At 70.7% G+C, this 56,118-nt stretch carries 55 protein-coding genes; 25 read left to right on the top strand and 30 right to left on the bottom strand.

What is annotated here, in order from left to right; genetic code table 11:
• Positions 1-259: 259 nt before the first annotated feature.
• Positions 260-1,093, top strand: a complete 834-nt coding sequence (locus KCH87_RS45415; protein WP_247197811.1) for a L,D-transpeptidase family protein — start codon at positions 260-262, stop codon at positions 1,091-1,093.
• A 208-nt stretch (positions 1,094-1,301) separates the two neighbouring features.
• On the opposite strand, the gene KCH87_RS45420 is transcribed toward KCH87_RS45415, so the two are convergent.
• The 4 genes from KCH87_RS45420 to KCH87_RS45435 form a co-directional block, all read right to left on the bottom strand.
• A complete protein-coding gene (locus KCH87_RS45420; RefSeq protein WP_210593839.1) occupies positions 1,302-2,354 on the bottom strand; it encodes an extensin in 1,053 nt (350 codons plus the stop codon).
• On the bottom strand, positions 2,354-3,028 hold the full coding sequence (locus KCH87_RS45425) for an RNA polymerase sigma factor (RefSeq protein WP_210593840.1): 675 nt from the start codon (positions 3,026-3,028) through the stop codon (positions 2,354-2,356). The genes KCH87_RS45420 and KCH87_RS45425 overlap by 1 nt, the downstream gene beginning before the upstream one ends.
• Before the next feature lie 316 nt (positions 3,029-3,344).
• Positions 3,345-4,040 (bottom strand): hypothetical protein, encoded by a 696-nt coding sequence (locus KCH87_RS45430; RefSeq protein ID WP_210593841.1) that lies wholly within the window; start codon positions 4,038-4,040, stop codon positions 3,345-3,347.
• Positions 4,041-4,099: 59 nt separating this feature from the next.
• Positions 4,100-4,717 (bottom strand): RNA polymerase sigma factor, encoded by a 618-nt coding sequence (locus KCH87_RS45435; protein ID WP_210593842.1) that lies wholly within the window; start codon positions 4,715-4,717, stop codon positions 4,100-4,102.
• Between the two features lie 240 nt (positions 4,718-4,957).
• Between KCH87_RS45435 and KCH87_RS45440 the strand changes: the two genes are divergently transcribed.
• Positions 4,958-7,699: an FG-GAP-like repeat-containing protein gene (locus tag KCH87_RS45440; protein ID WP_374199104.1), complete on the top strand. Its 2,742-nt coding sequence runs from the start codon at positions 4,958-4,960 to the stop codon at positions 7,697-7,699.
• Between the two features lie 49 nt (positions 7,700-7,748).
• On the opposite strand, the gene KCH87_RS45445 is transcribed toward KCH87_RS45440, so the two are convergent.
• Complete coding sequence (locus tag KCH87_RS45445; protein WP_210593891.1) at positions 7,749-8,144, bottom strand: hypothetical protein; 396 nt, start codon at positions 8,142-8,144, stop codon at positions 7,749-7,751.
• Positions 8,145-8,309: 165 nt separating this feature from the next.
• Between KCH87_RS45445 and KCH87_RS45450 the strand changes: the two genes are divergently transcribed.
• The gene (locus KCH87_RS45450) at positions 8,310-8,804 is read left to right on the top strand and encodes a DUF1877 family protein (protein ID WP_210593844.1); all 495 of its coding nucleotides are present in this window, start codon (positions 8,310-8,312) and stop codon (positions 8,802-8,804) included.
• A 9-nt stretch (positions 8,805-8,813) separates the two neighbouring features.
• Here the strand turns inward: KCH87_RS45450 and KCH87_RS45455 are convergent, their stop codons facing one another.
• The 3 genes from KCH87_RS45455 to KCH87_RS45465 all read right to left on the bottom strand — a co-directional run bounded on the left by KCH87_RS45455 (position 8,814) and on the right by KCH87_RS45465 (position 11,679).
• Positions 8,814-9,389, bottom strand: coding sequence for a hypothetical protein (locus KCH87_RS45455; RefSeq protein ID WP_210593845.1), 576 nt, complete (start codon positions 9,387-9,389; stop codon positions 8,814-8,816).
• A gap of 86 nt (positions 9,390-9,475) precedes the next feature.
• Positions 9,476-9,979, bottom strand: a complete 504-nt coding sequence (locus KCH87_RS45460) for a hypothetical protein (protein ID WP_210593846.1) — start codon at positions 9,977-9,979, stop codon at positions 9,476-9,478.
• Positions 9,980-10,068: 89 nt separating this feature from the next.
• A complete protein-coding gene (locus KCH87_RS45465) occupies positions 10,069-11,679 on the bottom strand; it encodes a glycoside hydrolase family 20 protein (RefSeq protein ID WP_210593892.1) in 1,611 nt (536 codons plus the stop codon).
• 201 nt (positions 11,680-11,880) lie between these two features.
• Between KCH87_RS45465 and KCH87_RS45470 the strand changes: the two genes are divergently transcribed.
• The 7 genes from KCH87_RS45470 (at position 11,881) to KCH87_RS45500 (ending at position 17,713) form a co-directional block, all read left to right on the top strand.
• Positions 11,881-12,405 carry a 2-oxo-4-hydroxy-4-carboxy-5-ureidoimidazoline decarboxylase gene (locus KCH87_RS45470; protein ID WP_308299071.1) on the top strand — a complete coding sequence of 175 codons (525 nt, stop codon included), beginning with the start codon at positions 11,881-11,883 and terminating at the stop codon, positions 12,403-12,405.
• A gap of 240 nt (positions 12,406-12,645) precedes the next feature.
• Positions 12,646-13,026: a succinate dehydrogenase, cytochrome b556 subunit gene (gene sdhC / locus KCH87_RS45475; RefSeq protein ID WP_210593848.1), complete on the top strand. Its 381-nt coding sequence runs from the start codon at positions 12,646-12,648 to the stop codon at positions 13,024-13,026.
• Positions 13,027-13,031: 5 nt separating this feature from the next.
• Complete coding sequence (locus KCH87_RS45480) at positions 13,032-13,514, top strand: succinate dehydrogenase hydrophobic membrane anchor subunit (RefSeq protein ID WP_210593849.1); 483 nt, start codon at positions 13,032-13,034, stop codon at positions 13,512-13,514.
• 22 nt (positions 13,515-13,536) lie between these two features.
• Positions 13,537-15,291 (top strand): succinate dehydrogenase flavoprotein subunit, encoded by a 1,755-nt coding sequence (sdhA, locus tag KCH87_RS45485; protein WP_210593850.1) that lies wholly within the window; start codon positions 13,537-13,539, stop codon positions 15,289-15,291.
• The gene (locus KCH87_RS45490; protein WP_210593851.1) at positions 15,291-16,052 is read left to right on the top strand and encodes a succinate dehydrogenase iron-sulfur subunit; all 762 of its coding nucleotides are present in this window, start codon (positions 15,291-15,293) and stop codon (positions 16,050-16,052) included. Before sdhA ends, KCH87_RS45490 begins: the two co-directional genes overlap by 1 nt.
• A 145-nt stretch (positions 16,053-16,197) precedes the next feature.
• Complete coding sequence (locus KCH87_RS45495; RefSeq protein ID WP_210593852.1) at positions 16,198-16,593, top strand: hypothetical protein; 396 nt, start codon at positions 16,198-16,200, stop codon at positions 16,591-16,593.
• Positions 16,594-16,603: 10 nt separating this feature from the next.
• A complete protein-coding gene (locus KCH87_RS45500; protein ID WP_210593853.1) occupies positions 16,604-17,713 on the top strand; it encodes a hypothetical protein in 1,110 nt (369 codons plus the stop codon).
• Here the strand turns inward: KCH87_RS45500 and KCH87_RS45505 are convergent.
• Positions 17,705-18,457: a hypothetical protein gene (locus tag KCH87_RS45505; protein ID WP_210593854.1), complete on the bottom strand. Its 753-nt coding sequence runs from the start codon at positions 18,455-18,457 to the stop codon at positions 17,705-17,707. The two genes, KCH87_RS45500 and KCH87_RS45505, sit on opposite strands and share 9 nt — an antisense overlap.
• A 123-nt stretch (positions 18,458-18,580) precedes the next feature.
• Here KCH87_RS45505 and KCH87_RS45510 point away from each other — a divergent pair, with 123 nt between their 5' ends.
• Positions 18,581-19,003, top strand: coding sequence for a VOC family protein (locus KCH87_RS45510; RefSeq protein WP_210593855.1), 423 nt, complete (start codon positions 18,581-18,583; stop codon positions 19,001-19,003).
• Positions 19,004-19,093: 90 nt separating this feature from the next.
• Positions 19,094-19,702 carry a Uma2 family endonuclease gene (locus KCH87_RS45515; protein WP_210593856.1) on the top strand — a complete coding sequence of 203 codons (609 nt, stop codon included), beginning with the start codon at positions 19,094-19,096 and terminating at the stop codon, positions 19,700-19,702.
• Here the strand turns inward: KCH87_RS45515 and KCH87_RS45520 are convergent.
• Positions 19,695-22,097, bottom strand: coding sequence for an MMPL family transporter (locus KCH87_RS45520; RefSeq protein ID WP_210593893.1), 2,403 nt, complete (start codon positions 22,095-22,097; stop codon positions 19,695-19,697). The genes KCH87_RS45515 and KCH87_RS45520 overlap by 8 nt on opposite strands.
• A 169-nt stretch (positions 22,098-22,266) precedes the next feature.
• Between KCH87_RS45520 and KCH87_RS45525 the strand changes: the two genes are divergently transcribed.
• Both KCH87_RS45525 and KCH87_RS45530 read left to right on the top strand, forming a co-directional pair.
• Complete coding sequence (locus KCH87_RS45525) at positions 22,267-22,956, top strand: response regulator transcription factor (RefSeq protein WP_210593857.1); 690 nt, start codon at positions 22,267-22,269, stop codon at positions 22,954-22,956.
• Complete coding sequence (locus KCH87_RS45530) at positions 22,953-24,407, top strand: HAMP domain-containing sensor histidine kinase (protein WP_210593858.1); 1,455 nt, start codon at positions 22,953-22,955, stop codon at positions 24,405-24,407. The genes KCH87_RS45525 and KCH87_RS45530 overlap by 4 nt, the downstream gene beginning before the upstream one ends.
• Before the next feature lie 27 nt (positions 24,408-24,434).
• On the opposite strand, the gene KCH87_RS45535 is transcribed toward KCH87_RS45530, so the two are convergent.
• The 3 genes from KCH87_RS45535 to KCH87_RS45545 form a co-directional block, all read right to left on the bottom strand.
• Positions 24,435-24,836 carry an ATP-binding protein gene (locus KCH87_RS45535; RefSeq protein WP_210593859.1) on the bottom strand — a complete coding sequence of 134 codons (402 nt, stop codon included), beginning with the start codon at positions 24,834-24,836 and terminating at the stop codon, positions 24,435-24,437.
• A gap of 152 nt (positions 24,837-24,988) precedes the next feature.
• A complete protein-coding gene (locus tag KCH87_RS45540; RefSeq protein WP_210593860.1) occupies positions 24,989-26,236 on the bottom strand; it encodes a metallophosphoesterase in 1,248 nt (415 codons plus the stop codon).
• A gap of 45 nt (positions 26,237-26,281) precedes the next feature.
• Positions 26,282-26,524, bottom strand: coding sequence for an SCO4848 family membrane protein (locus tag KCH87_RS45545; RefSeq protein WP_210578149.1), 243 nt, complete (start codon positions 26,522-26,524; stop codon positions 26,282-26,284).
• Between the two features lie 91 nt (positions 26,525-26,615).
• Between KCH87_RS45545 and KCH87_RS45550 the strand changes: the two genes are divergently transcribed.
• The gene (locus tag KCH87_RS45550) at positions 26,616-27,890 is read left to right on the top strand and encodes a D-alanyl-D-alanine carboxypeptidase family protein (RefSeq protein WP_374199105.1); all 1,275 of its coding nucleotides are present in this window, start codon (positions 26,616-26,618) and stop codon (positions 27,888-27,890) included.
• Here KCH87_RS45550 and KCH87_RS45555 read toward each other — a convergent pair.
• From KCH87_RS45555 to KCH87_RS45570, 4 genes are all read right to left on the bottom strand, one after another.
• Positions 27,838-28,755: a YihY/virulence factor BrkB family protein gene (locus tag KCH87_RS45555; protein ID WP_210593862.1), complete on the bottom strand. Its 918-nt coding sequence runs from the start codon at positions 28,753-28,755 to the stop codon at positions 27,838-27,840. The genes KCH87_RS45550 and KCH87_RS45555 overlap by 53 nt on opposite strands.
• Complete coding sequence (locus tag KCH87_RS45560) at positions 28,743-29,162, bottom strand: GtrA family protein (protein WP_374199106.1); 420 nt, start codon at positions 29,160-29,162, stop codon at positions 28,743-28,745. Before KCH87_RS45560 ends, KCH87_RS45555 begins: the two co-directional genes overlap by 13 nt.
• A 107-nt stretch (positions 29,163-29,269) precedes the next feature.
• Positions 29,270-30,379, bottom strand: a complete 1,110-nt coding sequence (locus tag KCH87_RS45565) for a decaprenyl-phosphate phosphoribosyltransferase (protein ID WP_247197807.1) — start codon at positions 30,377-30,379, stop codon at positions 29,270-29,272.
• The gene (locus tag KCH87_RS45570) at positions 30,372-30,866 is read right to left on the bottom strand and encodes a phosphatase PAP2 family protein (RefSeq protein WP_247197817.1); all 495 of its coding nucleotides are present in this window, start codon (positions 30,864-30,866) and stop codon (positions 30,372-30,374) included. The genes KCH87_RS45565 and KCH87_RS45570 overlap by 8 nt, the downstream gene beginning before the upstream one ends.
• A gap of 142 nt (positions 30,867-31,008) precedes the next feature.
• Here KCH87_RS45570 and KCH87_RS45575 point away from each other — a divergent pair, with 142 nt between their 5' ends.
• Positions 31,009-32,355: an FAD-binding oxidoreductase gene (locus KCH87_RS45575; RefSeq protein WP_210593865.1), complete on the top strand. Its 1,347-nt coding sequence runs from the start codon at positions 31,009-31,011 to the stop codon at positions 32,353-32,355.
• A 57-nt stretch (positions 32,356-32,412) separates the two neighbouring features.
• A complete protein-coding gene (locus KCH87_RS45580; RefSeq protein WP_210593866.1) occupies positions 32,413-33,168 on the top strand; it encodes a decaprenylphospho-beta-D-erythro-pentofuranosid-2-ulose 2-reductase in 756 nt (251 codons plus the stop codon).
• 239 nt (positions 33,169-33,407) lie between these two features.
• On the opposite strand, the gene KCH87_RS45585 is transcribed toward KCH87_RS45580, so the two are convergent.
• Positions 33,408-33,986, bottom strand: coding sequence for a 2'-5' RNA ligase family protein (locus KCH87_RS45585; protein ID WP_210593867.1), 579 nt, complete (start codon positions 33,984-33,986; stop codon positions 33,408-33,410).
• A gap of 182 nt (positions 33,987-34,168) precedes the next feature.
• Positions 34,169-35,182, bottom strand: a complete 1,014-nt coding sequence (trpS, locus tag KCH87_RS45590) for a tryptophan--tRNA ligase (protein WP_210593868.1) — start codon at positions 35,180-35,182, stop codon at positions 34,169-34,171.
• 100 nt (positions 35,183-35,282) lie between these two features.
• On the opposite strand from trpS, the gene KCH87_RS45595 reads away from it, so the two are divergent.
• The 4 genes from KCH87_RS45595 to KCH87_RS45610 all read left to right on the top strand — a co-directional run bounded on the left by KCH87_RS45595 (position 35,283) and on the right by KCH87_RS45610 (position 38,353).
• A complete protein-coding gene (locus KCH87_RS45595; protein WP_210593869.1) occupies positions 35,283-35,885 on the top strand; it encodes an RNA polymerase sigma factor in 603 nt (200 codons plus the stop codon).
• Entirely contained in the window at positions 35,872-36,747 is an 876-nt protein-coding gene (locus KCH87_RS45600) for a hypothetical protein (protein ID WP_210593870.1), read from the top strand. The genes KCH87_RS45595 and KCH87_RS45600 overlap by 14 nt, the downstream gene beginning before the upstream one ends.
• A 198-nt stretch (positions 36,748-36,945) precedes the next feature.
• Positions 36,946-37,548, top strand: coding sequence for a hypothetical protein (locus KCH87_RS45605; protein ID WP_308299073.1), 603 nt, complete (start codon positions 36,946-36,948; stop codon positions 37,546-37,548).
• 94 nt (positions 37,549-37,642) lie between these two features.
• Positions 37,643-38,353: a hypothetical protein gene (locus KCH87_RS45610; protein WP_247197808.1), complete on the top strand. Its 711-nt coding sequence runs from the start codon at positions 37,643-37,645 to the stop codon at positions 38,351-38,353.
• A gap of 102 nt (positions 38,354-38,455) precedes the next feature.
• On the opposite strand, the gene KCH87_RS50340 is transcribed toward KCH87_RS45610, so the two are convergent.
• Positions 38,456-38,581, bottom strand: a complete 126-nt coding sequence (locus KCH87_RS50340) for a hypothetical protein (RefSeq protein WP_282613083.1) — start codon at positions 38,579-38,581, stop codon at positions 38,456-38,458.
• A 61-nt stretch (positions 38,582-38,642) separates the two neighbouring features.
• The gene (locus KCH87_RS45615) at positions 38,643-40,094 is read right to left on the bottom strand and encodes a glycine hydroxymethyltransferase (RefSeq protein WP_210593872.1); all 1,452 of its coding nucleotides are present in this window, start codon (positions 40,092-40,094) and stop codon (positions 38,643-38,645) included.
• Between the two features lie 244 nt (positions 40,095-40,338).
• On the opposite strand from KCH87_RS45615, the gene rocD reads away from it, so the two are divergent.
• Entirely contained in the window at positions 40,339-41,544 is a 1,206-nt protein-coding gene (gene rocD / locus KCH87_RS45620) for an ornithine--oxo-acid transaminase (protein ID WP_210593873.1), read from the top strand.
• A 47-nt stretch (positions 41,545-41,591) separates the two neighbouring features.
• On the opposite strand, the gene KCH87_RS45625 is transcribed toward rocD, so the two are convergent.
• Both KCH87_RS45625 and KCH87_RS45630 read right to left on the bottom strand, forming a co-directional pair.
• Positions 41,592-42,776: a glutathionylspermidine synthase family protein gene (locus KCH87_RS45625; RefSeq protein ID WP_210593874.1), complete on the bottom strand. Its 1,185-nt coding sequence runs from the start codon at positions 42,774-42,776 to the stop codon at positions 41,592-41,594.
• Positions 42,777-42,795: 19 nt separating this feature from the next.
• Entirely contained in the window at positions 42,796-43,140 is a 345-nt protein-coding gene (locus KCH87_RS45630; RefSeq protein ID WP_210593875.1) for a hypothetical protein, read from the bottom strand.
• A gap of 118 nt (positions 43,141-43,258) precedes the next feature.
• Between KCH87_RS45630 and KCH87_RS45635 the strand changes: the two genes are divergently transcribed.
• Complete coding sequence (locus KCH87_RS45635; RefSeq protein ID WP_210593896.1) at positions 43,259-44,143, top strand: DMT family transporter; 885 nt, start codon at positions 43,259-43,261, stop codon at positions 44,141-44,143.
• Between the two features lie 29 nt (positions 44,144-44,172).
• On the opposite strand, the gene KCH87_RS45640 is transcribed toward KCH87_RS45635, so the two are convergent.
• The gene (locus KCH87_RS45640; protein WP_210593876.1) at positions 44,173-45,558 is read right to left on the bottom strand and encodes a PLP-dependent aminotransferase family protein; all 1,386 of its coding nucleotides are present in this window, start codon (positions 45,556-45,558) and stop codon (positions 44,173-44,175) included.
• A gap of 47 nt (positions 45,559-45,605) precedes the next feature.
• On the opposite strand from KCH87_RS45640, the gene KCH87_RS45645 reads away from it, so the two are divergent.
• Positions 45,606-46,106: a carboxymuconolactone decarboxylase family protein gene (locus tag KCH87_RS45645; RefSeq protein WP_210593877.1), complete on the top strand. Its 501-nt coding sequence runs from the start codon at positions 45,606-45,608 to the stop codon at positions 46,104-46,106.
• A gap of 515 nt (positions 46,107-46,621) precedes the next feature.
• Here the strand turns inward: KCH87_RS45645 and KCH87_RS45650 are convergent.
• The 5 genes from KCH87_RS45650 to KCH87_RS45670 are packed head-to-tail and all read right to left on the bottom strand — an operon-like array spanning position 46,622 to position 53,702.
• The gene (locus KCH87_RS45650; protein ID WP_210593878.1) at positions 46,622-47,581 is read right to left on the bottom strand and encodes an ABC transporter substrate-binding protein; all 960 of its coding nucleotides are present in this window, start codon (positions 47,579-47,581) and stop codon (positions 46,622-46,624) included.
• A 1-nt stretch (position 47,582) separates the two neighbouring features.
• Positions 47,583-49,520 (bottom strand): proline/glycine betaine ABC transporter permease, encoded by a 1,938-nt coding sequence (locus tag KCH87_RS45655; protein ID WP_210593879.1) that lies wholly within the window; start codon positions 49,518-49,520, stop codon positions 47,583-47,585.
• On the bottom strand, positions 49,520-50,596 hold the full coding sequence (locus tag KCH87_RS45660) for a glycine betaine/L-proline ABC transporter ATP-binding protein (RefSeq protein WP_210593880.1): 1,077 nt from the start codon (positions 50,594-50,596) through the stop codon (positions 49,520-49,522). The genes KCH87_RS45655 and KCH87_RS45660 overlap by 1 nt, the downstream gene beginning before the upstream one ends.
• A complete protein-coding gene (locus KCH87_RS45665; protein ID WP_210593881.1) occupies positions 50,596-52,134 on the bottom strand; it encodes a GMC family oxidoreductase in 1,539 nt (512 codons plus the stop codon). The genes KCH87_RS45660 and KCH87_RS45665 overlap by 1 nt, the downstream gene beginning before the upstream one ends.
• Positions 52,135-52,190: 56 nt before the next feature.
• Positions 52,191-53,702 carry an aldehyde dehydrogenase family protein gene (locus tag KCH87_RS45670; RefSeq protein WP_210593882.1) on the bottom strand — a complete coding sequence of 504 codons (1,512 nt, stop codon included), beginning with the start codon at positions 53,700-53,702 and terminating at the stop codon, positions 52,191-52,193.
• A 219-nt stretch (positions 53,703-53,921) separates the two neighbouring features.
• On the opposite strand from KCH87_RS45670, the gene KCH87_RS45675 reads away from it, so the two are divergent.
• Positions 53,922-54,842, top strand: a complete 921-nt coding sequence (locus KCH87_RS45675; RefSeq protein ID WP_210593883.1) for a helix-turn-helix domain-containing GNAT family N-acetyltransferase — start codon at positions 53,922-53,924, stop codon at positions 54,840-54,842.
• A 67-nt stretch (positions 54,843-54,909) separates the two neighbouring features.
• Here KCH87_RS45675 and KCH87_RS45680 read toward each other — a convergent pair whose 3' ends face one another.
• Positions 54,910-55,899: a malate dehydrogenase gene (locus KCH87_RS45680; protein WP_210593884.1), complete on the bottom strand. Its 990-nt coding sequence runs from the start codon at positions 55,897-55,899 to the stop codon at positions 54,910-54,912.
• Between the last annotated feature and the right edge of the window lie 219 nt (positions 55,900-56,118).

Consider the following 56,118-nt stretch of genomic DNA (forward strand, 5'->3'; position numbering starts at 1 on the left):
GCCGCGGGTGAAGGGGTACGACCCCGGCTCGCCCAGTTTCCCGGCCGGGTCCCAGCCCTCCAGCACCTGCGGCCCGTACACCGGCTCGATGGGCAGTCCGGACTCCGACTCGCGCGTCATGGGTGTGCCTCCCGCCTCGCTCGGCCCCGAACTCAACAATGCCGCCAAGTTCGCCACCGGGCACCCACGGGAAACATCTCACGTGACGTACATCTGGGGCACGCGTGAGACGCCGGGGGTCGGGATGCGTACCAGGGGCATGGGGAGATCGTGGGCGGGCGCGCTCGCCGGAGTGTGTGTGCTGACGGGGTGCACGGTGCAGGCCGCGGGCTCGGAGGGCGGACAGCAGCCGCCGCCGGTGCGGATCGAGATCTCCCGTACGCCGTCCGACGACAAGCCCGGCGCCGAGCCCGGAGACCGACCCAGCGCCAAGCCCAGCCCCAGGCCGGCCCCCACGCCGCCCAAGGTCATGTGGAGGCCCGGCGACACCGGGCGGGACGTGCGGGAGCTCCAGGCCCGGCTGCGCCAGGTCGCCTGGCTCTTCGACGGGCCGACCGGGACCTACGACGATCTGACCGAGCAGGCGGTCAAGGGCTTCCAGGGCAAGCGCGGACTGGCGAGGACCGGCGAGACCGACGCCGTCACCTGGCAGCGGCTGCTGCGGATGACGAACGAGCCCGGCCAGTGGGACCTCTATCTGATGGGCGGGCAGCCGGCCGACGCACCCGACGCACGCTGCATGACCGGCCGGGTGCTGTGCATCAGCAAGACCAGCCGGACACTGCGCTGGATGGTCGACGGGCGGACGGTGACGACGGTCCCGGTCCGGTTCGGCTCGCAGTACACCCCCACCCGGGAAGGTGTGTTCCAGGTCTACTGGAAGTCACGGCACCATGTGTCGACGCTCTATGACTCGCCGATGCCGTACGCGATGTTCTTCAGCGGCGGCCAGGCGGTGCACTACTCGTCGGACTTCGCGGCCACCGGTTACGCCGGCGCCTCGCACGGCTGCGTCAACGTACGGGACGAGGCGGCGATCGCGGGGCTGTTCGCGCAGGTGAGGAGCGGCGACAAGGTCGTCGTCCACTGGTGAGAAGCGGTGAGTGGGGCGCGGGCGGGACCGGGGGAACGTGTCCCGCCCGCGCCGATGCACGAGCCGTAGGTACGGGGGGAACCCCGGCTCTGTGCGACGGCCGATGACCAGTCGGCTCATTCATTACTGCGTCGCGACGGCCGAAAATGTCACGCGCGGCACGAGAAAAAGTTCAGACGGAGATAAAACAGCAGGTCAGACGGGTTGTTCAGGCCCCGGGTGCACCGAGGACGCTGTACGACGGGCTGGGTGCCGGCTCGGGAGAGGCCGACCCCGGGGAGGCCGTCGTCGCACGCTTCGGCAGCAGCGGGTTGAGGTCGGGCAGCAAGGGGGCGCTGTCGTCCCGGGTGTCGCCGGGCACTATGCCGCTGCCGTCGTCGTCACCGTCTCTGCCGCTCTCGTCGTCGTCCTTGTTCTCACCGCGGTCCTTGCCGGAGCCGTCCCTGGACTCGCCGGACGCGTCATCGCCGTCGGCCGCGTTCAGGACGGCCTTGCAGTACTTCGTCACGCGTCCGGAGCCGCCCGCCATGTCCTGGAGGGCACGTCGGCGGTCGGCGGGCAGCTCCTTGCCGTCACGCACATCGCGGCAGGCCGCGGTCACCGAGCCCCACCAGTTGCGGAAACCGTCCGCCCGGCCCTGGGTGCCGGGGTTCTCGTCGGGCGCCTGACCGCCGGGCTGGGTGTGCTGCGGGGGTGGGCCGCCGGTGGGACCGCTCGGGGCATCCTCCGGCGCGGGCGTTCCGCTTCCACCGTCCGGGGTGTCCTTCGGCGGGGGTGACACCAGCGGGCGCTCGGGGGTCGCGGCGGCCGAGACCGAGGCGCCGGGCGCCGGTTCCTCCCCGCCGAACGGGGTCGGCAGCACGCCGGTTCCGGCCGCGACCCCGACGCCGCCGACCATCACGGCGGCCAGCGCGGCGGCCACACCCAGGCGCAGCGGACGGGCCCAGTGGGGGCGCCGCTCGGCGCGGACGGGAGTGCCGATCCGGACGAGCCCGGCGTCGGCGGCCCCGTGCCGGGCACCGCCGAAGACCACCGTCCCCTCGCCCTTCTCCGCGCGCACCTTGCGGAACGCGGCCAATGCGGCGGCCTCACCGGGGAGTTCGGCACCGGTCGGCGGGGGTGCCGCGGACAGCGCACCGAGGGTTTCGGCGAGGCGGGCGGCCCGGTCGCGGGCGGCGGGGTCGACAGCTTCCAGTGACGCACCGCGCAGCAAAAGTTCCGCCGTTTCACGGTCCAGCCATCTGCACTGCTCGTCGGCCATCACATGTCCTTCTGCGTCCGCGCACGCGTATGCGTCACACTCGCGGACGTCACCGCGCGGTCGCGCGGCTCTCTCTGCGGCGGCAGGGCGTCGAGCCCGCCGACCGATTCCGGATCGGCTTCCGGGTGGTCGCCCAGCAGTTCGGCGAGCCGCTTCAGACCCCGGTGCGCCGCCGTACGGACGGCACCCGGGCGCTTGCCGAGGGTCTCGGCGGCGGTCTTGGCGTCGAGGCCCACCACCACGCGCAGGACGACGGCCTCGGCCTGGTCCTGCGGCAGCCGGGCGATGAGGGAGAGCGTGCTGTCCGTGGCCAGCGCCTCGATGGCCTCGCCGGCCGTGTCGGACTCGGCGGCCTTCCCGGTCAGCTCGGTCTCGTCGCCGCCGATCGCCGGGCGGCGGCCGCGCATCCGTATGTGGTCCAGCGCGCGGTTGCGGGCGATCCGGGCGGCCCAGCCGCGGAAACGGTCCGCGTCCCCGCTGAACCGCTCCAGGTCACGGGCTATCTGAAGCCAGGCCTCGGAGGCGATGTCCTCGGCGTCGTAGTCGCCGACGAGTGTCCGGACGTAGCCGAGCAACCGCGGGTGCACCGCGCGGTACACAGTCCGGAACGCGGTCTCGTCCCCGTCCTGTGCCGCAAGCACCGCGGCTGTCAGCTCCGCGTCGTCCCCCAGCACCCGTATTCCTCGGTAGATGGTCAGTTATCGGCCGCGGCTTCGGAGCCGCCGATGCTCACGGTGAACAGTCACCTTCCCCGTCCGGCGCGAAAGGCACGTTACGACTTGAAACCGCTGCTCGTCCATGTCCGTCCAAGATGCAACTACCGGGTGACGGCGTGAGGTGTGACAGAAAACGCACTCATGGCGCTGTAGGAGATACGGGTCGCCGCGCGGCCCGTGCCGCGCGACGGCCGGGGCCTCTCCTGTGGGGGGTGGCGGCCCCGGCCGTTGCTTTGGCTCACAACTCATGGGCCCCGGTGGGGTGTTGAGCGGGTTACTTCTGCTTCGCCCTGGGCTTCTTGGTCTCCGCCGGACCGACTCCATTGCCCTTGCCGGCCACGCTGCCGGTTTTGCCCGGCTTGTCACCAGGTGTCGCCTGCGCCAACTGCTCCGCGCAGTACGCGGCGACGTCGCCCTCTCCGCCCGCGGCCGCGATGAGCCGCTGCCAGGCGGTCGACTCCAGAGCCTTGCCGTTGCCCTTGACGTGCTCATAGGCGCGGCAGTGCGCCTCGGTGTCCTTGGCGGTGACGGGACGGTCCGGGCGTACGGATTCGGTCGGGGAAGGCTGTGCTGCCGGTTCGCCGGGGGCGGAGGCATGCGCATCCGGGCGCTCGTGTTCGCCGGACGACGTACCGATCGCGGCGACCGCGACACCTCCGAGAGTGAGGCTCGCGAGGGCCACGGAGAGCGTTGCTTTCAGAGAGCGCTTCACACGCCGTTGCTCCCGGGGCCGCCAGTCGTCGCGACGGCGCGTACGGGCCTGGTGCTCGCCGGCGGCCCGGGCGGCCCGGAACGCGGCCACGGCCCGATGCTCGGCGTCGGTGCCGACGTCGCCTGCGCGCATCGCGGCGGCCAGCAGCGCCTCCAGACCGGCCCCGTCGTACACCTGCTCAGGTCCGGACACGGCGCCGCCCGGTCGCGCACGCCGGCGGCCGGATGCGGCCCGGTCTCCGCGCTGCCGTTCACCCATGTCCGATCCGTTCCTCGTCCGGTCCTCCGGCCTGTCCGCCGGCCCACCGCCGTCTTCGCTCACTTCGACTCCCCCAGCGTGCGGGGGCCGTCATCCGTCACACCCTCGACTCCCAGCTGCTCGGCCAGGCGCTTCAGACCCCGGTACGCGGCGGTGCGTACGGCGCCGGGGCGCTTGCCCAGGACGCGGGCGGCGGCGGAGCCGTCGAGGCCGACCACCACGCGCAGCAGTACGGCCTCGGCCTGCTCGCGCGGCAGCCCTCGGACCAGCTCCAGGGCGTGCTCGGTGGAGATGGCCTCCAGCGCCTCGTCGTGCGTGCTGTGCGCGGAGGCCAGGTCCAGTACGTCCTGCTCCGTCGCCGTCGACCGGGGCCGCACCTTCTGCCGGCGCAGATGGTCCAGCGCCCGGTGCCGGGCGATGGTCGCGGTCCAGCCACGGAACCCGGCCCCGTCGCCCTTGAACCGCCCGAGATCCCGGGCGATCTCCAGCCAGGCGTCCGAGGCCACGTCCTCGGCGTCGTCGCCGACGATCCCGCGCAGATAGCCGAGCAGTCCGGGCTGCACGATCCGGTAGGCGACCGCGAAAGCGGCCTCGTCACCTTCCTGGGCCCGCGCGACGGCCGCGCCCAGTTCCCCGTCGTACGTGTGCACGCGGCGGGGTTTCCCTACCTGGCCCAAGAACTGTCCTCGTTCGTACCGAGTTGTGGCGGATCCGCACGGCGCGCCTTCACCGCCTCTGCGAACGTCCTCCACGACCAACAGCGTCTGGCCTCGCATAAGTGTCACAGCGCCCCGACCCTCCCACCCGTCAAGGGAGTGACGTAGGGCACATCTCGCCGCCGTGATGTTCACAGATCGCACGGCGCTGTAAGGGTTGCCCACCCCCGTGACGGGTGGGCCATTTGTTGATTCCTAGGGGTGGGACATTTGAGTCGCAAGTCGACCCGTGCGTACAAACCGCTGAGCCTCAAGCGAAGAGCCTGGCTGACCATCGGGGCAGTGGTACTGGGAGGCGCGGGAGTCGTCACCTACGCGGTCGCCGAACCGAGTTCCGATCAGGCGGCCCAAGTCGCCCGCGACAAACGGCCCGTGAAGGTCCATGACCTCGCGATGAAGGCCGCGGGCGCCGGCAAGCGGGAGCTCGCCAGGACCGGCACCGAGCAGTTCTCGCTGCTCGGGGTCACCTGGGCGGAGGACGCCCAGCCGCTCGACGGGACCGCGCAGGTGCGGACCCGGAGCGTCGAGACCGGCGCCTGGTCCGGCTGGCAGGACCTGGACGTCGACGACGCACACGCCGTCGACCGGGCCGAGCCCGGTGCGGAGGATGCCCGTGGTGGTTCCGAGCCGCTCTGGGTCGGGCCGTCCGACGGTGTCGAGGCCCGTGTCGTCGCCGGGGACGGATCGGCGAGTGCCGGTCTGCCCAAGGGACTCGAGATCAACCTCGTCGACCCGGGTGTGACCGCCCGGGAGGCGAAGAACAAGGCGCTGGACGGTACCGGCTCCGACCTGGATGCCGCGGCCTTCGCCGTCGAGGACCCGAGTGCATCGCCGTCGGACTCCCCGACTCCGAGCACCGAGCCCTCGCCCACCGACTCTCCCGTGGTCAGCGAGCCACCGTCGGCCTCGGCCTCGGTCTCCCCGAGCGAGAGCACCAGCCCGTCCCCGAGCGAGAGCGCGAGCCCTTCGCCGACCCCGACGGTCCCCACCGCCCCGCCCTCCACGGTCCACCAGCCGCCGATCGTCTCCCGCGCCCAGTGGGGCGCCGACGAGTCGATGGTCGACGACCCGGCGGAGTACATCGACAAGGTCAGCGCGGTCTTCGTGCACCACACGGTCGGCACGAACAACTACAGCTGCGCCGAGTCGGCGGCGCTGGTGCGCGGCATCATGGCGTACCACGTCGAGACCGAGAAGTGGAACGACATCGGCTACAACTTCCTGGTCGACAAGTGCGGCCGGATCTTCGAGGGCCGCGCGGGCGGCATCGACCTGCCGGTGCGCGGCGCGCACACGTACGGCTTCAACGGTGACTCGACGGGCATCGCCGTCCTCGGCGACTTCGAGGGCGACCCGAACGCCACTCCGCCGAAGCCCGCGGGCAGGCCGACCCGGGCGACCCTGGAGTCCGTGGCCCGCGTCGCCGCCTGGAAACTCGGCCAGTACGGGGGCAACCCGACCGGCAAGGTCACGCTGACCGCCGGCGCCGACACGGGCGTGTGGAAGGCGGGCCAGCAGGCCACGCTCAACACCGTCTCCGGTCACCGCGACGGCTTCGCCACCGCCTGCCCGGGCAAGAACCTCTACGCCAAGCTGGGCGAGATCCGGCGCTACACGGCGAGCGCGGGCAAGAACTCCGCGATCCCGACCGCCGACCTCAACCGGGACGGCATCGACGACCTGGTCGCCGGCACCCCGAAGGCGAACCGGGTGACCGTGGTCCCGGGCGGCATCGACGGCCCCGTCGCCACGGCGAAGCTCGGCCTCACCCAGAGCAGCCCGGGCGTCCCCGGTTCCTCCGAGACCGGCGACGACTTCGGCGCCTCGACCGCCTGGGGCGACGTCAACGGCGACGGCTACGCCGACCTCGCGATCGGCTCACCGGGCGAGGACGACACCAGCGGCAACGCCGACCGCGGCCAGGTGTCGGTGATGTACGGCCCCGCCCTCACGACCGGCTTCTCCTTCACCACGTCGGGCGTCACGGCGGCGGGTGCGAAGCTCGGCTCGGCCCTCGCCATGGGCGACTTCAACGCCGACGGCAAGGCGGACGTCTTCGCGGCCGGCACCGGCAAGGGCGGCAACTGGAACGTGCGGACAGGCAACGGCGTCCACCAGTACGGCACCCTCACCACCGCCACGGGTGCGCTCGCCTACCTGGACGCCGCGACCGGCGACTTCAACCGGGACGGCTTCGCGGATGTCGCCGTCAACTACCGCGACGCCGGCGGCATCGGCCGCGTCGTCCGCTTCGCGGGTTCGGCCACCGGTCTGGCCAAGGTCGGCGTGATCTCCGTCAAGGGCGGCCGCTCCATCGCCGCGGGCGACGTCAACGGAAACGGCTACGACGACATCGTCATCGGCCAGCCGTACGCCGCCGAGTCCGGCGGGAAGACCGGCGGCCAGGTGACCATGGTCCCGGGCACGTCCACCGGCTTCACCACCACCGGCATGACGACGATCCACCAGGACAGCACGGGAGTTCCCGGCGCCAACGAGACGAACGACGCGATGGGCGCCTCGGTCTCGGTCGGCGACTTCAACGCCGACGGATACGCGGACGTCCTCACGGGCGTCCCGAACGAGGACATCACCCGCAGCGGTGTCAACCAGGTCAACGCAGGCCAGGCGCTCCTGATCAAGGGCATCGCGTCCGGCCTCACCGGCTCCGGCTCGGTCGCGGTCTCGCAGGACACGACCGGCGTGACCGGCTCCACCGAGAGCAGTGACGCGTTCGGCTCGTCGGTGTCGCTGACGGACCTGTCCGGATTCGGGCGGGCCGACCTCACGTTCGGCGTGATGGGCGAGGACGCGGGCGACGGCATCCTCATGTACACCCCGAGCAACAGCGCGGGCCTCGGCTACTCGTCGACAGCCGTGTTCAGCAAGTCCGCGCTGGGCACCCCGACGGGCGGCCGCCTGGGCCAGACGATGGCGCCGTAACGCCCGGCGGTTGGCCGGGGCCCTGTGCAGTGGGCAGGGCCCCGGCCGGTCAGTGAAGTGACGTTCCGCCGGTCGCGTCCCGGCACAGCAGCCGCAGCGAGCCGTCCCCGGCGAAGCAGCGGCGCGCCTCGTCGATCGGGTCCCACAGGCGGCCGTCGGGCGTGCGGACCCAGTGGTCACCGCCGCCCGCCCACCACTCGGCGCCGGTCTGCCGTACGACGACCTCACCGGCGTACGCGCCGAAGCCACGCAGCATGCTCTCCACGGCGGCGTACGGCGTGCCCTCGCGGCGCAGTTCCTCGATCATCCGGTCGACACGCCACAGACTCTGGGCCGTGTAGTCGAGCCGAATCCGCGCGCCCTCGCGCATGGTCGCCACCGCGTCCGCCGCCCACCGCACCGGCTTCACCGCGGCCTGGGGCCTGGTCTCCTGCTGTGTCGTCACATTGGGAAGAGCGAGGTCAGCGAGGATTTCGTCACCCGGATCCGGCCACTGCGCGAGACCGGCGCAGGACCGCCCCACGGCCTGCACGACGCGCACAGGATTCGCTCAGCACAAGGGGTTTACGCCTCAGTGACGATTCGGGGCGTCCGTGCGCTCTTGTCACCGATGAGCATGTACTTCCACTTGCGCGCCGTGCCACCCGCGGCCCTGCGCAACAGCGCCACCTGGCAGCAGAAGCTCTTCGAGGACGACTGGGACACGGTGCGCCGGCGCATCGACCGGCACCGCGAGGAGATGCTGGACAGGCACTACCTCGACCACCAGCTCCTGTACGCCTGCACGTCCCCGCACCACACCGAGGAGGGACCGTGGGCCCATGTGGTCCTCGGCGGCCGGCCGGTGCTCCACCCCGAGCCGGGCAGGCCCCCGTTCCTGATGCTGACCGCGGCCCAGGTGGTCCGGGTCGCCGCGTTCCTCACCAAGTCCGACTTCGACGCACTGTGGCGTCCGGTCCACGACAAACTGCTGCCGCGGTACGGCGGACCCGACGCGGAGCCGGAGATCCGCTGTGCCTTCGCGTCGGCCCACCGCGATCTGACGGCGTTCTACGCACGCACCGCGGAGTACGGCGACGCTGTGGTGAAGTGGCTGGTCACCTGAGCCGGACGGTCAGCTCCGCCCCCGCGCCCGCCGCGACACGACCGCGCGCAACACGCGCCGCCCCTCCGTCGACACCTCCAGCGCCTGGCGCAAGCCGACCGCGCCATGCCCGGCCAGCAGCTCCAGGACGGTGACCTGGCGGCGCAGTTCGGCGGCGACGAGCGGCGACAGGCCCGCCGTACGGCCCTCGTGGCGGGCGTCGAGCGAGGCTTGGTCCCCGGTCGGGGCGATGGGCTCAAGCAGCCGGTGGATCTGGAGCGAGGCGACGGAGCAGGCGTCGGCCCACCGCCGTATCTCGGAGGCGGCCGGCTCGACGGGGGCGGCGGCCAGCATGCGGCGGGCCAGGAGCACGGCCTCGTCGTCGGCGTACTCCTCGGGTCCCGCGCTGTCGAGCCTGCCGCGGGCCTGATCGAGCCGCGCCCCCCAGTCGCCGGAGTCGCCATCGTCCGCGAGGCTCGCCCACAGCGGCCGCAGGATCTCGTCGTCGTCACCGCCCAACAGCGGTACGCACCGATCCAAACAAGCCAACCCGCTGGCGGCCAGACCGCGTTCGTCGGCCTGAGCGATCAGTTCCACCAGGCTCATCCACGCCTCCCTCAGCGGGGTACCGTGGGGCGCCTACCTTTACGGAGCCCGCACTTCCCCTTACTGCGTGCGACGGCCCGGGAGTGTCACAGGGGCACGACGCCGAGCCGGTCGAGCATACGGAAGAAGAGGTTTTCGGCCAACGGATCGGCGTCCGCGGTAAGAACGTCGAGCAACGGCCCGTCGGACACCTCGTGCCCGGCCTCCGCCGCCCAGGCGACAGCACGCTCGGCGGCGTCACGCGGCTCCAGGAAGTAGTCCTCCAGCGTGAGCCCTTCCTTGTCGGCGCCGAGATACCCGGCCATCGCGGCCCGTGCGAGACAGGTCGACCACGCCCCGCTCTGCGGCCCCGCCGCCTCCACTACCGCACAGGCGCTGTCCATCACGTAACCGAAGAGCGCGGGCGCCCCGCTCTCCTCGGCCAGCGCGTTCATGCTCCCGATGTCGCCGTCCCCGCTCGGGTACTCCCACACCTGCCAGCCGCCGGGCGCTGACGCCCGTAAGCTCATGCCCTGCGCGCCGGACAGCGCCGCCAACTCGTCGAGCGGCCGCTCGCTGCGCCCCACGACCAAGTACCCCCAGTAACCCATTCCGCCCCCTCCTGGCTTCAACTCGGGCCGAATACATCACAGTCGTACGCGAGTTCGCAGCCGTACCGGACAATTCGCGCGTGTCGCCATCACCCCAGCCGGTCGGCCAGCGCCTTGAAGTCCGCCCAGGTGAGCTGCGGCCGGTTCGGGTTCCACAGCTTCTGGACGGTCGCCGCCAGCGGCAGCCGGATGCCGGCCGCGACCTGGTCCTGGGTCTGGGAGTCCGCGAGGTCGCACCACACGGCGAAGGACCCGCCGAGGATCTGGTCCTCGTACCGCACCGCAACCGCCTGTGTACCGCGCACCACCCGCGGCGTCCACTGCTCGTAGATGCGCTGCCCCGTCGGATAGACGAAGGTCTGCGGCTGCCCGAGGACGTAGTACAGGAACTCGTCGTTGTAGTTGACGATGTCCCGCCCGGCGCTCAGATACTCCACCGGCTGCCGCGCGCCGATCTCCTTGCCCGTCCAGTACGCGACCTGGAGATCCTCGGCGGCCTCCACGGACGTACCCGCGTAGAAGCCGTCGTTCCACGCGCGCATCGTCCGGTCGTGCGCACGGATCGTGTCCGCGCGGTCGTTGAGCCAGCCGGTGGCGAGGTCGGCGACGGTGGCGCCGGAGCCGTAGGCCTGCGTGGCGGCGGAGGCCAGCTGCGGATAGGAGGCCTCGGGGTTGTCCACCGTCAACGCCGCGTACTCGTCGCCACCGAGATGCCAGTAGCCGCCGGGAAAGAGGTCGGCGTACTCGTTCAGCAGATCGTCGACGATGGTCGCGGACTCTTCCTTGGAGATGTCGATCGCACCCCGCGGCGCCACCCCCTGCGCGCTGCGCAACTGAAGATCGGGATGAGCGGCGATGACGGCCCCGAGATGCCCCGGCGAGTCGATCTCGGGCACGACCGTGACGTGCAGGCTCTCCCCGAGCTCGACGATCTTCTTCACCTGCGCCTTGGTCAGATGCTCCTTGGACACGATCTCCGGATGGGTGTCGGACTGGATACGGAACCCCTGGTCGTCCGAGAAGTGCAGCCCCAGCTGGTTGAACTTCAGGTCCGCCAGCTCGCGCACCCGGTCCTCGATCCAGTCGGCCGTGAAGTGCTTGCGGGCGATGTCGACCATCAACCCCCGCTGCGGCTTGGCCGGCTCGTCACGTACGACGCCCTCCGGCGCCGTACCACCGCCATGCACCGCCTGCTTCAGTGTCCGGGTGCCGTAGAACACGCCCGAGTCGGCAGGCCCGCTGATGTTCACCCGCCCGCCACGCACGGTCAGGGTGTACGACTCCGGGTCCGCGCCTTCGTCATCGTTCAACGCCAGCCGTACGTCCCCGCCGCGCACGTCCTCCTTCTCCCCCGCGTACGACAGCCCCAGCTCACCCGCGAGCAGCCGCCCCTCGTCGACGAGTTCCGCGTCGTTCACGACCACCCGCTGACCGCGCGCCGGCTTCCAGCCGGGCCCACGGGCGGGAGTGTGCCCGCGTACGGCGGGGATGGTGCGGGGTGTCCGGGACAAGGGGTAGGTGCGGGTCGGGCTGGGACTGGCACTGGGGCTGCGGCTTTCCGACGGAGTCCCCGCCGACGTCGTACCGGTCGCGGGCAGCCGGGACGCCGAACCCTGGTCGGGCCCGCCCTCGTCACCCGAGGCCGCCCAGATCCCCAGACCGAGCCCGACCGCCACGACGGCCGCCGCCGCGACCAGCATCCGCCGCCCGTCCGTCCATGCCGAGATCCGGCGCCTGTGCTGACTCACAGCGCCAACCTAGGCCCTGAGCGAAGCGACATCCGTCCACCACGCGTTCCGAAACTCTCCCGTGCGGGTGAAATTCGGGCATCCGTCGGACACGTCATGTCCGATCTCGATAACGTGGCGGCACAAATCTCACACCATCCCCTGCCGAATCACGTGACGCCCACACACCTCCCTGGCCAAGTCGCCATACCCGACCAGACCCGGGGCACGTCCTCTCCCCTGGGCCACTTCAACACGGCCCCCGCCGACGACGCCCACTCCACCCTCCTCACCTGCCTCCACAGCCTCCGCTGGGCCCAGAGGCTGGCCGACCACCGCCCGTACCCGGACCTCGAGTCCCTCCTCGCCGCATCCGACGAGGCGGCGTACGACCTGACGGCGGCGGATCTGTCGGAGGCACTGGCGGGAGAGACACTTCCTGAGCTTCCCGACGGAACGTACTCAGCCGCCCACACCGCACTGAGTGCCGCACACGCCGCGTACGAGGCACGCTTCGGCCACGCGTTCGTCATCTCCGTCGACCACCTGCCGCCGAACGAGGTCCTCGACCAAGTACTGGCGGGCATCCGGTCACGATTGACAAACGATCCGGAGGAGGAACGGGTGGTGGCAGCAGAGGAACTCCGCCGCCTGGCAAGAGGGCGTTTGGTGACGCACCTGAGGGGCGCGGGGCTGTAACGACTTGCGGCTCCGCCGCGTGGGCGCGACAAGCCCCCACTCGGCCGCACCCGGCACATAACCGCACACACCACCCCGAATAGCCCGTTCGACTGCCACTTTGATCACACCGACAGGCCCCGGCTCAAGCACAGCGCAGCGCCTCGCTACGATGCTGGGGGCCGGTGGACCGTACCCGGCCGGGCCCGACCGACAGCACAAGCCGGCGCGGCCCCAATCCCCGCTCCCGGAGGAACTTCCGTGCCGGCTGGAACGCTGTACCGCGGCCGGGAAGGAATGTGGTCCTGGGTGGCTCATCGAGTCACCGGCGTCCTCATTTTCTTCTTCCTGTTCGTTCACGTACTGGACACCGCCCTCGTCCGTGTCTCCCCCGAGGCATACGACGACGTCGTGGCCACGTACAAGACGCCGATCGTCGCGCTGCTGGAGTACGGCCTCGTCGCCGCCATCCTCTTCCACGCGCTCAACGGCCTGCGTGTCATCGCCGTCGACTTCTGGTCCAAGGGCCCGCGCTTCCAGAAGCAGATGCTCTGGTCCGTCGTCGGCCTGTGGCTGGTGCTGATGCTCGGGGCGATCTACCCCGTCCTCGGCCACGCCGCTCGTGAAGTGTTCGGGAGCTGACGCGTATGTCCATCACCGAGAAATCCGCAGCCGGGATCGGCCCCGTCGAGGGCGATTCCGTCTACACCGTCGACAACCCCGCGCCGCTGATCGAGGCCCCGCGCAAGCGCACCAGGAAGACCCCGAAGTCCACGCGGGGCAACTTCGAGATGGCCGCCTGGCTGTTCATGCGCCTGTCCGGCGTCGTGCTGGTCGTCCTGGTCCTCGGCCATCTGCTGATCCAGCTCGTGCTGGACGGCGGCGTGTCGAAGATCGGCTTCGCCTTCGTGGCCGGCCGCTGGGCCAGCCCCTTCTGGCAGGTCTGGGACCTGCTGATGCTCTGGCTCGCGATGCTGCACGGCGCCAACGGCCTGCGCACGGTCATCAACGACTACGCGGAGCGCGCGAACACCCGGCTGTGGCTCAAGGGCCTGCTCTACACCGCCACGGTGTTCACCATCCTGCTGGGCACGCTGGTGATCTTCACCTTCGACCCGAACATCCGCTAGGCACGGGGCTGAGGAATTCCTGATGAAGATCCACAAGTACGACACAGTCATCGTCGGCGCGGGTGGCGCCGGCATGCGCGCAGCCATCGAGTCGACGAAGCGCAGCCGCACCGCCGTGCTCACCAAGCTCTACCCCACTCGCTCCCACACGGGCGCCGCGCAGGGCGGCATGGCCGCCGCGCTGGCCAACGTGGAGGAGGACAACTGGGAGTGGCACACCTTCGACACGGTCAAGGGCGGTGACTACCTGGTCGACCAGGACGCCGCCGAGATCCTGGCGAAGGAGGCCATCGACTCGGTCCTCGACCTGGAGAAGATGGGCCTGCCGTTCAACCGCACCCCGAACGGCACGATCGACCAGCGCCGCTTCGGTGGTCACTCGCGCAACCACGGCGAGGCCCCGGTCCGCCGGTCCTGCTACGCCGCGGACCGCACCGGCCACATGATCCTCCAGACGCTGTACCAGAACTGCGTGAAGGAGGGCGTGGAGTTCTACAACGAGTTCTACGTCCTCGACCAGCTGATCACCGAGGTCGACGGCGTCAAGCGGTCGGCGGGTGTCGTCGCGTACGAACTGGCGACCGGCGAGATCCACGTCTTCCAGGCGAAGGCGGTCATCTACGCCTCCGGCGGCTGCGGCAAGTTCTTCAAGGTGACGTCGAACGCGCACACGCTGACGGGTGACGGCCAGGCGGCGGTCTACCGTCGCGGTCTGCCGCTGGAGGACATGGAGTTCTTCCAGTTCCACCCGACCGGCATCTGGCGTATGGGCATCCTGCTGACGGAGGGCGCCCGTGGTGAGGGCGGCATCCTCCGCAACAAGGACGGCGAGCGCTTCATGGAGAAGTACGCGCCGGTGATGAAGGACCTCGCCTCGCGTGACGTCGTATCGCGCTCCATCTACACGGAGATCCGCGAGGGCCGCGGCTGCGGCCCCGAGGGCGACCACGTCTACCTGGACCTCACCCACCTCCCGCCGGAGCAGCTGGACGCCAAGCTCCCGGACATCACCGAGTTCGCGCGCACCTACCTGGGCATCGAGCCGTACACGGACCCGATCCCGATCCAGCCCACCGCGCACTACGCCATGGGCGGCATCCCGACGAACGTCGAGGGTGAGGTCCTGATCGACAACACGACGGTGGTCCCGGGCCTGTACGCGGCCGGCGAGGTCGCCTGCGTCTCGGTGCACGGCGCGAACCGTCTGGGCACCAACTCGCTCCTGGACATCAACGTGTTCGGGCGTCGGGCGGGCATCGCGGCGGCGGAGTACAGCCAGAAGGCGGAGTTCGTGGAGCTGCCGGAAAGCCCGGCTCAGCAGGTGATCGACCAGGTCGAGCACCTGCGCGCCTCCACCGGCACCGAGCGCGTGTCGACCCTGCGTCGCGAGCTCCAGGAGACCATGGACGCGAACGTCATGGTGTTCCGCACCGAGCAGACGATCAAGACGGCGGTGGAGAAGATCGCGGAACTCCGCGAGCGCTTCAGGAACGTCTCGATCCAGGACAAGGGCAAGCGGTTCAACACGGACCTGCTGGAAGCGATCGAGCTCGGCAACCTCCTGGACCTCGCCGAGGTCATGGCCGTGTCCGCCCTCGCCCGCAAGGAGTCCCGCGGCGGTCACTACCGCGAGGACTACCCGAACCGCGACGACGTCAACTTCATGCGCCACACCATGGCGTACCGCGAGGTGGGCGACGACGGCACCGAGTCCATTCGTCTCGACTACAAGCCGGTCGTCCAGACCCGCTACCAGCCGATGGAGCGTAAGTACTGATGGCAACCCCTGTTCTGGACAAGGTGGAGGCGGAGACCGCGGCGTCCCCCTACATCACGGTCACGTTCCGAGTCCGCCGCTTCAACCCGGAGGTCTCGGCCGAGGCGACCTGGGAAGACTTCCAGCTGGAGATCGACCCGAAGGAACGCGTCCTCGACGGCCTCCACAAGATCAAGTGGGACGTCGACGGCACCCTGACCTTCCGCCGCTCCTGCGCCCACGGCATCTGCGGCTCGGACGCCATGCGCATCAACGGCAAGAACCGCCTGGCCTGCAAGACGCTGATCAAGGACATCAACCCTGAGAAGCCGATCACGGTAGAGCCCATCAAGGGGCTTACGGTCCTGAAGGACCTGGTCGTCGACATGGAGCCGTTCTTCCAGGCGTACCGCGACGTGATGCCGTTCCTGATCACCAAGGACACGAACGAGCCCACGCGTGAGCGCTTCCAGACCGCCGAGGACCGCGAACGCTTCGACGACACGACGAAGTGCATCCTCTGCGCGGCCTGCACGTCCTCGTGCCCGGTCTTCTGGAACGACGGCCAGTACTTCGGCCCCGCCGCCATCGTCAACGCCCACCGCTTCATCTTCGACTCGCGTGACGAGGCCGGCGAGCAGCGCCTGGAGATCCTCAACGACAAGGATGGCGTGTGGCGTTGCCGTACGACATTCAACTGCACGGATGCTTGTCCGCGCGGTATTGAGGTGACGAAGGCGATCGCCGAGGTGAAGAAGGCGCTGATCACGCGCCGCTTCTGAGGTCGTCTCCGAACGTCCTCGAAGGGCCCGCTCCCGGGGGAGCGGGCCCTTCGCCGTCCGAGCCGGACGTCCCGCCCCGGAACTCCTGGCCCGAACCGGGACGGCACGGCATACTCGGGTGACGCTTGGGCTGGGGGGAGGCGGGGTGCCGGACAGACGGATCGCGCGCGCCGGTCGACTGGGGCTGTGGGTCAAGCTGTTGAGCCTGCGGCGCGCGCTGCTGCTGAGTGACCCCTATCTGGGACCGTACGGCAAGAGCGGGAGCAACGAGTACCGCCATGTGTGCCAGGTGGTGGGCTGTACGGAGAAGACATTCCTCCTCACGACCCGGGCCACGGACTTCTGCAAGGCAAGGCACCCGACCGTGGCGGCCGTGGTCGTCAAGGACGCGATTCGCTTCCCGGCCAAGTCGGCCGGGATGTTCATCTACTTCTGCCTGGCGTGCGACGACGACCCGCCCCAGCGCCTCGCGACAGCCGGGACTCCCCGCTGCGCGCGGTACGCCTCGCACGGGCCGATGACCCTGATCGCGTGCCCGTAGGGGGACCGGGATGTTCGGTGACTTGGCCAAGGCCGGCACGAAGGCCATGGGAGGTGCCCGCTTCGGGCTGCTGAACGTGCTCCCCGGAGCGCTCGTGACCGCCGTGACGGTGGCGCTGGTCCGGGCACACGCCTACGACTTCGGACGCCCGGTGGACCTGGGAGCGGTGCTCCCGGGAAAGTCCGAGCTCGGCCCCGCGGTCGTGTTCGCCCTCGCCGCGCTGGTCGGCGGCATCCTGCTGCGCCCCTTCGAGCGTGTCCTCGTCCAGCAGTTGGAGGGGTACTGGGCGGCCCCCTCGCCCCTTGCGCCGCTGCGCACGGCGGCGGTCGAGCTGCACCGGCGGCGCAGGGACAACGCGTTCGCACGGCTGACGCTCAACAAACGGGAGGAGCTGAAGTTCGGGCGTGGACCGTCGTCCCTCGCGGATCTGGCCGCCCAGGAACGCAGGATGGGGCGCCAGGCGCGGGCAGTGGCGCGGGACCGGCAGCTGTACCAGACCTATCCGGACGACCGGGGCCTGCCCCGGCGGCCCCGGAAGCCGGCCCTCACCCATCTGATGCCCACCCGCCTGGGCAACGTCCTGCGCCGCGGCGAGGAGATGGCGGGCGGGCGTTACGGCCTGGACGCGATGACCGTCTACCCGCGCATCTACCCGTACATCTCCGAGCGGCTGGCCGAGGCCATGGCCCGGCAACTCGAACTGCTCGCCGCGACCGCCTCGTTGAGCGTCTCCTTCGGTCTGCTGTCGGCTCTCACCCTGCCGTTGCTCGGTCGGCTGGACTGGTGGTCCGTGACGCCCTTCGCAGCGGCAGCTCTGTCGGTCCTGGCCTACCGCGGCGCCGTGGTCACCGCCCGCTACACCGGCACCGTGTTCAGCACCGTCTTCGACCTGCACCGCTTCGATCTCACCGCGGCCATGCGCTACCCGCTGCCGGAGACGGCCGCCGAGGAGTTCGACCTGAACCAGCGTCTGACGAGCTACCTGCACGACGCGGAGACCCACACCCTGCACAAGGACGACGGCCTCGGCGACAAGAAGTTCTCCCACCCGCGAGAACCCACGCCCCCGACAGGCCAGCCCCTGATCCCGCCCGCGGGCGACGGCGCCGGGTCAGCGTGACCGGATGGTCACCGTGCCGCCGACGCCGATCACGTTCAGCTGGATCCGGCGCGGCAGTTCGGCCCGGGCCTCGTCGACGTAGATGTCCGTAGTGGCGTAGACCCGGACCTGGTCGGCGAAGTGCACCGCCGGCGCGTTGGCCACGTTGCCCTTCACCACGGCGCACCGATGGTCCACTTCGATGGTCACGCTGCCGAACAGAAGGGTGACATCGAGTTCGAGCACTTCGGCGGTCGGGGCGCCCTCGATCGTGGCATCGGGCTGGAAGTGCACATCGGCGAGTCTCAGGCGGACCTCGCCCAGGTACGACGCGACGGAGATCCGCTGTAGCGGTGCCGACGGTTCGGTCAGCTCCGGATGGACCGGCACCACCACACTGCGGTAGCGCCGCAGGGGGCCGTCGTTCGCGCCGTCGGGCTCGGCGGGGACCCCGCCCAGGGCGATCGCCGCCCCCAGCAGGATCGCGAGCGCCGGCCAGGCCTTCGCGGACGTGCCGCCGTCGAGGTAGCCGGCGTCGTGCACGGCCCACAGAGCACCGCCCATGATGAGAGCGAGGGGCGCGGCCAACAGCCCCCGCGGCACCGCCGCGCGGAGCAGGAGCAGCAGTCCGAGGCCGAGGAGCGCGTACGGCAGAGCGGTGAGCGCCCAACGCCCGCCGGAGCGGACGGCGTCCGAGTCGCCGAGCAGCCACACGGTCCCGGCGATCACGATCAGCAGCCCGAACGCGATCCGCACTCGGCTCATGGTCCCCCCTCCGCAATCCGGGGGAAGGGTACCGAAGGGCCTCAAGCGGCCAGTCAGGCGGTTTCCCGCGCGCGCTGCGGTCAGCCACCGCCGGACGCGGCCCGCCGTACCTAATCTGATCGCATGGCAGATGAAGAGTCATACGAACTGCTCGGGTTCGACAACGTGCTGTTTCCCGTCGGGGACCTCGGAGAGGCCGTCGACTTCTACGAGCGGGCCGGGTTCGCGGTGGCGTTCCGGTTCGACGAGGGTGGGATCGCGCTGCTGAGGGTCGGGGGTGAGACGCCGGGGATTCTGTTGCGGGTCGAGGAGGAGTTCGGGCACCGTCCGCCGACATGGCCCCCCACCCGGGTGTGGCTGGAGGTGCCGGACGCCCGGGGGGCAGTCCGGCAGCTGGCCGCCGTGGGGATCCCGCCGCTCGACGAGCCCCTCTCCGTGGCCACCGGCTGGACGGTCGAGATCGCCGACCCGTGGGGGAACGTCATCGGGTTCACCGACTACTCGAAGCGGCCTGAGCTGGGGCGAGTGGCGGGGCGGGCCGGGTGATCACTTTCGGGTGAACGGGATCGAACGGGACACGGGGGAGCCGACCTGCCTACGATGATGCTCTCGACACCAGCCCACAGGAGGCACGTGATGTCCGCAGCATCCGTCGAGCGGCCCCATGAGCACCGTCCTCTGATCACGGAGGCGAACCGGCTCATGGACCGCAATCCGGGCTACCGCGTCGAGATCATCGGAGGCCAGATCCTCGTGACCCCGCCACCGGACGGCCCGCACGCCGTGGCCCTGACCCGGCTCATGCGTCCATTCATCGTGGCGGGACTGGACGACGGCGAGAGTCGCGTCGTGCAGGGCGTCGGCCTCTGGCTACCCACCGGATCCGAGGACTACGCGATCCCTGATCTCTCCTTGGTCGACGCCGACTTCCACGACCACCATGTCGAGAACAACTGCTACGACCCCGTCTGCTTCCGCCTGGTCCTGGAAGTCACCTCCAGCAACTACCGGACCGACTTGCGCGACAAGGTGAAGGCGTACGCCAGTGCCAAGATTCCGGTCTACGCCATCGTCGACCGCAAGCACCAGCGCCTCCACGTCCTGACCGACCCCGCCGGGGACGAGTACGAGAACCATCGCCCGCACTCCCCCGGCGAGATCGTCACGCTGCCCGGCTCCATCGGCGCCGACGTCACCCTGGACGTCAACGAGGTCTTGAAGGCCGGTCTCCCAAGGGCTAATTGACCGCGTCCACCTCCCCCTCGGCCAACTCCACGTCGTACACCAACGGCCCGTCCTCCACGACCACATGCCGGGCCCGCGACCCGTACGAAGCGGCCGTCGTCGCCAGCAGGTACGCACCCGGCGCCGGGACCGACAGGATGTAGGAGCCGTCGGCCAGGGATGTGACGCGGTCCAGCTGACGGCCTCCCTTCGACAGCAGGGTCACGGCCGCGCCCGCGACGGGCTCGCCGTCGGCCGTGCGGATGAAGCCGTGGACGACTGAGGCGCCACCCTCCATGGCAGGCTCCGTCTCCTCTTCACGCGGCTCGACCGCGAGGTGCGGCAGCCGCTTCTCCAGCCCGGCAGGCAGCCACCAGTTGGAGTTGCCCAGCAGGTGCATCGCGGCCGGTACGAGTGCCGTACGCAGGATGAACGCGTCGAGGGCGACCGCTCCCGCGAGGCCGATGCCCGCCATCGCGGCCTCCAGCTCACCGCTGAGGATGAAGGCGCTGAAGACGCACATCATGATCAGCGCGGCGCAGTTGATCACCCGGCTCGTCTCCGCCAGGCCGACCCGGACCGCGCGCGCGTTGTCCTTGGTGTGCACCCACTCCTCGTGCATGCGGCTCACCAGGAACACCTGGTAGTCCATCGAGAGGCCGAAGAGCAGGGACAGCATGATCACCGGGAGGAAGGCGGCGATCGGGCCTTCCTTGCCGACGCCGAGGAGTTCGGTGCCCCAGCCCCACTGGAAGATCGCCACGAGTACGCCGAAGGACGCGGCGGCCGCGACGAGGTTCATCACCGCGGCCGTCAGGGGCACCACCAGGGAGCGGAAGGCCACCATCAGGAGCAGGAAGCCCAGCGCGATGATCGCCGCGACGAAGTACGGGAGGCGGTCGGCGGTCACCGACGCGAAGTCCTTGGACACCGCCGTCACCCCGCCCACGTGCGCCTCGACGTCGGCCGCGGGGATGACGTCGTCGCGCAAGCGGTCGATCAGCCGGTCGGTCTCCGCATCCTGTGGTGACGTCGTCGGGACCACCTGGATCACCGAGATGCCGTTCGCGGGCGGCAGCGCGGCGACCTCGGCCACGCCCTCGGTCGACTCGATGCGCGAGACGAGCCCCGGCGTGGCTTCGCCGTCCACGACGACCTGGAGCGGCCCGTTGAAGCCGGGCCCGAAACCCTCGGCGAGCAGGTCGTACGCCTGCCGGGTCGTCGTCGACTCCTGGTGGTTGCCCTGGTCGGAGGTGCCGAGCCGGATCGACAGGACGGGGATCGACAGGCCCACCATGACGAGGAGGGCCACAGCGGCGATGGAACGGGGACGTCGTTCGACGTACGCCGACCAGCGCGCCGCGGGCCCGCTCGCGTGCTCCGGCTCCGGTCCCGCCGCGGCGAGCCGGCGCCGCTGCCGACGGCTGAGGACCCGCATGCCGAGCAGTCCGAGGAGGGCCGGCAGCATGGTGACCGCGGCCAGCACGCCCAGCACGACGGTCAGGGACGTCGCGATGACCACGCCGTCGAGGAAGCGCAGGTTCATCACCAGCATGCCGGCGAGGGCGATGACCACGGTGCCACCCGCGAACAACACGGCCCGTCCAGAAGTGTTGAGGGCCTTCACCGCCGCCTCCTCCGGCTTCATGCCGCGCAGGATGCCGCGCCGGTGCCGGGTGACGATGAACAACGCGTAGTCGATGCCCACGCCCAGGCCGATCAACGAGCCGAGCAGCGGGGCGACGTCGGGGACGTTCGTGACATGGCTGAGCAGCCCTGTCCCCATGATGCCGATGCCCAGGGCGACGACCGCCACGACGATCGGCAGCAGCATCGCGAAGAACGCGCCGAAGGCGAGGAAGAGGACAATCGCGGCCGCCAGGACGCCTACCAGCTCGGACGTGCCCTGCGCCGCCTCCTGGACACGGGTGATCGCCTGACCGCCCAACTCCACTTGCAGACCGTCGCGTTCGGCGTCCTGCGCCGTTTCGACGACGTCCTCCACCAGCTCCTTGGGTACGGCGTTCGCCTGCTCGGTGAAGGTGACCTGGGCGTACGCGATCCGCCCGTTCTCACTGATCTGCGCCGCTCCGCCCGCACCCGCGTACGGGCTGGTGACCTCGCCGACTCCGCCCATGCCCGCGATCTCGTTCAGCGCGGGCTCGATCCGGGACTGTACGGACTCGTCCCGCACCGAACCCTCGTCGACCTTCCACACGATCGTGTCGGTGTCACCGGAACTCTCCGGGAAGGCCTTCTCCATCAGGTCGTACGCACTCTTGGAGTCCGTGTTCGGCAGGGAGAAGACGTTCGCGTAGTTGGTACCCGCGGTCGATCCCGCGAAGCCCACGCCGAACAGTGCCCCCACCCACAGCAACAGGACCACCAGCCGGTGCCGATAGCACCAGCGTGCCAATGCCGCCACGCTCAAGCTCCTTCGTCGCTCGGTTCGGTCGGTCCCCCAGGTCCTGGGCAACAGGATTGGCGGCGGCACGCGCGCGTGGACATGACCCGCCCATGACTCTCAAGGAACTCCAAAGACCGGAACCGGCCCCGTTGTCAGTGCCCGCGCCGATACTGGGGGCATGTCGAAGGCACCGGGCACCGTGCTGGTCGTGGAGGACGAGGAGAGCATCGCCGACGTCCTCGCCATAGCGCTGCGCTACCACCGGTTCGAGGTGATGATCGCGGGCAGCGTCCGCGAGGCGCTCACGCTCGCCGAGCGCACGCGTCCGGACGCCGCCCTGCTCGACGTCATGCTGCCCGACGGCGACGGCCGGGCGCTGGGCCGGGAACTGCGCGAGAGAAGGCCCGACCTGGCGCTGGTGTTCCTGACCGCGCGCGACTCGCCCGCCGAGATCGTCGGCGCCCTCGGCTTCGGCGACGACTACATCACCAAGCCGTTCAACATCGACGAGGTCGTCGCGCGGATCACGGCGGTCCTGCGGCGGACGCGGTCCGCCGACGTACTCCCCCAGCGCCCGCCGCTGCGGTACGGCGATCTGGAGCTGGACGAGACGACGTACTGCGTGCACCGCGCGGGCCGGACGGTCGAGCTCACCCCCACCGAGTACGCACTGCTGCGCTTCCTGGTGCGCAACGGCGGCCGGATCGTCCCCAAGGAGCAACTCCTGCGCCACGTCTGGCAGTACGAGCACACGCCACCCGAATCGACCGTCGTGGAGACCTACATCAGCTATCTGCGGCGCAAGCTGGACGCCCTGGGCGCACCGGTGATCACCACGCGGCGCGGCGTCGGGTACGGACTGGCATGACGTTCGGTCCGTTTCGCGGCAAGCGCGGCATCCACTCGCTGCGCGTCAAGCTGACGCTGGCGAACGTGGCGCTGCTCGCGCTCGGCATCGTCATGGCGACGGCGGTGAGTCTGATGGCCGCGCGGCACTATCTGCTCGACAAGGTGGACTCCGAGCTGGTGAGCGAGCGTGCCTCGCTCCAGAACGCCGGATTCAACATGGAGCAGATCGAGTCGCTGGGCGAAATGAGCGTCGCCCTGGACAAGTTCGCGGGCAACAACACCGACGCCCTGCCCAACACCGCGGACTCGGTGTTCGTCGCCGTCGACGGCACGGGGCGTCCGGTGGCCCTCGGCGCGCTCGCACCGACGGCCCGGCAGCGCGCGGTCGCCGAGGCCGCGGGGAACCCGGCCGCGCTCGCCGCCGAGACGGAGCCGCGGGACGTGCGCGTCGAGGGCGAGCCGTACCGGATGGTCGGGGCGAAGCTGTCCGACGGCACGACCATAGTGATCGCCACCTCCACCGAGGCGCTGCACGAGGGCATGGCCAAGGCGCTCAAGCTGGACTTCGCCTTCGGCACAGTGCTGTTGGCGCTGCTCGCCTGTCTGACCATGTTGAGCGTGAGCCGCCGGATGCGGCCGCTGGAGGACATGGTGGAGACGTCATCGGCGATCGCCGAGGGGGACCTGACCCGGCGTGTGCCGTCCAGCCGGGAGGCCACGATGGAGGTGGAGCAGCTGCGGCTGGCCCTCAACTCCATGCTCCACCAGGTTGAGTCGGCGTATCTCACCCGCGAGCGCAGCGCGGCCCAGCTGCGCCGCTTCGTCGCCGACGCCTCGCACGAGCTGCGCACCCCGCTGTCCGCGATACGCGGCTACCTCCAGCTGTTCGACAAGGGGATGCTGGACCCGGCGGAGCAGAAGCGCGCCGGGGAGCGGGTGATGACGGAGGCCGACCGGATGGGGCGGCTCGTCGACGAGCTGCTCACCCTCGCCCGCCTCGACCAGCAGCCCGAACTTCAGCTCCGGAACGTCGACTTGAGCCGCCTGGTGCGCGATGCGGCCGAGGACCTGCGGGTCCAGCAGCCCGACCGGCCTCTCGCGGTCGACGCAAGCGGCTCCCTGCTGGTGCACGCCGACGAGTCGGGGCTCCGGCAGGTCCTGGGCAACCTGGTGGGCAACGTACGCACGCACACGGCGGCCGATGTGCCGGTGCGGCTCGGTGTGGGGCGCCGCAACGGCGTCGTGCGGCTCTGCGTCGAGGACAAGGGCCCGGGGCTCGCCGAGGAGGACGCGGCCCGGATCTTCGACCGGTTCTTCCGGGCCGGGGGCGGCGCGGGCAGCGGGCTGGGCATGGCGATCGTCCAGGGGGTCGTACGGGCGCACGGGGGCGAGGTGGCGGTGCGGACGGCGCCGGGTGAGGGGCTGGCGGTGACGGTCACGTTGCCGGTGCGGGCGCCCATACCGTCGTAGCGCCGAACGCCCCTCCCTCCGTGGGACCTAGGAAGCGGCCGGCACCAGCGCCCATACGGTCTTGCCGTGCCTGCCGCGGCTCCACACGCCCCACGCCGCCGCGATGTTCTCCACGAGTTGGAGTCCGCGGCCGGTCTCCTCCCCCTCGCCCACCACCCGCAGCCGGGGCTCCACCTGGCCCTCGTCCGACACCTCTATGAGACAGGAGCCGTCGGCGAGAGCGGTCACCGCCACCTCGAACTCGCGCTCCAGCAAAGGACCGTGGCGTACGACGTTGGTGGCCAGCTCGGACACCAGGAGGACCGCGTCGGACAGCGCGGGGTCGTCGGGGCCGTGGCCCCAGTCGGCCAGATGGTCTCGCACCCGGCGCCTGGCGAGACCGACGGAAGCCGGATGCCGGGGCAGCCGGAAGGAGTTGCGTCTCAGCACGTCTGCTCCTCATCCCGCGCACACCTCCGTCACATGGTGCTGCGTGGGGAAGCTACCCGGTGTGACCCGGGCGCAAGTCAAAACCGCGAGATCGCGTCAGATCCGCAGGAGACGCCAGAGCCGGAATATGCCAGGTGCCGGGGCGAAGCCGGTCACGCCTGGCGGGACGCCAGCTCCACGACCGTGATGTCCGACGGGGCCCCCACCCGTGTCGGCGGTCCCCAGGCGCCCGCGCCGCGGGTGACGTAGAGCTGGGTGTCGCCGTAGCGTTCCAGGCCCGCGACGGTGGGGTTGGCCAGCTCGGCAAGGTAGTTGCCGGGCCAGAGCTGGCCGCCGTGGGTGTGGCCGGAGAGCTGGAGGTCGACGCCGTGATCGACGGCGTCGTGGATCTGGACGGGCTGGTGCGCGAGGAGCACGCACGCGCGTGCCCTGTCCCGGTCGCCGAGGGCCTTCCCGAAGTCTGGGCCCTGGCCCTCGCTCTCGCCCGCGACGTCGTTGACGCCCGCGAGGTCGAAGTGGGGCAGTTCCGTACGGGCGTTCTCCAGCGGGCGCAGGCCGAGCCGGCGTACCTCCTCGACCCACTGTTCGGCGCCGGAGAAGTACTCGTGGTTGCCGGTGACGAAGTAGGCGCCGTGCCGTGCCGTCAGCTGTGCCAGGGGCGCCGCGGCCGGGCCCAGGTCCTTGACGCTGCCGTCCACCAGGTCGCCGACCACCGCGATCAGGTCGGGCTGGGTGGCGTTGATCGTGTCGACGACCCGCTGCGCGAAGCCCCGGCCCAGGACCGGGCCCAGGTGGATGTCGCTGACGACGGCGATCCGGAAACCATGAGCCGCGCGCGGGAGCCTGGCCAGCGGGACGGTGACCCGCTTCACACTCGGGCCGTTCAGAACGCCGTACGTGCCCACACCGACCGTCCCGACGGCCGCCGCGGCCGCGGCGCCGCCGATGACCCGGGAGACGAAGAGGCGGCGGGAAGGGACGGGCGGGTTCTCCGGGGACGTGACCTCGGGTGCGGGCGGGTTGGCCGCCGCTCCCACGGACACAGGCTCCTCCAGCGGTACGGCGGCAACCGTGCCCGCCCGCCGTTCCAGCCGGCGTCGCAGCAGCGGCCGTACGACCTCTCCCGCCAGGACCGCAAGGAACAGGTAGATCGACAGGGCCAGCCACAGGAAGCCCGGCCAGGCCAGCACCTGCTGGAGCCAGAAGGGCGCGCCGGAGCGCTCGGCGACCAGGGCCCCGACCGCCATGGCCCAGCCGCCGGCGATCACCACCGCGCCTGTACGGCGCACCAGGCCCGGGCCCCGGGTCGTGTCGCGGAACAGGCGGCGCCAGACGAACCAGTTGCTCGCCACCAACACGCCCAGCACGAGCAGCGCCACGAGCGCGAAGACGATGACCACAGTGTCGTATCCCTCGGTTGTGCGTGTTGCCGTACGGCTTGTCGGTTATGACGTTCGGCGCAGCGCGCGAATTCCGCGCAACCCGATGCCGCCGACGACCGTCCCCAATACGAAGGAAACGACGGCGAGCAGCAGGTGCACCCAGAAGTACGCGGTCGGGTCACCCGCGTCGTCGAACGCGAGCCCGCTGCCGTCCTTGACGAGGTTCTTGACGAAAGTGATCCAGATGATCCAGCTCCACACCCCGAAAGCGAGCAGGAACCAGGAGACGGGGCGGCTGAGCTTCATGCGTTCAGTATCGCCGCCGCCTGTCCGGATCCGCCGCCGGGGTGGGGCGGGCGGCGGGACTTCCCGGCCCGCGGCAGGTACGTTCTCGATCGTGCCCGCACCCATGAAGACCACCAGGCGATCCCTGCTGGTCACTTCCGCCACGCTGTTGTCCCTCTCGCTGACCGCCGCGCCGGTTCTCGCAGCGCCCAAGCCGACACCGTCGCCCTCGGCCACTCCCCCGGCGAAGATGTCGAGCGTGGGCGGCGCCCGGCTCGGGAAGGCCGGGACGCAGGTCGCTCTCGCGAGCGGGGTGCCGGTGCTCCCCAAGGGGCTGTCCGCACGGTCGTGGATCGTCACCGACGCCGAGTCGGGCGATGTGCTGGCCTCGCACAACGCGCACTGGCGGCTGCCCCCGGCGAGCACGATGAAGATGCTGTTCGCGGACACGGTGCTGCCGAAGTTCCCGAAGACCATGAAGCGCCAGGTGGTGCCCAGCGACCTGGCCGGCATCGGCACCGGATCCAGCCTGGTCGGGATCAAGGAGGGCGAGACGTACACGGTCCACGATCTGTGGCTCGGCGTCTTCCTGCGCTCCGGCAACGACGCCGTGCATGTGCTCTCCGCGATGAACAAGGGCGTCGCCAACACCGTCAAGCAGATGAACGCGCACGCCGAGGAGCTCCAGGCCCTCGACACGAACGTGGTCAGCCCCGACGGCTACGACGCCCCGGGACAGGTCTCGTCCGCGTACGACCTGACGCTGATCGCCCGCTCCGGGCTCCAGAAGAAGGACTTCCGCGAGTACTGCTCGACGGTGAGCGCGAAGTTTCCGGGCCAGACAAAGAAGAACAAAAAGGGCAAAACGGTCCGCGAGAACTTCGAGATCCAGAACACCAACCGGCTGCTGACCGGCGACAGCGACATCTCCCAGTACCAGGGCATCGCGGGCGTCAAGAACGGCAACACCACCAACGCCGGCGCCACCTTCACCGGCGTCGCCGAGCGGAACGGCAAGGTGCTGCTGGTCACGGTCATGAACCCGGCGAAGAGCGCGCACAACCAGGTCTACAAGGAGACCGCGGCGCTCTTCGACTGGGGCTTCAAGGCAGCCGGCAAGGTGAAGCCGGTGGGCGAGCTGGTGGCGCCGAGGAGCGCCGCGCAGTCCAGCGCCCAGCCGGGGGCGAACGACGGCGGTGAGGCCGGAGGCGCCGGGGACGCGTCCGCGAAGCCGATGGCGGGGGCGGCGGCCGGGAGCGGTTCCGGCGGGGCCGGAGTCGCGTTCGGGATCACCGGCGGGGTGCTGGTGCTGCTCGCGGCGGGCGCGTTCCTCGTCAACCGCCGGTGGCCGCTGCCTGACCTGGTACGTCGTCGGACTCGTCCGTGACCTCGGTGATCTCGGTCTCCTTGCTCCCCGTCGCCGTCCACGCGGCACAGAACAGGACCAGCTTCGAGGTGAAGTTGATCCACAGCAGCAGGGCGACGGGGACGCCGAACGCGCCGTACATGCTCTTCGCGGCCACGCCCTGCATATAGCCGCTCAGCAGCAGCTTCAGCAGCTCGAACCCGATCGCGCCGATCAGCGCCGCCACCATCAGCCGGCGGCGCTGCGGTTCGACGCCGGGCAGCAGGGTGAGGACGTACAGGAGCACCAGGAAGTCGGCGAGTACGGCGACGACGAACGCGGCGGCGCGCAGCAGGACTCCGCCCCAGCCGCCGCTGTCGATGCCGAGCTGGTCGGTGATCCAGCCGACCAGCGCGGAGGCGACGGTGGAGACGGCGAGGGTGACGAGGAGCGCGCCGCCGAGCCCGAACAGAATGCCGGTGTCCTTGGCCTTGCTCAGGACCGGGTTCTCCTCGCTGTCGGGCAGCTCCCACACCGCGCGCAGACAGTCCCGCATGGAGCCGACCCAGCTGATGCCGGTGAACAGCAGGGCGGCGCCGGCGATGAGGCCGACGGTGCCGGCGTTGGCGACCAGGCCGTCGATGTTGAGCTGGTCGGAGATGCCGGGCACCTGCTCGGAGATCTTGTCCTGCAGCTCGTCCTGCTGGGACTCGCTGAGGGTCGCGGCGGCGATGGCGGCGGCCACGGTCAGCAGCGGGAAGAGCGCGACGAAGCTGATGAACGTCATCGCGGCGGCCAGCCGCGTCCACTTCACCCGGTCGAGGCGCTCGTACGACCGCCACGCGTGCGTGGTCATCAATCGGGCCACCAGTGGCCCGACGACGGGGAGCTTTTTCAGCCAGTCCATGATCCGACTCTGCCCTCGTTGCGGAATACCAATGTCCGAGTGCCCCAAAATCGCAGGACAGTGGCGAGCACCATGCCGATTCCGGCGCCGGAGACGGTGTCCGCGCGCTGCGAGGTGAAGCCGAGGCCGTAGTGGCTGACGGCCAGGCACAGCAGCTGGACGAGGGCACCGGCGGCGTTCACCGCGAAGAACACGGCGTACGGGCGCAGGCCGCGGCCGCGGTGTTCGGTGTGCCGGTAGGTGCCGTAGGCGTTGCCTACGTACGCCACCGAGCAGGCCGCCACGAAGGAGATCGCCTTGGCGGTGAGGGGTTCCAGTGCGGCTGGGCCGCGTAGCCAGGTGAACAGGGCGAGGTCTACGGCGTAGGCGAGGATGCCTGCGGCGGCGAAGCCGAGCGCTTCGCGGATTGTGCCGGGATGGGTCGTGCCGGGATGGGTCGTCGGTCGGGTGCGGGTCGGTTGTGGCTGGTCGCGCAGTTCCCCGCGCCCCTTCGGGGCGCTTCCTGCGGGCGCGTCTACCAATTGGCCACCGCCAAGGCGTACATCGTCAGCCATGCGAGGGCGATGAGGGTTAGGGCTCGGTCGCGCAGGACGACCTCCTCGGGTTCGCCCGCGGTGCCGCGGTCGGCGAAGACGGCGTATCTGAGGATCGCCACGATGAAGGCGATCATGGACAGCTGCCGCCACGGGAGCACGCTGGTGTGCGGGACACCGCCCTCCTCCAGGGCCCACAGGCAGTAGCCGAGGACCGCGACCCCGGCCGCCAGTTGCCACACGAAACGCAGGTAACCGGTGGTGTACTCGCTGAGCAACGCGCGCGTGGCGCCCGCTTTCCCGGCCAGCTGGACGGCCTCGGAGTAGCGCTTGGCCGACACCATGAACAGGGCGCCGAACCCCGTGGTGATCAGAAACCAGCGCGACAGCGGGATACCGAGCGCGAGCCCTCCGACCACCGCCCGCATCAGGAACCCGGTCGTGACGACGACGAGATCCACGACCAGGACGTGCTTGAGGCTGATGCAGTACGCCAGTTGCATGCCGACGTAGGCCGTCAGCAGCGCCGCTACGGCGGGCGTGGTCAGCCAGGCCGCCGCGGCCGGCGCGAGGACGGCGAGGACGCCGCCGACGGCGTACGCGACCGCTACGGAGACCTGGCCGGCGGCGACCGGGCGGTGGCACTTGGTGGGGTGGGCGCGGTCGGCCTCCGCGTCGCGCGCGTCGTTGATCAGGTAGACGGCGGCGGCGCAGGCCGTGAACAGCGCGAAGACCAGCGCGATTCGGGTGAGTGCGCCGGGCGCGAGCAGCTGGCCGGCGGCGGCAGGGGCGGCGACGACCAGGACGTTCTTGACCCACTGTCTGGGGCGTGCGGTCGTGAGGAGGCCGCCGAGGAGGGTGCGTTGCCCCTGGAGGGGTGGGTCGGTGGGGCGTGCGCCGGCTCTGAGGGGCCGCGCGCTGCCTGCGGGGCGGGCACCGTCTGTGCGGGGGGTGCTTTCGGTGGGCGGTGCGCTGCCGGCGGGGTACGCGCCGTTTGTCGGGCGTGTGTTGTCGGTGAGCGGCGCGCTGTTGATTGCGCACGCCGTACCGGTGGCGTGCGCGGTGTTCGTCAGAGGCGCCGTCTCAGTCATGCGGGCCGCCCCCTCGCATCCAGCGCGCTCCGATACGCGCCGTGAGCGCCCCGAGGGCGGCGCCCGCCGCCACGTCTGAGGGGTAGTGCGCGCCGACGACCAGGCGGGAGAGGCACATGGCGACAGCGAGCGGGGGGACGAGCGGGGCGCCGAGGGCGCCGTAGGCGACGGCGGCCGCGGCGGCCGAGGTGGCGTGGGAGCTCGGGAAGGAGTGGCGGCCGGCGGTGCGCACGCGGGGTGCGAGATGCGTGGGGCGCGCCCGGCGTACGACGCGCTTCACGCCCATGCTGGCCAGGTGCGCGCCTGCGGTGAGCGCTGTTCCCCGCAACCAGGCGCCGCGCCGCGCGCCGTCCACGGCCGCCCCCGCGAAACCCGCCGCGATCCACAGTGCGCCGTGCTCACCCGCCCGGGACAGGGCATGCGCGGCGACCGCGACGCGCGGGTCCGCACCGTAGGCGTGGAATGCAGAAAGGATTCGGTGGTCCATGGTGTCGTCCACTGGACTCACTGTTCACGTCACCATGGCCGAAACTCCGACAATATTGAGCGACATCCCATTAATCACCCATTTCGGGGAGTGACGGAATGTTACAAAAAAGGCAGACATACACGGGCGATACGGTCACCGTATGTCTGCCGACACCGTTTCCGTCACGGGATGGGGCCGCACCGCTCCCACCGCCGCCCGTCTGATCCGCCCACGGACGTACCAGGAGGCCGCGGCGGCCGTCCGGGGCTGCGGGGCCCGCGGCGGCATCCCGAGGGGTCTCGGACGGGCGTACGGGGACGCGGCGCAGAACGCCGGCGGGGCGGTGTTCGACATGACGGGCCTGGACCGCATCCACGCGATCGACGCGGACGGCGGCACCGTCCTGTGCGACGCCGGTGTCTCGCTGCACCGTCTGATGGAAGTCCTCCTGCCGCTCGGCTGGTTCGTCCCCGTCACGCCCGGCACCCGCTATGTGACGGTCGGCGGCGCGATCGGTGCCGACATCCACGGCAAGAACCACCACGTGTCCGGCTCGTTCTCCCGGCACGTCCTGTCGCTGGAACTCCTCACCGCCGACGGCGAGATCCGCACCGTCGGCCGCGGCACGCCCCTCTTCGACGCGACCGCGGGCGGCATGGGCCTGACCGGCGTGATCCTGACCGCGACGGTCCAGCTCCAGCCGGTACGGACCTCGCTCATGTCGGTCGACACCGAACGTGCCACGGACCTCGACGACTTGATGGCCCGTCTGACCGCCACCGACCACCTCTACCGCTACTCGGTCGCCTGGATCGACCTCCTGGCACGCGGAGCGGCGACAGGCCGCGCGGTGCTGACCCGCGGCGACCACGCACCGCTCGACATGCTGCCGGCACGCGCGCGTAGAGCTCCCTTGGCCTTCCGCCCCACCCAGCTGCCGGCCGCGCCCGCCCTCCCGGAGAGGCTGCTCAGCCGCACCACCGTGAGCCTCTTCAACGAGCTCTGGTACCGAAAGGCGCCACGCGCGCGTACCGGCGAGCTACAGAAGATCGCCACCTTCTTCCACCCCCTCGACGGCGTCCCCCACTGGAACCGCGTCTACGGCCGTAGCGGCTTCGTGCAGTACCAGTTCGTCGTCGGATACGGCCAGGAGGACGCCCTGCGCCGGATCGTGCGGCGCATCTCCGAGCACCGGTGCCCGTCGTTCCTCGCCGTCCTCAAGCGCTTCGGGGACGCCGACCCGGGCTGGCTCTCCTTCCCCCTGCCCGGCTGGACGCTGGCCCTGGACATCCCGGCCGGACTGCCCGGCCTCGGCGCCCTTCTCGACGAACTGGACGGGGAGGTCGCCGCGGCGGGCGGGCGCGTCTACCTGGCCAAGGACTCCCGGCTGCGCCCGGAACTGCTGGCCTCGATGTACCCCCGGCTGGACGAGTTCCGCGCCCTGCGTGCGGAGCTGGACCCGCGCGGGGTGTTCGTGTCGGACCTGTCGCGCCGGCTCGGTCTCTGAGAGTCCGTAAGAGCCCCCTGAGTGTCCGTGAGAGTCGACCCATCCCTAGGAGCTGTCGTGAAGGACGCCTTCGGCATCCCCCAGTCCCTGCTCGTCCTCGGCGGTACGTCCGAGATCGCGCTGGCCACCGCACGCCGTCTGATCGCCCGCCGCACCCGCACGGTGTGGCTGGCGGGCCGCCCGACACCCACGCTGGACGGGGCCGCCGCCGAACTGCGCGCCCTGGGGGCCGACGTGCACACCGTCCCCTTCGACGCGCTCGACCCCGACTCCCACGAGACGGTGCTCGGCAAGGTCTTCGCCGAGGGCGACATCGACATGGTGCTGCTCGCCTTCGGGATCCTCGGCGACCAGGCGCACGACGAGCGTGAGCCGGCCGCCGCGGTACGGGTCGCGCAGACCAACTACACAGGCGCGGTGTCGTCGGCGCTGGTCTCCGCGCGCGCGTTGCAGACCCAGGGCCACGGCTCCCTGGTCGTGCTCTCCTCGGTCGCCGGGGAGCGCGCCCGTCGCGCCAACTTCATCTACGGCTCCAGCAAGGCGGGCCTCGACGCCTTCGCCCAGGGCCTGGGCGACGCGCTGCACGGCACGGGCGCGCACGTCATGGTCGTACGCCCCGGGTTCGTACGGTCGAAGATGACCGCCGGGCTGGAGGAGACACCGCTGGCCACGACTCCGGAGGCGGTCGCGACGGCGATCGAGCTGGGCCTCAGGCGGCGCTCGGAGACGGTGTGGGTGCCGGGGGCGCTGCGGCTGGTGATGTCGGCGCTGCGGCATGCGCCACGGGCGGTGTTCCGGCGGCTGCCGATCTAGGACCGCGGGGACCGGGCCATAGGAGCCTGTCCGGCAGATCAGGTCGCGGGAACACGCCGATGCCTCATCGGCGCAGGTGAGCGGGGCCCGGTGCGTCGAGCTGCAAGGCGGAGGAGGGCGTCGACGCGATGGGGGTCCCCCACGCGAGCGCAGCCGAGCGGGGGAGTCGGCAACCGACGACAACGCCGCAGACCGGCGTGCCAGGCCCCGCGTCTGCGGCATGACCCGCCGGACAGGCCCTAGCGAGCCGGCAGGGAGCCGCGCTTCACGTGGCCCGGCTGCGACGGCACCACCGCGCCCCCGAAGGCGAACTCGCGCAGCTTGCGCCACACCCCGTCGGCACCCTGTTCGTAGAGCGCGAAGCCGGTGCAGGGCCATGCGGCGGCGTAGTCGGCGAGTGCCTCGAAGGCGCGGTCCATCGCCTCGTCGTCGATGCCGTGCGCCACCGTGACATGCGGGTGGTACGGGAACTGCAGTTCGCGTGCCATCGGACCGGAGGCGTCACGGACCTGCTTCTGTAGCCAGGTGCAGGCCGAGGCGCCCTCGACGACCTGGACGAACACGACCGGGGACAGGGGGCGGAAGGTGCCCGTGCCGGACAGCTGCATCGGGAAGGGGCGCGCGGCCGCGGCGACCTCGACGAGGTGCGCCTCGATCGCGGGCAGCTCGCTGTCGTCGACCTCTGTCGGCGGCAGCAGGGTGACATGCGTGGGGATGCCGTGCGCAGCGGCGTCGCCGAAGCCCGCGCGCCGCTCCTGGAGCAGGCTGCCGTGAGGCTCCGGGACCGCGATCGACACACCGATCGTTACGGTCCCCACGTCGTCTCCTGTCGTCCTGTCGGTTCTGCTGGTTCGTCCGGTGAACAGGGGTGACCGCTGGTGCGGCCATCCGGCTATCGACTGTACGGCCACTGCTGTGCTGCGGGCAGGCGCAACCGTAGTGATGTGCAGCGCTGTGCGGTGGTACGGCTCTCGTGCCTGCGGCGGTGCCGTGGTGCGGGCTAGTGCTTGGCGGGCAGGAAGCCCACCTTGTCGTACGCCTGGGAGAGAGTCTCCGCGGCGATGACGCGCGCCTTCTCCGCGCCCTTGGCCAGGATCGAGTCGAGCGTCTCCGGGTCGTCCAGATACTGCTGGGTGCGCTCGCGGAACGGCGTCACGAACTCGACCATGGCCTCGGCGAGGTCCGTCTTGAGCGCACCGTAGCCCTTCCCCTCGTACTTCTGCTCCAGTTCCGCGATACCGGCTCCGGTGAGGGTCGAGTAGATGGTGAGCAGGTTGCTGACGCCCGGCTTGTTCTCGGTGTCGTAGCGGATGACCGTGTCCGTGTCGGTGACCGCGCTCTTGACCTTCTTGGCGGTGGCCTTGGGCTCGTCGAGCAGATTGATCAACCCCTTCGGGGTCGATGCCGACTTGCTCATCTTGATCGACGGGTCCTGGAGGTCGTAGATCTTCGCCGTCTCCTTGAGGATGTACGGCTTCGGGATCGTGAACGTCTCGCCGAAGCGGCCGTTGAAGCGCTCGGCGAGGTCGCGGGTCAGCTCGATGTGCTGGCGCTGATCCTCGCCGACCGGGACCTCGTTCGCCTGGTAGAGCAGGATGTCCGCGACCTGGAGGACCGGGTACGTGAAAAGGCCGACGCTGGCGCGGTCGGCGCCCTGCTTGGCGGACTTGTCCTTGAACTGGGTCATGCGGGACGCCTCACCGAAGCCGGTGAGGCAGTTCATGACCCAGGCGAGCTGGGCGTGCTCGGGGACATGGCTCTGGACGAACAGCGTGCAGCGCTCCGGGTCGAGCCCGGCGGCGAGGAGCTGGGCCGCGGCGAGGCGGGTGTTGGAACGCAGCTCCTTCGGGTCCTGCGGAACCGTGATCGCGTGCAGGTCGACGACCATGTAGAACGCGTCGTGGGTCTCCTGAAGGGCCACCCACTGGCGGACGGCGCCGAGGTAGTTGCCGAGGTGGAACGAGCCTGCGGTGGGCTGGATTCCGGAGAGCACGCGAGGACGGTCTGAGGCCATGTTCACCATTCTCTCAGGTCCCCGGGGGCGATCAGGAACTGGCTGAGAACTGGCCGGGAACAGATGGGAACCGATCCGGCCCCGGCGGTGTAACAAGACTGTGAGGACGCGGGAGGGGGGCCGCATCGTCGATGAGGCCGCGGTGATCGCACGCGTACGCGCCGGAGAGCCGGAGGCGTATGCGGAGCTGGTGCGGGCCCATACAGGCATCGCGCTGCGTGCGGCTGCGGCGCTCGGGGCGGGTGCGGACGCGGAAGACGTGGTGCAGCAGGCCTTCGTGAAGGCGTACTGCGCGCTGGGACGGTTCAGGGACGACGCGGCGTTCAAGCCCTGGCTGCTGTCGATCGTCGCCAATGAGACGAGGAACACGGTGCGGACGGCGGCGCGCCAGCGCACGCTGGCCGGCCGTGAGGCGTCGTTCGTGGAGGCGGAGCCGCTGATACCGGAATCGGCGGACCCCGCGGTCGCCGCCCTGGAGATAGAGCGCCGGGTGGCGCTACAGGCCGCCCTGGAGCAGCTGAGCGAGGAGCACCGCCTGGTCGTCACCTACCGCTATCTGCTGGAGATGGACGAGTCGGAGACGGCCCAGGCCCTGGGCTGGCCCCGGGGCACGGTGAAGTCCCGGCTCAACCGCGCACTGCGGAAGCTGGGCAGACTGCTGCCGGATTTCCAGCCTCGGGAAGGAGGTGATGAGCATGAGTGACGGACGGGATGCGTACGACGACCGGGACGGCGGTCGGCGACGCGGCGACGGCGCACGGCTGCCGGAGGAGCTGCGCGCGCTGGGGCGGTCGCTGGACCGGCCCGGGGCCGACGGTTCCGAGACGATGGTCGAGCGGGTGCTCCAGCAGATACTGACCGAGCACGCGCCCGTGCCGGTGGCCGAGCCGCCGGGCGCCGGTGAGCGGCTGCGGGCGGCCCGGCGGTGGACGCGGGTGCGGTGGCGTTCGCTGACCGCGGCCCTGTGCGGTCTGCTGACGGTGCTGATGCTCACGCCTCCGGTGCGGGCCGCGGTCTACGACTGGTTCAGCTTCGGCGGGATCGAGGTGCGGTACGACCCGTCGGCGGTGCCTTCTCCCGGCGCCGAGGTGCCCGGCTGCGGGACGTCGGTGTCGCTCGGGGAGGCGGAGCGGCGAACCGGGTTCGCGCCGCTGGTGCCGGACGCGTTCGGCACCCCGGACGCGGTGGCGGTGACGGACGAGCCGCAGGGGCGGTTCCTGGTGACGCTGTGCCGGCGGGAGGACGGGCGCACGATCCGGCTGGACGAGTACCCGGCCCGCCTGGACGTCGCCTTCGCCAAGGCCGTGCGCGAACAGCCGGAGTGGCTCCAGCTGAGCGGCGGCCCGTCGGACTGGGCCCTGTGGTTCCCGCGGCCGCATCTGCTGAGCTTCTGGCTGGTGGACGAGGACGGCGACCGCTACACGCGCAAGGAGCGGACGGCCGGTCCGACGCTGCTGTGGATGCACCGGACGCACGGCGAGGACGTGACGCTGCGGCTGGAGGGGATCACGTCGAAGGAGCGGGCGGTGGAGATCGCGAAGTCGCTCGAGAAATCCTGGGAATAGTGCGGGAGAGATGGGAACCCCGGCGGGTCGGGCGGTGTACCAGAAGTGACACGCGGCTCGCGGACGAGCCGCACTGGACCGCTGGGGGACTCCATGGTGAGGATTCGTCAACTAATCGCTACAGCAGGGATGTTGGGCGCCGTCCTGGCTCCGACGCTGCTGTGGGCACCGCCCGCGTCTGCCGGGGGACCGACGAGCGTGCTCGTGGTCTCGCCGACCACCCAGCAGGCCGTGGGGCTCTACGCCATATCTCCGGAGTACGGCCGACTGCAGAAACTGCTCGATCAGTCGGGCAGCGGTCCCGACGCAGACGCGCAGGCTCGTGAGCTCGCCGCCGGCTCGGGCGACCAGGTCAACATCACATGGATGATCCACGACGTGACGCCCTGGCGGCAGGACACCGTGCTGGTGGGCAACGCCGGGGACATATTGATCAACACGGCAGTGGGCACGCCTCCCGAAGGAAGCGACCAGTGGCACAGGCCTCAGCAGCCGACGCAGCTGCGTGCCCTGCTCACAAGGGTGGGCGTGATCGGCAAGGCCGCGGACCAGGGATCCGTCGGCGTCGCCCCGATACCCGACGAGTCGACCGAGGCCGCTGCGGGCACGGACGACGCGGCCACCACAACCCGGGCAACCGCCACGGGCTCGACCGATGACACCGAGTGGTGGTGGGCGCTCCCGGGCGCGGCGGCGGGAGCCGTGCTGGCGCTGGTACTGCGACCGTTCGCCTCGCGGATGCTGCCCCTGCCGCAGCTGCGCGGGGAGCCAGGTCCACGGCAGGAGCTGCGCGACATCTGAGGTCGGTGAATCAGCCGGGAGATCGGTAGCTCAGGAGAGGGGGACAGCTGTGAGATCGGGAGGGGGACGAATGCCACACCGTCGCAGACGCGCGATGAGGCGACTCGCCGCGCTGGCACCGGTGCCGATGGCGCTGGCTCTGTTCACCGCGCCCGCCGTGGCCGCACCGGGACCGGGCGGGGACATCCCCGACCTGGCGATCGTGACGGTGAGCGGCACGGGCCGGACCACGGTGCTGCGCTCCGGCGAGCGGGAGTTCGCCGATCTCTGGCAACTGCTTCAGCCCACCTACATCGGGACTGAGCGGGTGCCGGACGCATGGTTCGAGGACGGCCGGTATCCGCCGGTGCGGATCATCGTGGTCTGGGGGATGACGGGGATCGGCGGCTGGCCGCAGTCCAACCGGCCGCCGGGCGGTGATGTGGCCTTGCAACGGCAGGACCAGCTGTTCCTGGCCGGGGACGGCACTCCCTGGGTCCGCTCGGATCCGGCGCCGGACGTGCAGGACGACGACATCCGCTGGCACCGGGCGCCACGCTCGGTCTTCGCGGACCTGAACCGGACGGGGCTGCTCGGCACGGTCGACGACGGGGCGGCCTTGGATACGGGTTCGGCAGAGGACGGCGCGGGCAGGGCTGGTGACACGCCCGTACAGGGGTCGGGCGATGTCTGGTGGGCTCTGCCGGGGCTGGCCGTCGGGTTCGTGACCGGTGTCGGCGGCACGCTGCTGATACGCCGCGCGGCGGCCGGGCACGAGGCCGGGCCGCCGCGGGACGGGCCACGACAGGAGCTGATCGATCTTTGAGCCCGGTCGATCGGCCTCCGGGGGGAGGCCGATCGAGGAGACGGGTCCGGGGCTTTGGCCATGGACGCCGGTCGAGGGGACCGGTCCCGTGGGTGGGCTCGGTCACGGGCGCCGATCGACGAGACGGGTGCGCGGCTTCGGCCACCGGTGCTGGTCGAGGAGACCGGTCCCGTCGGTGAGCTCGGCCACGGACGCCGATCGACGAGACAGGTCCGCGGCTTCGGCCATGGACGCCGATCCAGGGGACCCGTCCCGTCCGTGGCCTCGGCTGTGGACGTCGGTCGGGGCGTCAGCCCAGGTCGATCTCCGGGTACAGCGGGAAGCCGGCCACGAGGTCGGTGGCGCGGTGGGAGATCTCTTCCGCGACCTTGGGGTCGAGGACGTGAGCTGCCTTGGAGGGGGCGCCCGACTTGGTGGTGCCGGGTTCCGTGGTGGTGAGGACGCGGTCGATGAGGCCGGCGACCTCGTCCATCTCGGCGGTGCCCAGGCCACGGGTGGTCAGAGCGGGGGTGCCGATGCGGATACCGGAGGTGTACCAGGCGCCGTTGGGGTCGGCCGGGATGGCGTTGCGGTTGGTGACGATGCCGGAGTCGAGAAGGGCGGCCTCGGCCTGGCGGCCAGTGAGGCCGTAGGAGGAGCCGACGTCGATCAGGTTGAGGTGGTTGTCGGTGCCGCCGGTCACCAGGGTCGCGCCTCGGCGCATCAGGCCTTCGGCAAGGGCTCGGGAGTTGTCGACGATGCGCTGGGCGTAGTCCTGGAAGGAGGGCTGACGGGCCTCGGCGAGGGCGACGGCCTTGGCGGCCATGACGTGCGGGAGCGGGCCGCCGAGGACCATCGGGCAGCCGCGGTCGACCTGGTCCTTGAGGGAGTCGTCGCACAGGACCATGCCGCCGCGGGGGCCGCGGAGGGACTTGTGGGTGGTGGTGGTGACGATCTGGGCGTGCGGGACCGGGTCGAAGTCACCGGTGAGGACCTTGCCGGCCACCAGGCCCGCGAAGTGGGCCATGTCCACCATCAGGGTCGCCCCGACCTCGTCGGCGATCTCGCGCATGATCCGGAAGTTCACGAGACGGGGGTAGGCGGAGTAGCCGGCGACGATGATCAGCGGCTTGAACTCGCGGGCAGACACCCGCAGCGCCTCGTAGTCGATCAGGCCGGTGGCCGGGTCGGTGCCGTAGGAGCGCTGGTCGAACATCTTGCCGGAGATGTTCGGGCGGAAGCCGTGGGTGAGGTGGCCGCCGGCGTCCAGGGACATGCCGAGCATGCGCTGGTTGCCGAAGGCCTGGCGGAGCTCGGCCCAGTCGGCCTCGGAGAGGTCGTTGACCTGGCGGACGCCGGCCTTCTCCAGGGCGGGGGCCTCGACGCGGGCGGCGAGGACGGACCAGAAGGCGACGAGGTTGGCGTCGATACCGGAGTGCGGCTGGACGTAGGCGTGGCGGGCGCCGAAGAGCTCGCGGGCGTGCTCGGCGGCGAGGGCCTCGACGGTGTCGACGTTGCGGCAGCCGGCGTAGAAGCGGCGGCCGATGGTGCCCTCGGCGTACTTGTCGCTGAACCAGTTGCCCATGGCGAGCAGGGTGGCCGGGGAGGCGTAGTTCTCGGAGGCGATCAGCTTGAGCATCTCGCGCTGGTCGTGCACCTCCTGGCCGATGGCGTCGGCGACGCGCGGCTCGACGGCGCGGATCACGTCGAGGGCGGCGCGGAAGGCGGTGGACTCGGTGGAGAGGGGCTGCTGCTCTGACATGTGGTCGGCCTCCGGGCGGCGTGGCTGAAGTGGTCACGGTTCACGGTTCGGCCCAGGCGCACGGCACTCGCTCGTCAGGCCCAGGGGTCAGGCCCGAGAGGGCCGCTCCCCGATGGTCGGTCCCATCCCAGCACGCCAGTCACGGCCCGCGATCAGCCTACCGGGCGCATGAGTCGGCTTGGCTCCCGCGTCCGGCATCCGAGCGACGATAGGAAGGGGGTCCGCCTCATGTTCGGGAGTTGCCGTGACCGTTACGGAAAGCCTCATCGAAGCCGCCGACGCCCACAGCGCGCACAACTACCACCCGCTGCCGGTCGTCATGGCGACGGCGGACGGGGCGTGGATGACGGATGTCGAGGGGCGGCGGTATCTGGATCTGCTGGCCGGGTATTCGGCGCTCAACTTCGGTCACCGCAACCGGAGGCTGATCGATGCGGCGAAGGCGCAGTTGGAGCGGGTGACGCTGACGTCGCGGGCGTTTCATCACGACCGGTTCGCCGCGTTCTGCACGGAGCTGGCCGAACTGTGCGGCATGGAGATGGTGCTGCCGATGAACACGGGCACGGAAGCGGTGGAGACGGCCGTGAAGACGGCCCGGAAGTGGGGGTACCGGACCAAGGGCGTGCCGGCGGAGATGGCGAAGATCGTGGTCGCGGGCGGCAACTTCCACGGCCGTACGACGACGATCATCAGCTTCTCCACGGATCCCGAGGCGCGCGCGGACTTCGGGCCGTACACGCCGGGCTTCGCGATCGTGCCGTACGGGGATCTGACGGCGATGCGGGATGCGATGACCGAGAACACGGTGGCGGTGCTGTTGGAGCCGATCCAGGGCGAGTCGGGGGTGATCGTGCCGCCGCCGGGTTATCTGCCGGCGGTGCGGGAGCTGGCGCGGGAGCGGAACGTCCTCTTCATCGCCGACGAGATCCAGTCGGGGCTGGGGCGGACCGGACGTACCTTCGCGTGCGAGCACGAGGGGGTGGTGCCCGATATGTATGTGCTGGGGAAGGCCCTCGGCGGTGGTGTCGTCCCGGTGTCGGCGGTCGTGTCCAGTGCCGAGGTGCTGGGGGTGTTCCGGCCCGGGGAGCACGGGTCGACGTTCGGCGGGAATCCGCTGGCCTGTGCGGTGGCGCTGGAGGTGCTCGCGATGCTGCGGACGGGCGAGTTCCAGGCGCGGGCCACGGAGCTGGGCGACCATCTCCAGCGGGAACTGGCGGCGCTGCTCGGCACGGGACGGGTGACGGAGGTGCGGGGGCGCGGGCTGTGGGCGGGTGTCGACATCGCCCGGGCGTACGGGACGGGGCGGGAGGTGTCCGAAAAGCTGATGGACCGGGGTGTGCTGGTGAAGGACACCCATGGGACGACGATCCGGATCGCGCCGCCGCTGGTGATCGGGAAGGAGGACCTGGACTGGGGGCTCGCACAGCTGCGGGGTGTCCTGGAGTCGTAGGGCACACACCCCTCGTGAGCGGCCGGGCGGCCGCCCCCGTCAGGCCGTCACAGGATCACGTGCGGCAGAAAGCGCGCGTACTCGTCCGTCACCAGTCCCGACGACTCCCGGATGCCGAGGCCCGCCGACTCGTTCTCGACGACCCAGGCGCCGAGGACGACCCGGTTGCCGTCGAAGTCGGGGAGCGGCGCCAACTCCTGGTAGCAGCAGGGCTCTTCCCGTACGACGGGATCGGTGCCGGGCTCGTGGATGGTCACGCCGGCGCCCTCACGGCCGAGGAGGGGCTTGGCGACGTAGCCCGTGGTCGTGGCCAGTTCGCGTGGCCCGTCGAGGTGGGCGGGCAACAGGTTCGGGTGGCCCGGGTACAGCTCCCAGAGGATGGCCAGCAGTGCCTTGTTGCTGAGCAGCATCTTCCAGGCCGGTTCGATCCACAGGGTGCTGCCGGTGCCGCCGCCGTTGTCGAGGGTGTCGAGGACGTGGTCGGCGAAGCTGTCGGTGGTGAGCCATTCCCAGGGGTAGAGCTTGAAGCAGCTGCGGATGAAGCGGAGTTGGTTGTCGACGAAGCGGCCGGAGAGGTGGTCCCAGCCGATCTCCTCCATGGAGATCCAGGAGGTGTCCAGGCCCGCCTGTTCCGCCGTCTCCTTGAGATAGGCGACGGTCATGAGGTCCTCACCGAGTTCGTCGGCCGAGGAGTGCGCGAAGTAGAGCGGGCCGCCGGGCGGGAGGAGCGCGGACTGCTTCTTCCAGGCGTCGATGAGGCGTTCGTGGAGGGAGTTCCACTGGTCGGCGCCTGGGAAGCGTTCCGCCATCCAGAACCACTGGGGCGAGGCCGCCTCCACCAGGGAGGTGGGGGTGTCGGCGTTGTACTCCAGCAGCTTCGCCGGGCCGGTGCCGTCGTAGCGGAGGTCGAAACGGCCGTAGACGGAAGGGAGTTCGGTGCGGCGGTGCCAGGCCTCGGCGACTACCTCGACGATGCGTGGGTCGGTGATGCCGAGGTCGGCGAAGCGGCCGGCGGCGACGATGTGCTCGGCCGCTGCCAGGCACATGCCGTGCAGTTCCTCGACGACCTCCTCCAGTGCCTCCACCTCCGGGAGCGAGAAGACGTAGTAGGCGCTCTCGTCCCAGTAGGGGCGCAGTGAGTCGTCGGGATGGCGGGTCAGGGGGTAGATGAGTCCCTGTTCCTCGACTGTCTGCTGCCAGCCGGGGCGGGGTTCGATGGTGCGGCGTTCCATGGCTGTCGTACGTTCCCGTTCAGCCGCCGGAGCTGCCCTTGTCGCCGCTGCCGAAGCCGCCCCGGTCGACTCCGCTGCCGCCGCTTCCCGAACTGCCGGATCCCTTGCCGGGCTTGGTGAAGGAGCCGCCGGTGACCCGGTCGCCCTTCTTCTTGCCGCCGTAGTAGTAGGCGCCGTTGACGGTCGTGGCCGACTTGCAGTTCTTGTCGCCGACGACGGTGTAGCCCTTGCCGAGGTTGTAGCTGTCGCGGTCCACGCAGCGCTTGTCCGGGTCGGAGGAGCAGGAGGTGAGGGCCGCGGCGAGCAGTCCCATGCCGCCGAGCACGACCGTGCCCGAGCGCAGTTGTCGGCGTGCGTCCGCCATGTTCGTGTCTCCCCGTTGGTTCGTGATCTTCGGCGGTCAGCTTAGAGATCGGTAAGAGCGTCCACGCAGCCAGGCCTCCTCTCACCTCCTCCCCTACAGTCGCTTTGTGCTCTTTGGAATGTTATGCGCCCTTGGTGCCGCGGTCTGCTTCGGTACGGCGACGGTGTTGCAGGCGATGGCGACGCGGACGGCGGACACCGGCCGGGGCGGGGAGGCCGCACTGTTCCTGCGGGCGGTCCGGCAGTGGCGGTATCTGGCCGGGCTGGCGCTGGACGGGCTGGGGTTCGTGTTCCAGGTCGCCGCACTGCGGTCGATCCCGATCTACGCGGTCGGCGCGGCGCTGGCGTCGAGCCTCGCCGTGACGGCGGTGGTCGCCGCGCGGCTGCTGCACGTACGGCTGAGCGGGAGCGAGTGGGGCGCGGTGGGCGTGGTGTGTGCCGGGCTCGCGATGCTGGGGGTCTCGTCGGGGACGGAGGGCGACCGGGGCGGGCCGGCGGCGTTGGAGTACGCGATGCTCGCCACGGCCGTAGCGGTACTGCTGCTCGGGCTGAGTGGCGGCCGGCTGCCGGAGCGGGGGCGGGCGTTGCTGCTCGGTCTGGGGGCCGGGTTCGGGTTCGGGGTCGTCGAGGTGGCGGTGCGGCTGATCGACTCGCTCGCGCCCTCGGATCTGCTGGCCGATCCGGCGACGTACGCGCTGCTGCTGGGCGGCGGCGCCGCGTTCCTGTCGCTGACCTCGGCCCTCCAGCGGGGGTCGGTGACCACCGCCACCGCCGGGATGGTGATCGGGGAGACCATCGGGCCCGCGCTGGTGGGTGTGGTGTGGCTGGGCGACCGTACGCGGGAGGGGCTGGCGTGGCTCGCCGTGCTGGGGTTCCTGGTGGCCGTGGCGGGGGCGTTGGCGCTGGCGCGGTTCGGGGAGGTGGCAGAGGAGGTGGCGGAGGAGGCGCCTCCGTCGGCCGGCCTCGGGAAATCGCCGAGCGCTTCCCGAAGGCCAGGGGACTGAGGCGCTCCCTGCCCTGTACTGGCGGCCCCCTACGGCAGCACCCTGCACAACGCGTCGAGCGCCCCCGCCCACGCGTGGTCCGGCGGCGTTCCGTACCCCACGACCAGGGCGTCCAGGGGTTCGATGCCGGCCGCGCGGTGACGGAAGAAGGACAGTCCGTGCAGGGCGAGGCCCTGCCAGTTGGCCGCCTGGACCACCGTCTTCTCGGTGCCGGGCGGGAGGCGCAGGACGGCGTGCAGGCCTGCCGCGATGCCGGTGGCGTGGACGTCGGGGGCGTGTTCGGCGAGGGCCGCGACCAGGGCGTCCCGACGGCGCCGGTAGCGCAGCCGGGCGGCGCGTACATGGCGGTCGTAGGCCCCGGAGGTGATGAACTCGGCCAGCGTCAGCTGGTCCAGCACCCCGCAGGTGTCCACGTCGCCCTTGGCCGCCGCGGCCTCCTCCGCGAGCGCGGGTGGCAGCACAGCCCAGGCCAGCCGCAGGCCGGGGGCGAGGGACTTGCTGGCGGTGCCGAGGTGGACGACACGGTCGGGGTCGAGGCCCTGGAGGGCGCCGACGGGCTGGCGGTCGTAGCGGAACTCGCCGTCGTAGTCGTCCTCCAGGACCAGTCCGCCGGTGCGCCGCGCCCACTCGACGACGGCCGAGCGGCGGTCGGGGTGGAGGGGCACGCCCATCGGGAACTGGTGGGCGGGGGTGAGCAGGACGGCAGCCTCGTCCTTCAACTGCCCGGTGTCCGTGCCGAGTTCGTCGAAGGGCAGCGGCTCCGTGTGCAGCCCGGCCGAGGTCAGGCGGTTCCAGTGCACGTCGAGGCCGTACGACTCGACGGCGACCGTCCGTGCTCCGCCCGCCCGCAGGATTCTGCCCAGGATGTCCAGGGCCTGCTTGAAACCGGCGCAGACGACGATGCGTTCGGGGTCGGCTCGTACGCCCCGGGCGCGGGAGAGGTAGCCGGCGAGTGCGGTGCGCAGTTCGGGGCGGCCGCGGGGGTCGCCGTAGCCGAGGGCGGAGTTCGGGGCGGCGGTGAGTGCGCGGCGGGCTGCCTTGAGCCACTCGGTGCGCGGGAAGGAGGCGAGGTCGGGGGTGCCGGGGGTGAGGTCGTACGTGGGGCGGTGATGCTCCCGGCGGTGGGGTGCGGCGCCCGGCGGCGGGACGACCGTACGGTCCCCCACTCTCGTGCCCGAACCCTGGCGGGCGGTGAGCCAGCCCTCGGCGACGAGGTCGGCGTAGGCGTCGGCGACCGTGTTGCGGGCGATGCCCAGGTCGGCGGCGAGGGTGCGGGAGGAGGGCAGCCGGGTGCCGGGGGCGAGGCGGCCGGTGCGGACCGCTTCGCGCAGGGCGTCGGTCAGGCCTCGGCGCAGGCCGGAGCCGGTCGGTTCCAGATGCAGGTCGACGCCCAGAGTGGCCCATGATTCCGCCATGGAAATGGACCATACTCCTGGGCTGCCTGGCTCCTAGGGTCGAATCCATGACGAACAGCGACACCACCGTGGACCACGCCCCTGAGCACACCCCCCGACTGAACTGGACCCAGCACGTCCCCGAGGTCTACAAGGCGATGGTCCGCCTCGACGCGGCCGCCCGGAAAGGCCTCGACGCAAAGCTCCTGGAGCTGGTGAAGGTCCGTGCGTCGCAGCTCAACCGCTGCGCGCTCTGCCTCGACATGCACAGCAAGGACGCGCTCGCGGCCGGCGAGAGCGTCGAGCGGATCATCCAGCTGAGCGCCTGGGAGGAGTCGCGGCACTTCTACACGGAGAAGGAGGCGGCGGCGCTGGAGCTGACGGAGGCCGTGACCGTCCTGACCGACGGATTCGTGGTGGACGAGGTGTACGAGACGGCCGCCAAGCACTTCGAGGAGGCCGAGCTGGCGCAGCTGATCGCCGCGATCACGGTGATCAACGCCTGGAACCGGTTCGGCGTGACCTGCCGGATGGTGCCGGGGCACTACACGCCGGGGGATCACGGGTGACGGAGCGGACGCGGTCCTCAATCCGTCGGTCGGTTGATGGGGCCGCCGGGTTTCCCCCCTCGGGACAGGGCGTCCTGGGCTAGCTTGGAAATGTGCCGTGCACTACCGGGTTCACCCCGAACGAAGAGGACGAGCGGATCATCAAAGCCGCCACGCAGGAGGGCGAGAGCACGAACGACGTCATTCGCCGTGCCCTTCGCCTCGCCTCCTGGACCGAGAACTCTGGCTGACTCGGGCGCGTGCGGACGTCAAACGGCTAGCGGACGAAGACCTGTCGGCCGAACCGGACGCCTGGTGATCGGGGCATCGTCCGCTGCTTGAACATCGGCGGCGCCGTGCGTCCACAACTGGAAATGATGTGGGCCCACCGTGTTCGGCACCGCGGTCACGTACATTCACGGCGACCCAGTTCACTATCTCGACCGGCACGAGATGGCCGAGCTTGAACACACCGTCAGCCGCTGCCTGGGGCTGTGACCCGCCGGGCGCCCTCCACAAGGGCGCCCGGGGTGCCGCTACCGGGTCAGCCACGCCCGCCACGTCGACTCGTGGCCGTCCGCCCACTTCTTCGCCGCCTCCTCGGGACTGAGCTTCTGGTCGGCGATCAGCAGGGAGACCTCGTTCTGGTCCTCGGTCGTCCACTTGAAGTTCTTCAGGAACCGGGCCGCCTTGCCGCCGCTCTCGGCGAAGTCGGCGTTGAGGTACTTCTGGAGCGGGGTGTGCGGATAGGCGCAGGCGACCTTCGCCGGGTCGGCGTCGCAGCCCTCCTTGTACGCCGGGAGCTTCACCTCGGTCATCGGGACCTTCTTGAAGAGCCACTGGGGGGCGTACCAGTAGGTGAGGAAGGGCTTCTTCTCCTTGGCGAACTGTTTGATCTGGGTTATCTGGGCGGCCTCCGAACCGGCGAACACGACCTGGTAGTTCAGGTCCAGGTTGTTCACCAGCGCCTTGTCGTTGGTGACGTAGGACGGGGAGCCGTCCATCAGCTGGCCCTTGGCGCCGCTCTCCGCCGTGCGCATCTGGTCGGCGTACTTGTCGAGGTTCTTCCAGTCCGTGACGTCGGGGTGCTGTTTCGCGAAGTACGTCGGGACGTACCAGCCGATGTGTCCGGTGACGCCGAGCCCGCCGCCGTTCACGATCGTCTTCTTGTCCTGGACGTAACGCTGTTCCTGCTCCGGGTGCCCCCAGTCCTCCAGGAGCGCGTCGACGCGGCCCTGGCTGAGCGCGTCCCAGGCCGGGACCTCGTCGACCTGGACGGTGTCGACGCGGTAGCCCAGCTCGTGTTCGAGCAGGTACTGGGCGACGGCGACGTTGGCCTGCGCACCGACCCAGGACTGGACGGAGAGAGTCACGGTCTTGGCGCCCTGCGCGTTGGCGAAAGGTGACGCCTGCTTGGTCATGTCGGCGGCGCCACAGCCGGTCAGCAACGCCAGCGAGGACACTCCGACCACTACGGCAGTCGTACGACGTCGCATGTCACGCTCCCTTCTTCGCGCGGCGTTCGGTCGGTTGCGTCACCCGGTCGAGCATCAGACCCAGGCAGACGATCGCGGCGCCCGCGACCAGGCCGGTCGCCAGGTCGCCCTGGGCGAGGCCGAAGACGACGTCGTAGCCGAGTGCTCCGCCGCCGACCAGGCCGCCGATGATGACGACGGCGAGGACCAGGACCACGCCCTGGTTGAGCGCGAGCAGCAACGCCCGGCGGGCGAGCGGGAGTTGGACCTGGCGGAGCTGCTGGGCGGGGGTCGCGCCGAGTGAGCGGGCCGACTCCAGGGCGGCGGGGTCGACCTGGCGCAGGCCCTGGGCGGTGATGCGGACGACGGCCGGCAGCGCGTAGACGACGGCCGCGGCGACGGCCGGCGCGCGGCCCACGCCGAACAGCGCGACGACGGGGATCAGATATACGAACTGCGGCATCGTCTGGAAGACGTCCAGGACGGGACGGAGCAGACGCTCGACCCGGTCGCTGCGGGCCGCCGCGATACCGGTCGCGAAGCCGAGGACGAGGGTGACGGCGACCGCCGCGAGGACCTGGGAGAGGGTGTCGAGCGAGGAGTCCCAGACGCCGAGTACGCCGATCGCGGCCATGGCGAGGACGGCGGTCAGCGCGGTGCGCCAGGTGCCGATCAGCCAGGCCAGTGCGGCGACGATCAGCAGCACCGACCACCAGGGCAGCCACTGGAGTCCGTCGCGGACCGGGTCCAGGACCCAGGTGGTGAAGTGGGCCGCCCAGTCGGCGGTGCCGCCGACGACGGGGACGCCGGAATAGAGGTGCGCGGTCATCCAGTCGACGGCCCGGTTGACCGGGTCGGCGATGGCGACCGTCCAGGCGTCGGGCCAGTCGACCCGGCCCGCGAGCCGGGCGGCGAGGGCGATGGCGAGGGCTGCTACGGCCCCGTATGCCCACAGGGCTTTACGGCCGTCCCCGCGCTGTTCTCCTGCCGCGCCGGTCACCCGGTCCAGGACGACCGCGAGCAGCACGATCGGAATTCCGGCCGCGAGCGCGGCGCCCACGTCGACCGAGGCCAGCGCCTGGTAGACGCGGTCACCGAGACCTCCGCCGCCGATCACCGACGCGATGACCGCCATCGACAGCGCCATCATGATCGTCTGGTTGAGGCCGAGGAGGAGTTCCTTGCGGGCCAGCGGGATACGGGCGGTCAGCAGGCGTTGGCGCGCGGTGGAGCCGAGCGACTCGACCGCCTCCAGCACCTCCTTGTCGGCGCCACGCAGGCCCAGCGCGGTGAGGCGGGCCATCGGCGGGGCGGCGTAGACGACGGTGGCGAGGACGGCCGCGGGGACGCCGATGCCGAAGACCAGGACGACGGGGAGGAGGTAGGCGAAGGCGGGCAGCACCTGCATGGTGTCCAGGACCGGGCGCAGGACCCGGTCCATACGGTCGGACAGCCCGGCGGCGAGACCGAGCAGCGCGCCGACCGCGACCGACGCGAGGACCGCCGCCACCATCAGGGCGAGGGTCTGCATGGTCGGGATCCACATGCCGAGAAGGCCGCAGGTGAGGAAGGCGGCGGCGGTGCCCAGGGCGAGGCGTACGCCGGCCACGCGCCAGGCGATCAGGGCGCCGGCGGCGGTGACGCCGGCCCAGCCGGCGGCCAGCAGGAGCAGGTAGACGGCTCGTACGGAGACGACGACCGCGTTGCTGACGTGGCCGAAGAAGTAGAGGAACAGGGGGTGGCTGTCCCGGTTGTCGATGATCCAGTCGCTGGTTCTGGTGAGGGGCTCGGTCAGGTCGACGGTGAGAGCGTCGGGCCAGGCGCCGCTCGCCCAGCGGGCGTTGGCGAGGGGCACGAGGACTGCCGCGGCGAGGGCGAGCAGGAGAAGCTTCTGGGCGGCTCGGTTCCGGAGGACCGTGGGGAGGGCCGTCCGGGGAGCCGATGCGGTGAGCGTGGCCATCAAGCGGCCTCCTTGCGCGGCCCCGCGTCCGTGACGTACGGCTCCGCACCCGCGACCACACCGAGCAGCCGCGCGGAGTCGACGACTCCCAGGCAACGGCCGTCCTCCACGACACAAGCCGCCTCGCCGCTGCCGGCCACGGCCTTGATCGCGTCGGCGACGACGGACTCGGGAGCGAGCGCACCCGGGTGGTCGGAGCCGCCGCACTCTCCGGCCCGCATCGCGGTACGTACCGTCATGACCTGTTCGCGCGGAACGTCCCGCACGAACTCCCGGACGTAGTCGTCGGCCGGGGAACCGACGATCTCCTCCGGCGTTCCCAGCTGCACCACACGCCCGTCACGCATCAGCGCGATGCGGTCGCCCAGCTTCAGCGCCTCGCTCAGGTCATGGGTGATGAAGACCATCGTGCGGCCCTCCTCGCGGTGGAGGCGGATGACCTCCTCCTGCATGTCCCGGCGGATCAGGGGGTCCAGGGCGCTGAACGGCTCGTCGAACAGCAGGACTTCGGGGTCCACCGCCAGCGCCCGGGCCAGGCCCACCCGCTGCCGCTGTCCGCCGGACAGCTGGCTCGGCCTGCGCTGCTCCATGCCCTCCAGGCCGACCTTGGCGACGACTTCGGCGGCGCGCGCACGGCGCTCCGCCCTGCCCACGCCCTGGATCTCCAGGCCGTACGCCACGTTGTCGAGGACCGTGCGGTGCGGGAGGAGGCCGAAGTGCTGGAAGACCATCGCGGCGCGGTGGCGGCGGAGTTCACGCAGCCGGGGCTTGTCCATCGCGCGGACGTCCTCGCCGTCGATGGCGATCGTGCCGGACGTCGGTTCGATCAGCCGGGTCAGACAGCGGACCAGGGTGGACTTGCCGGAACCGGACAGGCCCATGACGACGAAGACCTCGCCCTTGCGGACGTCGAAGGAGACGTCCCGGACGGCGGCCGTGCAGCCGGTGCGGCTGCGGAGGTCGGCGGGGTCCAGGGCCGCCAGCTCCGGGTCGGCGGGCACGCGGTCCGCCTTCGGGCCGAAGACCTTCCACAGGCCCTGGACGGAGAAGACGGGCGTGTTCGGGGTCGTGCTCATCACGCGTCACCACCGATCAGGTCGACGGCCTTCTCCCCGACCATGAGCACCCCGATCATCGGGTTCACGGCGGGCATCGACGGGAAGACGGACGCGTCGGCGATCCGGATTCCCTCCAGACCACGGATCCTCAACTGCGGGTCCACGACCGCCTGTTCGTCGGTCGCCGCGCCCATACGGCAGGTCCCGGCAGGGTGGTACACGGTGTGCGCGACCTTGCGGGCGTACTCGCCGAGTTCCGCGTCGCCGAGGACCTCCGGGCCCGGGCACACCTCGCGCTTGAGCCAGCCCGCGAGGGGTTCGGTCCTGGCGATCTCGCGGGCGATGCGGATGCCGTCGACCAGGGTGCGGCCGTCGTAGTCGTCCTCGTCCGTGAAGTAGCGGAAGTCGAGGGCGGGCTTCTCGGCGGGATCGGCGCTGGTCAGGTACAGCCGGCCGCGGCTCTTCGGCTTGGGGATGTTCGGGGTCATCGAGACGCCGAACTCCGGCCGCTCGTAGCCCAGTCGCTCCGGGTTGTCCGTGAACGGGATCTGGTAGAAGTGGAACATCAGGTCCGGGCCCGTGTGTTCGGGGTCGCGGCGCACGAACAGGCCCGCGTCGGAGTCCATCGCGGAGTTCTCCGGGATGGGGCCGTCCGTCTCCCAGACGATCACCGACTCGGGGTGGTCGAGCAGGTTCTCACCGACGCCGGGCAGATCGTGGACGACCGGGATGCCGAGCGCTTCCAGATCCGCGCGGGGTCCGATGCCCGAGTGCAGCAGCAGGCGCGGCGAGTCGACGGCGCCCGCGCACAGAAGAACCTCATTGCGGGCTCGTACGACGAACTCCGCGCCGTCCTTGTCGCGTACCCGCACGCCCTCGGCCCGGGCGCCCTCCAGCTCCAGCCGGTACGCCCAGGTCTCCAGCAGGATCGTCAGGTTCGGGCGCTCGTCCATCACCGGGTGCAGATACGCCACCGAGGCGCTCGACCGCTTGTTGTTCTCCGGGTGGTAGGCGAGGTCGAAGAAGCCGACGCCCTCGGTGAACGGCTTCTTGTTGAAGCCCTCGACGCGCGGGACGCCGAGTGCGGCCTGGGCGGCGTCGACGAAGTCGCGCGCGATGGCGTTGCGGTCCTTCTCGTCGACCGGGACGACGTTGTTCAGCAGCCGGGCGTAGTACGCCTCCATCGGCACCGCGCCCCACCCCTGGGCGCCGGCCGCCTCCCACTCGTCCCAGTCGGACGGCAGCGGCTTGAAGGCGATGAGGGTGTTGTGGCTCGAACACCCGCCGAGGACCCGGGCGCGGCTGTGCCGGATGTGGGAGTTGCCGCGGGGCTGTTCGGTGGTCGGGTAGTCGTAGTCCAGCTCGCCGCCGAGGAGGCCCATCCAGCGGCGCAGCGTCAGCACGTCGTCGCGGCCGACGTCGCTGGGGCCGCCCTCGATGACGGCGACCGTGACGTCCGGGTTCTCGGTGAGGCGGGAGGCGATGACGGAGCCCGCGGTGCCGCCGCCGATGACGACGTAGTCGTAGACGTGGGGATTCTCGGAGAGAGGGGACATGGGGGTACTCCAAAGGTCCAAAGGTCCAAAAAGGAGGAGGGTCGGACGACGGGGGCTCAGCCCGCGAACCAGCGCACCGGCTTCGGCGCCAGGTTCTGGTAGACGTGCTTGCTCTCGCGGTACTCGGCGAGTCCGGCGGGACCGAGCTCGCGGCCCACCCCGCTCTTGCCGAAGCCGCCCCACTCCGCCTGCGGGAGGTAGGGGTGGAAGTCGTTGATCCAGACGGTGCCGTGCCGCAGCCGGGCGGCGACCCGGCGGGCGCGTCCGGCGTCGGTGGTCCAGACGCCGCCCGCGAGCCCGTACTCGGTGTCGTTGGCGAGGGCGACCGCCTCGTCCTCCGTGCGGAACGTCTCGACGGTGAGGACCGGGCCGAAGACCTCTTCGCGTACGACCTTCATCTCGCGGTGGCACTGGTCGAGGACCGTCGGCTCGTAGAAGTAGCCGGTGGCGGGGCGTTCGGCCGACGGCTCCGGGCGTTGGCCGCCCGATCGGAGCACCGCCCCCTCCTCCAGCGCCGAGGCGACGTACGACTCGGTCTTCGCGCGCTGCTGCTCGGAGACGAGCGGTCCGCACTCCACGCCGTCCTCGGTGCCGCGTCCGAGTCGGATCTTCGAGGCCCGGCGGGCGAGTTCGGCGACGAAGCGCTCGCGGACCGACTCCTCGACGATCAGGCGGGCGCCCGCGGAGCACACCTGCCCGCTGTGGATGAACGCGGCGTTCAGCGCCTGGTCGACGGCCGTGTCGAAGTCCTCGTCGGTCGAACAGGCGTCGGCGAAGACGACGTTGGGGTTCTTGCCGCCGAGTTCGAGGGCGACCTTCTTGACGGTCACGGCGGCGGCCTGCGCGACCTTCGTGCCGCTGATCAGGCCGCCGGTGAAGGAGACGAGGTCGACGTCGGGGTGCTCGGCGAGCCGGGCACCGACCGAATGACCGGGCCCGGTCACGATGTTGGCGACACCGGCGGGCAGACCGGCCTCGGTGAGCAGGTCGATCAGCGCGATGGTCGTCAGCGGGGTGATCTCGCTCGGCTTGACGACGAAGGTGTTGCCGGCCGCGAGGGCGGGGGCGATCTTCCAACTGGCTTGGAGGAGCGGGTAGTTCCAGGGCGTGATCAGTGCGCAGACGCCGACCGGCTCGTGCACGACGACGCTGTGGATGTCGGGCGAGCCCGCGTCGACCACCCGGCCCGTGCCCTCCGCCGCCACCAGATCGGCGAAGTAGCGGAAGGCGTCGGCGACGCAGTCGATGTCGATCCGGCCCTCTTCGACCGTCTTGCCCGCGTCGCGGCTCTCCAGCAGCCCGAGCGGCTCACGGTCGCGGACGAGGAGGTCGGCGACGCGGCGCAGCAGCGCGGCGCGCTCGGCGACGGGGGTGTGCGGCCAGTCCCCCTCGTCGAAGGCGCGACGGGCCGCCGCGACCGCCAGGTCGGTGTCCTTCTCGTCGCCCTCCGCGACCACGGCGAAGGGCAGGGCGTCTGCCGGGTCGAGGATCTCGCGCGTGGCGCCGGAGACCGCTTCCAGCCACTGGCCGTCGACATGGATCGTCCGCTGCGTCTGCTGCCTTGCCATGATCGGTATTGCCTTCCGTTCCTGTTCAGTGCCCCTGAGTCACATATGTGTCACTCCCGAGGACCGTGAGCACATGCCCCCGACCCCCGGATACATGCGCAATCGATGGCCGAAAGTGGGCCGCGTCACTGAACATGCGGGCACATGGGGCAAAAGGTGACCCCGGCGGCGACGCAGCCCCTGGACTCCCGCGGATCCTTTGACTAAAGTCAAAGAAATATGGAGCCCGTGAACCCCGCACAAGCGGTACCGGTGTCGACGGAGCAGGTGGCGGCCTTCCGCCGGTTCAACCGCTACTTCACGCGCCGCATCGGCGCACTTGACGACCACTACCTCGGCCAGGACCGTCCACTCGGCGAGGCCCGGTTGCTGTTCGAGATCGCCGAGAGCGCGGCCGGGGTGTCCCTGCGGGCGCTCAGGAGCCGACTCGGCCTGGACGCCGGGTACTTGAGCCGGATGGCGAAGGCCCTGGAGACACAGGGCCTGGTCCGGATCACCGTGCACCCCGACGACAGCAGGCTGCGGATGGTCGGCCTCACCCCGGCCGGACACATCGAGCTGAAGGAACAGCAGCGCCGGGCCAACGCCCTCGTGGCCCACCTCCTCGGCGGCCTCACCGACAGCCAGCGCACCGAACTGACCGAGTCGATGACCACCACCCGCCGCCTCCTCCGCCTCGCCGCCATCACCGTCGACCTCGTCGACGGCGCCTCCGAGTCCGCCCGGACCTGCCTCGACGCCTACGCCGACGACATCGACGAGCGGTTCCCGGAAGGGTTCGACAAGTCCGACCTCGTACGACCGCACGAGGTGTCCGGGGACGCCGGGGCGTTCTTCGTGGCCTACGAGGAGGGCAGGCCGGTGGGCTGCGGAGCGCTGCGTCGGCTGGAGCCCGGCGTCGGCGAGATCCGCCATGTATGGGTGCACCCGGACGCCCGGCGTCTCGGGCTCGCCCGCCGGATCCTCGACGCCCTGGAGCGGGAGAGCCGACGCCGCGCCTTCGACGTCGTACGACTGGACACACACGCGGCGCTCACGGAGGCGCAGGCGATGTACCGGGCGTGCGGGTACACGGAGATCCCGGCGTACGTCGACCACGTCTACGCCAGTCACTGGTTCGAGAAGCGGCTACGAGGCTGAGGCGGGACGCACCGATCCCCGGGCCGCGCGTCGCACGGTGGCCCGGGGATCGAGGGAAGGGGGCGGCTCAGATGAGGCCGAGGGAGCGGACCGCCTCGCGCTCCTCCTCCAGCTCCTTCACGGACGCGTCGATGCGGGCGCGGGAGAACTCGTTGATGTCCAGGCCCTGGACGATCTCGTACTTGCCGTCCTTCGTGGTGACCGGGAAGGAGGAGATGATGCCCTCCGGGACGCCGTACGAGCCGTCCGACGGGATGCCCATGGAGACCCAGTCGCCGTCCGCCGTGCCGTTGACCCAGGTGTGGACGTGGTCGATGGCTGCGTTGGCGGCGGAGGCGGCCGACGACGCGCCGCGGGCCTCGATGATGGCGGCGCCGCGCTTGGCGACGGTCGGGATGAAGTCCTCGGCCAGCCACTTCTCGTCGCTCACGACCTCGGCGGCGTTCTTGCCGGCGATGGTGGCGTGGAAGATGTCCGGGTACTGGGTGGCGGAGTGGTTGCCCCAGATCGTCAGGCGCTTGATGTCGGCGACCGTCGAACCCGTCTTCTTCGCGAGCTGGGTCAGCGCACGGTTGTGGTCCAGGCGGGTCATGGCCGTGAAGCGCTCGGCCGGCACGTCCGGGGCGGCGGCCTGCGCGATGAGCGCGTTCGTGTTGGCCGGGTTGCCCACGACGAGGATCTTGACGTCGTCGGCGGCGTGGTCGTTGATGGCCTTGCCCTGCGGCTTGAAGATGCCGCCGTTGGCGGAGAGCAGGTCGCCGCGCTCCATGCCCTTGGTGCGGGGGCGGGCGCCCACGAGGAGACCTACGTTGGTGCCGTCGAAGGCGACGTTCGGGTCGTCCGTGATGTCGATGCCCTGGAGCAGCGGGAACGCGCAGTCGTCCAGCTCCATGGCCGTGCCCTCCGCGGCCTTCAGCGCCGGGGTGATCTCCAGGAGGCGGAGCTTGACCGGCACGTCCGCGCCGAGCAGCTGGCCGGAGGCGATGCGGAAGAGCAGGGCGTAACCGATCTGGCCGGCCGCGCCGGTGACGGTGACGTTCACGGGAGTGCGGGTCATGGCGTTCTCCGTAGACAGCTGGCGGTGGGGCGTCGCTGCCCCGGGGGTTCGAATGATCGATCTCTTGGCGTCAAGAGAGATCCAGCGGTCAGGCTATCGCGCATCAGGAATCCCGGACGTCCGGGTCCCTGTGGCCCACCCCACAGCCACCCCGAAAGGGGGCGGCCGCCATGCCCGGGAGAGGGGGGACAACGGCGGCCGCCGGTGGGGGTACCGAAC

Origin of the sequence: Streptomyces sp. GESEQ-35 (assembly GCF_017948485.1) — a bacterium.
Lineage (GTDB): Bacteria > Actinomycetota > Actinomycetes > Streptomycetales > Streptomycetaceae > Streptomyces.

Bases quoted from the DNA above. Each gene is read 5' to 3' on its own strand.
- KCH87_RS45600 (WP_210593870.1), top strand. From the start codon at position 35,872: ATGAGCATGAGTGACGGACGGGATGCGTACGACGACCGGGACGGCGGT.
- KCH87_RS45555 (WP_210593862.1), bottom strand. From the start codon at position 28,755: ATGGACTGGCTGAAAAAGCTCCCCGTCGTCGGGCCACTGGTGGCCCGA.
- KCH87_RS45665 (WP_210593881.1), bottom strand. From the start codon at position 52,134: ATGTCCCCTCTCTCCGAGAATCCCCACGTCTACGACTACGTCGTCATC.
- KCH87_RS45615 (WP_210593872.1), bottom strand. From the start codon at position 40,094: ATGTCAGAGCAGCAGCCCCTCTCCACCGAGTCCACCGCCTTCCGCGCC.
- KCH87_RS45450 (WP_210593844.1), top strand. From the start codon at position 8,310: ATGAGCATGTACTTCCACTTGCGCGCCGTGCCACCCGCGGCCCTGCGC.
- KCH87_RS50340 (WP_282613083.1), bottom strand. From the start codon at position 38,581: ATGGCCGAAGCCGCGGACCTGTCTCGTCGATCGGCGTCCGTGGCCGAG.
- KCH87_RS45680 (WP_210593884.1), bottom strand. From the start codon at position 55,899: ATGACCCGCACTCCCGTGAACGTCACCGTCACCGGCGCGGCCGGCCAG.
- KCH87_RS45530 (WP_210593858.1), top strand. From the start codon at position 22,953: ATGACGTTCGGTCCGTTTCGCGGCAAGCGCGGCATCCACTCGCTGCGC.
- KCH87_RS45500 (WP_210593853.1), top strand. From the start codon at position 16,604: ATGTTCGGTGACTTGGCCAAGGCCGGCACGAAGGCCATGGGAGGTGCC.
- KCH87_RS45625 (WP_210593874.1), bottom strand. From the start codon at position 42,776: ATGGAACGCCGCACCATCGAACCCCGCCCCGGCTGGCAGCAGACAGTC.
- KCH87_RS45505 (WP_210593854.1), bottom strand. From the start codon at position 18,457: ATGAGCCGAGTGCGGATCGCGTTCGGGCTGCTGATCGTGATCGCCGGG.
- KCH87_RS45635 (WP_210593896.1), top strand. From the start codon at position 43,259: ATGTTATGCGCCCTTGGTGCCGCGGTCTGCTTCGGTACGGCGACGGTG.
- KCH87_RS45515 (WP_210593856.1), top strand. From the start codon at position 19,094: ATGTCCGCAGCATCCGTCGAGCGGCCCCATGAGCACCGTCCTCTGATC.
- KCH87_RS45645 (WP_210593877.1), top strand. From the start codon at position 45,606: ATGACGAACAGCGACACCACCGTGGACCACGCCCCTGAGCACACCCCC.
- KCH87_RS45490 (WP_210593851.1), top strand. From the start codon at position 15,291: ATGGCAACCCCTGTTCTGGACAAGGTGGAGGCGGAGACCGCGGCGTCC.
- KCH87_RS45675 (WP_210593883.1), top strand. From the start codon at position 53,922: ATGGAGCCCGTGAACCCCGCACAAGCGGTACCGGTGTCGACGGAGCAG.
- KCH87_RS45480 (WP_210593849.1), top strand. From the start codon at position 13,032: ATGTCCATCACCGAGAAATCCGCAGCCGGGATCGGCCCCGTCGAGGGC.
- KCH87_RS45455 (WP_210593845.1), bottom strand. From the start codon at position 9,389: ATGAGCCTGGTGGAACTGATCGCTCAGGCCGACGAACGCGGTCTGGCC.
- KCH87_RS45570 (WP_247197817.1), bottom strand. From the start codon at position 30,866: ATGGACCACCGAATCCTTTCTGCATTCCACGCCTACGGTGCGGACCCG.
- KCH87_RS45415 (WP_247197811.1), top strand. From the start codon at position 260: ATGGGGAGATCGTGGGCGGGCGCGCTCGCCGGAGTGTGTGTGCTGACG.
- KCH87_RS45510 (WP_210593855.1), top strand. From the start codon at position 18,581: ATGGCAGATGAAGAGTCATACGAACTGCTCGGGTTCGACAACGTGCTG.
- sdhA (WP_210593850.1), top strand. From the start codon at position 13,537: ATGAAGATCCACAAGTACGACACAGTCATCGTCGGCGCGGGTGGCGCC.
- trpS (WP_210593868.1), bottom strand. From the start codon at position 35,182: ATGGCCTCAGACCGTCCTCGCGTGCTCTCCGGAATCCAGCCCACCGCA.
- KCH87_RS45460 (WP_210593846.1), bottom strand. From the start codon at position 9,979: ATGGGTTACTGGGGGTACTTGGTCGTGGGGCGCAGCGAGCGGCCGCTC.
- KCH87_RS45565 (WP_247197807.1), bottom strand. From the start codon at position 30,379: ATGACTGAGACGGCGCCTCTGACGAACACCGCGCACGCCACCGGTACG.
- KCH87_RS45630 (WP_210593875.1), bottom strand. From the start codon at position 43,140: ATGGCGGACGCACGCCGACAACTGCGCTCGGGCACGGTCGTGCTCGGC.
- KCH87_RS45650 (WP_210593878.1), bottom strand. From the start codon at position 47,581: ATGCGACGTCGTACGACTGCCGTAGTGGTCGGAGTGTCCTCGCTGGCG.
- KCH87_RS45545 (WP_210578149.1), bottom strand. From the start codon at position 26,524: ATGAAGCTCAGCCGCCCCGTCTCCTGGTTCCTGCTCGCTTTCGGGGTG.
- KCH87_RS45640 (WP_210593876.1), bottom strand. From the start codon at position 45,558: ATGGCGGAATCATGGGCCACTCTGGGCGTCGACCTGCATCTGGAACCG.
- KCH87_RS45420 (WP_210593839.1), bottom strand. From the start codon at position 2,354: ATGGCCGACGAGCAGTGCAGATGGCTGGACCGTGAAACGGCGGAACTT.
- KCH87_RS45525 (WP_210593857.1), top strand. From the start codon at position 22,267: ATGTCGAAGGCACCGGGCACCGTGCTGGTCGTGGAGGACGAGGAGAGC.
- KCH87_RS45655 (WP_210593879.1), bottom strand. From the start codon at position 49,520: ATGGCCACGCTCACCGCATCGGCTCCCCGGACGGCCCTCCCCACGGTC.
- KCH87_RS45575 (WP_210593865.1), top strand. From the start codon at position 31,009: ATGTCTGCCGACACCGTTTCCGTCACGGGATGGGGCCGCACCGCTCCC.
- KCH87_RS45465 (WP_210593892.1), bottom strand. From the start codon at position 11,679: ATGCTGGTCGCGGCGGCGGCCGTCGTGGCGGTCGGGCTCGGTCTGGGG.
- KCH87_RS45660 (WP_210593880.1), bottom strand. From the start codon at position 50,596: ATGAGCACGACCCCGAACACGCCCGTCTTCTCCGTCCAGGGCCTGTGG.
- KCH87_RS45610 (WP_247197808.1), top strand. From the start codon at position 37,643: ATGAGGCGACTCGCCGCGCTGGCACCGGTGCCGATGGCGCTGGCTCTG.
- KCH87_RS45670 (WP_210593882.1), bottom strand. From the start codon at position 53,702: ATGGCAAGGCAGCAGACGCAGCGGACGATCCATGTCGACGGCCAGTGG.
- KCH87_RS45430 (WP_210593841.1), bottom strand. From the start codon at position 4,040: ATGGGTGAACGGCAGCGCGGAGACCGGGCCGCATCCGGCCGCCGGCGT.